The sequence below is a fragment of the Desulfoluna sp. HI9BLuna genome (assembly GCF_056829775.1).
Map to the genome: position 1 here is coordinate 6,338,256 of NZ_CP186555.1, position 43,341 is coordinate 6,381,596.

At 56.7% G+C, this 43,341-nt stretch carries 30 protein-coding genes, 1 pseudogene and 1 riboswitch (1 of these 32 cut by a window edge); of the genes and pseudogenes, 11 read left to right on the forward strand and 20 right to left on the reverse strand.

Going from position 1 to position 43,341, the window contains the following annotated elements; translation table 11 throughout:
- On the forward strand, positions 1-562 hold the end of the coding sequence (locus ACOYW0_RS25760) for a dicarboxylate/amino acid:cation symporter (protein WP_482416544.1). It extends 638 nt beyond the left edge of the window; only the last 562 of its 1,200 coding nucleotides appear in the window; the start codon falls outside the window, past its left edge; the stop codon is at positions 560-562.
- A gap of 483 nt (positions 563-1,045) precedes the next feature.
- On the opposite strand, the gene ACOYW0_RS25765 is transcribed toward ACOYW0_RS25760, so the two are convergent.
- The 14 genes from ACOYW0_RS25765 to ACOYW0_RS25830 form a co-directional block, all read right to left on the reverse strand.
- Positions 1,046-1,387 carry a hypothetical protein gene (locus ACOYW0_RS25765; RefSeq protein ID WP_482416545.1) on the reverse strand — a complete coding sequence of 114 codons (342 nt, stop codon included), beginning with the start codon at positions 1,385-1,387 and terminating at the stop codon, positions 1,046-1,048.
- A gap of 74 nt (positions 1,388-1,461) precedes the next feature.
- Positions 1,462-5,526, reverse strand: coding sequence for a PilC/PilY family type IV pilus protein (locus tag ACOYW0_RS25770; protein WP_482416546.1), 4,065 nt, complete (start codon positions 5,524-5,526; stop codon positions 1,462-1,464).
- Positions 5,527-5,646: 120 nt separating this feature from the next.
- Positions 5,647-6,138, reverse strand: a complete 492-nt coding sequence (locus ACOYW0_RS25775) for a PilX N-terminal domain-containing pilus assembly protein (protein WP_482416547.1) — start codon at positions 6,136-6,138, stop codon at positions 5,647-5,649.
- A 91-nt stretch (positions 6,139-6,229) separates the two neighbouring features.
- On the reverse strand, positions 6,230-6,643 hold the full coding sequence (locus ACOYW0_RS25780) for a type IV pilus modification PilV family protein (RefSeq protein WP_482416548.1): 414 nt from the start codon (positions 6,641-6,643) through the stop codon (positions 6,230-6,232).
- Positions 6,644-6,669: 26 nt separating this feature from the next.
- Positions 6,670-7,305, reverse strand: a complete 636-nt coding sequence (locus ACOYW0_RS25785) for a prepilin-type N-terminal cleavage/methylation domain-containing protein (RefSeq protein WP_482416549.1) — start codon at positions 7,303-7,305, stop codon at positions 6,670-6,672.
- A gap of 40 nt (positions 7,306-7,345) precedes the next feature.
- The gene (locus ACOYW0_RS25790; protein ID WP_482416550.1) at positions 7,346-7,855 is read right to left on the reverse strand and encodes a GspH/FimT family pseudopilin; all 510 of its coding nucleotides are present in this window, start codon (positions 7,853-7,855) and stop codon (positions 7,346-7,348) included.
- A gap of 745 nt (positions 7,856-8,600) precedes the next feature.
- On the reverse strand, positions 8,601-9,653 hold the full coding sequence (gene hisC, locus ACOYW0_RS25795; RefSeq protein ID WP_482416551.1) for a histidinol-phosphate transaminase: 1,053 nt from the start codon (positions 9,651-9,653) through the stop codon (positions 8,601-8,603).
- A gap of 211 nt (positions 9,654-9,864) precedes the next feature.
- Positions 9,865-10,266: a hypothetical protein gene (locus ACOYW0_RS25800; RefSeq protein WP_482416552.1), complete on the reverse strand. Its 402-nt coding sequence runs from the start codon at positions 10,264-10,266 to the stop codon at positions 9,865-9,867.
- A gap of 8 nt (positions 10,267-10,274) precedes the next feature.
- The gene (locus tag ACOYW0_RS25805; protein WP_482416553.1) at positions 10,275-13,223 is read right to left on the reverse strand and encodes a hypothetical protein; all 2,949 of its coding nucleotides are present in this window, start codon (positions 13,221-13,223) and stop codon (positions 10,275-10,277) included.
- Positions 13,224-13,239: 16 nt separating this feature from the next.
- Positions 13,240-13,884, reverse strand: a complete 645-nt coding sequence (locus ACOYW0_RS25810) for a PilX N-terminal domain-containing pilus assembly protein (protein WP_482416554.1) — start codon at positions 13,882-13,884, stop codon at positions 13,240-13,242.
- 44 nt (positions 13,885-13,928) lie between these two features.
- Positions 13,929-14,354 (reverse strand): type IV pilus modification PilV family protein, encoded by a 426-nt coding sequence (locus ACOYW0_RS25815; protein WP_482416555.1) that lies wholly within the window; start codon positions 14,352-14,354, stop codon positions 13,929-13,931.
- Entirely contained in the window at positions 14,351-15,043 is a 693-nt protein-coding gene (locus tag ACOYW0_RS25820; RefSeq protein WP_482416556.1) for a PilW family protein, read from the reverse strand. Before ACOYW0_RS25820 ends, ACOYW0_RS25815 begins: the two co-directional genes overlap by 4 nt.
- A complete protein-coding gene (locus ACOYW0_RS25825) occupies positions 15,040-15,567 on the reverse strand; it encodes a GspH/FimT family pseudopilin (RefSeq protein WP_482416557.1) in 528 nt (175 codons plus the stop codon). Before ACOYW0_RS25825 ends, ACOYW0_RS25820 begins: the two co-directional genes overlap by 4 nt.
- A gap of 383 nt (positions 15,568-15,950) precedes the next feature.
- Positions 15,951-18,932 (reverse strand): hypothetical protein, encoded by a 2,982-nt coding sequence (locus ACOYW0_RS25830; protein ID WP_482416558.1) that lies wholly within the window; start codon positions 18,930-18,932, stop codon positions 15,951-15,953.
- A gap of 451 nt (positions 18,933-19,383) precedes the next feature.
- On the opposite strand from ACOYW0_RS25830, the gene ACOYW0_RS25835 reads away from it, so the two are divergent.
- The 9 genes from ACOYW0_RS25835 (at position 19,384) to ACOYW0_RS25875 (ending at position 33,739) form a co-directional block, all read left to right on the forward strand.
- On the forward strand, positions 19,384-20,682 hold the full coding sequence (locus ACOYW0_RS25835) for a hypothetical protein (RefSeq protein ID WP_482416559.1): 1,299 nt from the start codon (positions 19,384-19,386) through the stop codon (positions 20,680-20,682).
- 16 nt (positions 20,683-20,698) lie between these two features.
- Positions 20,699-21,361, forward strand: coding sequence for a TmcC family electron transfer complex membrane anchor subunit (locus ACOYW0_RS25840; protein ID WP_482416560.1), 663 nt, complete (start codon positions 20,699-20,701; stop codon positions 21,359-21,361).
- 1 nt (position 21,362) lies between these two features.
- On the forward strand, positions 21,363-22,685 hold the full coding sequence (gene tmcB / locus ACOYW0_RS25845; protein WP_482416561.1) for an electron transfer complex ferredoxin TmcB: 1,323 nt from the start codon (positions 21,363-21,365) through the stop codon (positions 22,683-22,685).
- Between the two features lie 2 nt (positions 22,686-22,687).
- Complete coding sequence (locus ACOYW0_RS25850; protein ID WP_482416562.1) at positions 22,688-23,068, forward strand: cytochrome c3 family protein; 381 nt, start codon at positions 22,688-22,690, stop codon at positions 23,066-23,068.
- A gap of 576 nt (positions 23,069-23,644) precedes the next feature.
- Positions 23,645-24,145: a cupin domain-containing protein gene (locus ACOYW0_RS25855; RefSeq protein ID WP_482416563.1), complete on the forward strand. Its 501-nt coding sequence runs from the start codon at positions 23,645-23,647 to the stop codon at positions 24,143-24,145.
- 5 nt (positions 24,146-24,150) lie between these two features.
- Positions 24,151-24,930 (forward strand): Mut7-C RNAse domain-containing protein, encoded by a 780-nt coding sequence (locus ACOYW0_RS25860; RefSeq protein ID WP_482416564.1) that lies wholly within the window; start codon positions 24,151-24,153, stop codon positions 24,928-24,930.
- Between the two features lie 257 nt (positions 24,931-25,187).
- Positions 25,188-26,798, forward strand: a complete 1,611-nt coding sequence (locus tag ACOYW0_RS25865; protein ID WP_482416565.1) for a SulP family inorganic anion transporter — start codon at positions 25,188-25,190, stop codon at positions 26,796-26,798.
- 705 nt (positions 26,799-27,503) lie between these two features.
- Positions 27,504-32,120 carry a hypothetical protein gene (locus ACOYW0_RS25870; protein ID WP_482416566.1) on the forward strand — a complete coding sequence of 1,539 codons (4,617 nt, stop codon included), beginning with the start codon at positions 27,504-27,506 and terminating at the stop codon, positions 32,118-32,120.
- A gap of 245 nt (positions 32,121-32,365) precedes the next feature.
- A complete protein-coding gene (locus ACOYW0_RS25875; RefSeq protein ID WP_482416567.1) occupies positions 32,366-33,739 on the forward strand; it encodes an OmpP1/FadL family transporter in 1,374 nt (457 codons plus the stop codon).
- Between the two features lie 8 nt (positions 33,740-33,747).
- Here ACOYW0_RS25875 and ACOYW0_RS25880 read toward each other — a convergent pair whose 3' ends face one another.
- On the reverse strand, positions 33,748-35,199 hold the full coding sequence (locus ACOYW0_RS25880) for an MFS transporter (protein ID WP_482416568.1): 1,452 nt from the start codon (positions 35,197-35,199) through the stop codon (positions 33,748-33,750).
- A gap of 679 nt (positions 35,200-35,878) precedes the next feature.
- On the opposite strand from ACOYW0_RS25880, the gene ACOYW0_RS25885 reads away from it, so the two are divergent.
- Positions 35,879-37,441 carry a sigma-54 interaction domain-containing protein gene (locus tag ACOYW0_RS25885; RefSeq protein ID WP_482416569.1) on the forward strand — a complete coding sequence of 521 codons (1,563 nt, stop codon included), beginning with the start codon at positions 35,879-35,881 and terminating at the stop codon, positions 37,439-37,441.
- A gap of 176 nt (positions 37,442-37,617) precedes the next feature.
- On the opposite strand, the pseudogene tnpC reads toward ACOYW0_RS25885, so the two are convergent.
- The 5 genes and pseudogenes from tnpC to ACOYW0_RS25910 all read right to left on the reverse strand — a co-directional run bounded on the left by tnpC (position 37,618) and on the right by ACOYW0_RS25910 (position 42,788).
- A pseudogene (gene tnpC / locus ACOYW0_RS25890) lies at positions 37,618-39,041 on the reverse strand (IS66 family transposase).
- 349 nt (positions 39,042-39,390) lie between these two features.
- Positions 39,391-40,032 carry a SagB/ThcOx family dehydrogenase gene (locus ACOYW0_RS25895; RefSeq protein WP_482416570.1) on the reverse strand — a complete coding sequence of 214 codons (642 nt, stop codon included), beginning with the start codon at positions 40,030-40,032 and terminating at the stop codon, positions 39,391-39,393.
- A 250-nt stretch (positions 40,033-40,282) separates the two neighbouring features.
- Positions 40,283-40,483: a DUF1059 domain-containing protein gene (locus ACOYW0_RS25900; RefSeq protein WP_482416571.1), complete on the reverse strand. Its 201-nt coding sequence runs from the start codon at positions 40,481-40,483 to the stop codon at positions 40,283-40,285.
- 205 nt (positions 40,484-40,688) lie between these two features.
- Complete coding sequence (locus ACOYW0_RS25905) at positions 40,689-41,768, reverse strand: BamA/TamA family outer membrane protein (RefSeq protein WP_482416572.1); 1,080 nt, start codon at positions 41,766-41,768, stop codon at positions 40,689-40,691.
- 495 nt (positions 41,769-42,263) lie between these two features.
- Complete coding sequence (locus ACOYW0_RS25910) at positions 42,264-42,788, reverse strand: PEP-CTERM sorting domain-containing protein (RefSeq protein WP_482416573.1); 525 nt, start codon at positions 42,786-42,788, stop codon at positions 42,264-42,266.
- A gap of 26 nt (positions 42,789-42,814) precedes the next feature.
- A riboswitch (cyclic di-GMP riboswitch) is annotated at positions 42,815-42,892 on the reverse strand.
- Positions 42,893-43,341: the final 449 nt, after the last annotated feature.

The window sequence follows — 43,341 nt, forward strand, 5'->3', positions numbered from 1 at the left end:
TGTCCATGTTATTTTCGTCTACGGTTCCGGCGTCGGCCTTGTTGCACGCCTGAGCCCCGCCAAGTTCTTCAAGGGCATCGTTGACGCCCAGGCCGTGGCCTTTACCACCACCAGCAGCTCCGGCACCCTTCCCGTGACCATCCGCTGCACCCAGGAGAACCTGGGCGTTTCCAAGAGCGTCTCAAGCTTCGTTCTTCCCATGGGCGCCACGGTGAACATGGACGGTACCGCCATCTACCAGGGCGTGGCCGCTCTCTTCGTGGCCCAGGCCAGCGGCATCGACCTGACCATGTCCAACTACATCACCCTGATCCTCGCCTCCACCCTGGCTTCCATCGGAACGGCCGGCGTACCCGGCGCGGGTCTCATCATGCTCTCGGTGACCCTCTCCTCCATCGGCCTGCCCATGGAAGGGATCGCCCTCATCGCGGGTATCGACCGAATCCTCGACATGGCACGTACCAGTGTCAACGTCACCGGCGACGCCATGACCTCCCTGATCGTTGCCAAGAGCGAAGGCGAGTTCGACAAGGAGATCTTCGACGCCACCGAGGCGGTATAAGCCTCAACCCAAAAAGGAAAACCCAGGAGCGTCCGGCCCGCGGAGTCCCCATTCCGCGGACCGGGCTTCGAGACCTTGCGGGGTCCCCATCCCGCAACGAATCGAACTATCCCCTCCTGATTTTCATACACATCTCAGAACACTGACACACTTTCTTCTATCCCCATAGAGAAGTGAAAGAGAAAAGGGGCCTTCCCGGGAAACCGGTGGAGGCCCCTTTTCTTTTTTGCACCCTTGCGGCCTTTCTCTATCCCGGACATTTCATGATAACCACCTCATTAATAATAAGGTGCCATTGCTTCGATCCGATGGTTTTCTCGTGAGCTAGTCGGGCTAAATGAATGAAAAGAGAGGGGTAAAGAATAAGGTGGGGAGGTCAAATGGCAGGCGCGGTTGGAAACGGGAGCACCTTACCATTTGACCAAGGAGGTAAACCGACTCAGAGGGCACCCTTGCCGGAGGCAAGGTCTGACCAAAGAGGACTTATAGTTTAAGCAAAATAGAGCATTCAAAATGTGAGTCCAGAAGCATTTTCACTGTATCCCCTTTATGAAAATTTCGCCTGGAAACCTTAAATCCGTCCTTTGACACAAAAAGGACATCCTTGGCAAAGGAGTGGTTCACATCACCCATGGTGACAATCCAGGCATCGATGTAATCAATTTTTCCTGTGTACCATCCTCCGCTTACACTTTTCACGTAGGCCATGACGTTCTCACCCTGTGACTTCCGAGCCCAGGCCAGCCCCGGGGAAAAAACCCCGTTCGAATAAAACCCCACAATAAAAAACGCCAGGGCCATGACGTAAGCGACCGATTTCTTCATGATCGTATCCTCTTTTTAAAATCCTCTGCATTGGTGATGGCATGGGGCTCTGTTTCCCCGTAAAATCGGCATCATCACTCCACAAACCGCCAGTAATAAAGTCCCAGAACCTCGTTCGGGATAGCCATAGACTGGGCAGTGCCGTCGCCGTCATCCTCACCATAAATAAGAACATCCGTGCTCTCCCCTCTTCGGTTCAGAATCGCAGGGGAGTAATAGATATCATCTTTAAACCGCCTGCCCGAAAGCGTGCCGTCGGCATCGTCCACATCCCCGTCGCCATCGGAATCAAAAAAGGGTTCGTCCGGCTGAGACCCATCGCAGGCATTGAGCGTGTAAAACACGGACCCGCCCCCTGCCGTGCAGGGAGACAGCTTGGGAACGATGGAGGCCACGATGGCTTTGCCGTCCAGCAACTGGGTCTTGGTCACCACGCGCTCACCGGTCAACGGCAGGTCCAGGAACCACCCCACATGGGTCCCGCCCTCGTAAGCTCCCGCCTTCACCCACTCTTCGGGCACCAGCCAGTCAATGTCATGGGAGGTAGAGTGGAGCAAGGCAGACGAAGCAGATGATGTCACGGACTGCTTTAATAAGGTGGCGTCTGTAAAATGCGAAAGGGTCCGCTCGGCGGCGTTGCTTGTTGGCTGCTGCAACGTTCCCAGGTATCGGGAATCCGGAGATTCCCACTCATCCGACCAGTCCCAGATGCCGTAGATGCTTTGAGTGTCCGTATTGGAGGGATCTTCATTGGCAAGGTAACGACCGGTCCCGAAAATAACCATGACCCCTTTGCGGTTTCTGTCACAATGGGACATGACGGCCGGTTTTCCTAAAATGGGCTGTATCTCACCATCCTTGTTTTTTGCGGTAAACAGGGGGTGACCGTCGTAGGCAACATGCCAGGCCACGGCACTTGAGGACGAAAGATCGAACTTCCACAGGTTTCCCAGCATATCCCCTGCATAGACGATATCCACGGTACCGTTAAAATCCGTATCAATGGGCACCGGAGAACTCAGGCCATTGCATTTTTCATCGGCGGGCACAGCGCTGCCCTCGTTGGTGCCAATGGTGGTAAACAGAGAACCGTTCATGTTTAACGCATACAAAACGGCCTTTCCGTTCAGGCTGTCGTATCCGTTGCCGACCAGAATGATGTACTGACCGGTATTGGCCTTGACGATGGCAGGCGCGCTGTAGCTGAAGCCCATGTCAGAATCCGTATTCCCATAGGCCGGATACTCCCAGATTGCGGGGATCTGATGTTCTGAAATTTTCGTGGGGTTGGTGATATCCATGCCATAATACCCCCTGCCCCCTTTGCCCAGCCCACCCACCAGCCAGGTCTTTGCGGAGATGCCGTTTTTGATGGTTCGGATTTGAACGGTGTTGTCCACAAAATAGGTGTGGGTGTACTCGGAATCGGCGAGGTAGGCCAGGTTCTCGGTGACAAAGGAAGGAATATAGGCAAAGAGCTCGTTTCCGTCGGCAGAATCAAAGGCGTGGAGCATGCCGTCATTTGCGCCCACGTAGACCACGCCGTTTTCATACGTCGGCGACGAATTCACGATATCACCCAGCACAAGCCCGTCCCGGTCGCGATACGTTCCACCTTTGGCCTTTTCCCTGCTGGAGTCGCCCCGGACAAAATCCAAAATGCCCTGGGAAAGGCTCTCTTTCTGGGCATCGGACAGGTTGTCGTACCGAAATGCCGTGCTGCCGCTCTCCCCATTGGTGAGGATGCATCGCGATGAGTCCCACCAGGTCAGGGACTTGGCCGCCATCACCTCCTGGGCGTCCCAGGCCTTGGTGGTGGTCAGCTTCCCGGCTGAATCCGTTCCCAGGTCAAAGGCTTTCAGGTTCCCGGTCCAGTTCGACGAATCAAAATACCCCTGGTACAACTTGGTATCCTGTTTCAATTCCTGGGAGTTCATGCTCACGCTCGCCCCGCTCATGACCTGGTTCTGGATATCACCGATCACACTCACCAGGGCGTTGGCAAGGGCCTCACTGTTCCCGGCTGTCATGAATTTTCCCCGGCCGTTGACCGCTGCATGGAACAAATCATCAATTTTTGTCTTGTCCGATGTGGGGGCGGGCCATGCCAGTTTTCCCTCCATGCCCGGGCAGTTCGTCGGACAGTCGTAGTTACTGTCTTTCAAGGTGCCCGAAACCCCGAAGGCAACCGTGTAGGTCACCATGTGCTGGTGCCGTGCGGTATCCTTAACGGTTGTCGGCACGTTGTCAGCCAGGTCGGTGCGCAGGTCCCTTTCGTAAAAATGCATGGCGATGTCGGCAAGGGTGTTTGACGATTCGTCGGCATACGGCACCCCGTCCCAGGTGGACGTGTCGGATGTGGAATCTTTGTCCGCGTTGCCCACGGAATAGTTAAAAGCCCCATTGTAGTACCCATCGGTCATCACGATGGTGAATGCTTTCTGGCACGTCCCGCCGACCTCCTCGGTGTCAAAGGGGGACGCCCCGAGCCCTCCGCCCCATGAATCCTTATCGTAATACGATCCAACGGTGTAGAGGGCATTTTTCAGCTCGGTCCCTCCTCCGGATCGTATGGCATAAAGCTTTTGCAACAGGGTATCGGTCAGGTCAGTTCCATCGACATGAATCGATTTTACCCCGGACACCGACCCGTTGTTGATGGCATAAAGCCCCACCTTGACCCCGCTGACCTCGCTGATCACTTGGGCCACGGCCGACTTGGCGGCAAGTTCCCGGTTTCGGCTGTACTGATACCAGTTGGCCATGTTCTGAAGGGCAGCCTGGTAATCGGTAACGGCGATGGCCGAAGGCACGGAGTCGAGAAGCTTCAACGACGCTACCTCGTAATAGTGCTCGTCCCCAGAGTCCGTCACCTCATAGTACTTTGCCGCGCCCCCGCTCAGATTAACGAGATACACCTTGTCACCGGATGTCTGATAATAGTGGGCATAACTCAAATCCACACCATAAATCACGGCGAAATCGCCGGCAGTATCCATGTCACAGGTTCCATCATCAAAGTAGGGATGCTCTCTCGTGCTCTGGGGGTTGGCATTGGTGTAGAGGGGCCAGGGCTTGTAGGTCACCTCCGGGTTGTAATAAACCTTGTTGTACCCGGACCACTGGGTTTTCCAGTACGATTTCGCCTCGGACACGTACTGGACCCAATTACTTACCTTAGATTTTTTTCGGTAGAAGACACCCGTCTCGCACATAATATCAAATTTCATGCTCCCCGAGTCGTCGAGGAGAAACATCACCAGCGGGGGTGCCGCCGCAACCTGGGTCGTCAACGGGGCATCGGCGATGTCCACGCACACCGTGCTCGTGCCACAGACCCTGTCCGCGCCAGAGCAGTCCTGATCGACACCATCCCCGCAGATATCGATGGCATCGGGGTTTACGGATGAATCCGAATCATCGCAATCACCGTCGTTGGTCACCCACACAGCGCCATCAGGTATGGTGCATGCGAGGTGAGAGTTCTTAGGGTTACCATACCCATCCCCATCCATGTCGTCATAGTAGAGGACCTTGGCCGAATCCGGGGCGTCTTCGTCCTTAAGGCCGTCGCAGTCATTGTCAATGCTGTCGCACTGATTGTCCTCGGCACCCGGGTGAATCGCGGGGTTCGTGTCATCGCAATCCCCGGACTGGGTCACCCACCCGCCACCGGAGGGGGAAGCCGTGGTGATGTTCGGGTCACCCCATCCGTCTCCATCGCCGTCCCAATAATGCGTCGGCTCATCCGGTTCAAACTCCAGAACCAGCCGGTACGCACCGATATTCTTTTTCTTTTTTACCCCGCGAAGCATGGTATAATACGATCCGGCAGTATCCAAATACCATTCAATCCGAAAGTTACTCTTCTTCCCATCGGTATTGTCACTCTCCAGCACCAAATCATCGTCGTCCGTACTATAGAGATACCCCACGGTCTTCAGATTCGGATTGGAATCCGGGGCCTCAGCATATATGGTGACCGTTCCGGGGATGTTCACGGAAAATGAATAATAATCCATGTCGAACATCTTGCCATGACGCTCAAGAACCCCAGCCCTCACGATACCTGCATCGGTCAACGTGCCCAGATCGTGGGCATGGGCGATGACATCGGCAAAACCCGTTTCAGCGTCCACCGAAGCGCTCCCCCCCATCACACAAAGGAACAGGCCACCCAAAACAACCGGCAAACACCATCGTTGAGCCATCTTCCTGCAAGCCTTCCAAATATCAGCGAGCCCCATGCATCCCCTCCGTCAATTCGTCTTTTTACAATAGCCCGCCGCCATCTCGACCTTACCGGAGGAGAGCACGGAACGTCCGTAAATCACGTATTCCCATTTGAGCGGGGAGGTCATATCCAGGCTGGAGCCAGAAGCCACCCCCATGCGCAAACCGCAGAATTCGGCTTTTCCGTCCGTATAGAATGTGGACACCGCAGCGTTGGTATCCGATCCTGAGGTTTGCCATGCGTCCTGTTCCGGCTTAAAACACGTCTCCTCATTGATTCCGTCGGAGAGCCACGACAACCCGGCCGTGGCCGGATCGACGTCATCTGCATGTTCGAGGGCCAGTGCGGCCTCTTTGATGGCCGACTCCGCCCGGTAGAAATTCCGGGTGTAGCTTTGATCGTTGCCGGAAATCTTGAGCTCGGTCTGGGTTGTTGTCAGCGCATTGACCCCCAAAAGAGCAACCAGAAAAAGAACGACCAACGCAATGAGGAGGACCGATCCCTCCTCACCGTCCATATGGGCATACCTGCAACACATCAAATTCTCCCGATTCAAATAAATGGTCCATGTGCTTGATGGCACAGACACACAATGGCTTTTGGAGGGGTCAAATGCCCCGGGCCTTTAAAAACCGATAATCGAAGGAGTGGTCCCTGTCCCCCTCTTTCCATGCAACGGTCACCGTGATATCCCGCCTGTCGGGATCGGTTGTCGGCGAAACAACAACCCATTCCACCCCAAACCCATTAACCTTTTCTGAGCCGTCCGCAAGGTCGGCTGAGCCGAAGTCAAGGGCCAGAAGCTGTTCGGCACGCTCGGAAGCGACCATGGAGGCCTCGGTGATTTTGTAGGCCGTCCCGTTGCCTTTAATGGCAGTAATCTGCATGGATGCCGCCCCCAGGATACCCACCGCGAGAATAAGCAGTGCGACCACTACTTCGATGAGGGTAAACCCGTCAGCAGCCCATGAGGAGCCATGGGAACTCGCGTTTGTGGGCCGACACGGTATCGTCTCCATCATTGATCGCATCACCTTTCTATTTGTCTTTACATATTCCGGCAATTGAAGACCCCCGTGACCATTTGCCGATAGACCCCGTCAGAAGAGAAATTCAGGGTGTTTTCCGTATGATCGTCCGGAAAAGGAAGGGCAAAGGCAGTGGGCGTCGGGTAGTCAGCCACGGAACTTTCCGTTCTCGCCACGATGGTTACCCTGATGCTTCGAATGTCATTCAGGTGTTTGGCTTCGGGTGCCCAGGTGGTGCTCCCGCTTTTCAGTACATAGATAAACTGCAGGGTTTCAATATCGTCGGCAATGGGTGCCGCCACCCCGGAAACGGTGCGGACAATGCGCTTTACCCCGTCGTCTGCAACGAGATCAAATGCCACGGGGATCAGGTTATCCGTTCCTTCTTCAACATAGGTAAAGGTCAACGCACTCTTGGTCGCCCGAGTAAAACCGGGCTGAAATTCACTGACAATATTGCTGCAGTACCCTGCTTTCATCAGCTCCCTGCCCAGGACATAGTGACCGGCTCGCCAATTCTGGCGCATGGCGACAATTTTGTCCTGGGTATTTACCGAGTGCAATTGGCTGATATAAACGGCATAGACCGCCGAGACCACCACAGAGCCGATGGCCAGCGCAATGAGAAGTTCCAGCAACGTAAGCCCGGTGTTCATTGAAAGGGTTGCGGTTGATTGAGGACATCGCGCGTTCTCTTTAGGACCCCGCTTCAATTTTCACCCCCCCGGCAGCTGCAAGGATCACATTATGGATCTTGACGCCCTCCGTGTTGGTGACGGAGATGATTCCCGAACTGGCAGGAAACCCTCGGGCGTTAAAACAGGCCTTTTCATCGGGCAATTCCGTCTCCGCGACGGTAATGCCGGACGGCATTTTCCCCTGCTTCACAACGTCCTCCCCGGAGTCTTGAACCAGGTTTCCGTTATCGACAAACACCGTGTACCCACTGTTGCTCCCGGTTGTAAACGCCACGACAACAGATGCATTTTTCGCGATGGCCGTGGAGCGGGCCAGCACCAGCGCCGATCGAACATCGGCGCTGCCGTTTTTCAACCGGCTGGTTTCAACCCATGCAGCGAACTGCGGTGCAGCCAAAGCAGCAAGAATAGAGACAATCGCCACAGTGACCATCAGCTCTAATAAAGTAAAACCCGTGGTGCCGCCAGTGGCCCTTTCCTCATTGTTGAACAACCCAAACCCATTCATTATAAACGCCTCTCCACCCCGAAAGTATTCCAAGGGCATGCCTTATATTTAATTCGATTACAAAAACAGATATTCACGAGAAACGCACGAAAACTAAGCGTTAAAGAATGTTACTTTGAAGGAAACTTTGTTATTTGCCATAGCTCAAATCGTCATAAACCCATTCGATAGTTCTAAAACTATTATTATAGTCAAATAATTTGTTTGACAATATTTTTCTTACTTAAAAGAGATCCAGACGGCTTATTTGAAAAGCCAATGATTGAGTAAATGAATCAAGAGCCGCATATTTCATGCGTCTTCGCAGTTAGAAAAAAAAGAAGAAAAAACGGATAGAGACAAGCTCAAGGGTATCGGACAGGCGCACCGGAGCAATGCCTTATTTCTTGCCCGCGTATGGACCATAAAGGAAAGGGACCGGCCAAGGCCGAAGGAACTTCAGGCGTGAAACCACAAAGGTCATGTTTTGGAGAGAAACCAGGCAGACACAGATAACGCCATAAAAACGGCAGGGCCCCAAGATAATGTTCATGGGGTCAGCCGCATTCACCACGGCCCCGGAGGGCAACGGCTGAGCCTTTGGTGATGGAACATGAAAAACCCGTCTCCCTTGCGGGGACGGGCCACTATATCAACTCAACTGTCACGCGAAACCCATGGCATGAATCGTTTCGCCATACCTGCCTTCGCCGTCAGGTTTCAAGCTGCCCCCCACATTGCTGTTGGGGGCAACCCCCATGCTCATCTACAAGGAATCCACGGCGTGGAGAAGGGCCGTGTTCTCCTCGGCCGTACCGATGGTGATGCGCACAAAGGGGGTCAGCCCCTCTTTGTTAAAGAAACGCACCAGCACGCCCTGGGCTTTGAGGCCTTCGTAGACGGCTTTGCCGTCGCGATCCGGGGCCCCTGCAAAGACAAAGTTGGCTTCAGAAGGCAGCACCTTCCACCCCTTGGCGGAGAGGGCCTCGGAGACACGTTCCCGCTCGGCCATGACCATGCTGCGTGTTTTGTCAAACCATTCCCGGTCCGCCATGGCGGCCATGCCCGCTTTCTGGGTCAGGGTGTCCACGGGGTAGGAGTTGAAGGAGTCCTTCACCGCATAAAGGGCCCGGATCAGGGCCTCGCTGCCCATGGCCCAGCCAAGCCTGCTTCCAGCCAGGGAGTAGCTCTTGGAGTAGGTCCGCACCACCAGGAGGTTGGGGAACCGGTCGATGAGGGCAACGGCGCTTTCGCCCCCGAAGTCGATGTAGGCCTCATCCACCACCACCACGCGATCTTCTGGCCAGCGTTCCATAAGGCGCGTCACCTCATCCAGAGAAAGGAGCATTCCTGTGGGGGCATTGGGGTTGGGAAAAATAAGCCCGCACCCCTGCTCAGCCAGGAAACGATCGATGTTGACGAGGTAATCCTCGTCCAGGGACACCTTTTTGTAGTCGATGCCGTAGTAGTCGCAGTACACGGGGTAAAAGCTGTAGGTATGCTCAGGGAAAAGAAGGGGCCCCTTCGACGAATCAAAGAAGGCGAAAAAGACAAAGGAGAGAATCTCATCGGACCCGTTGCCAACCATCACCTGCTCCCGCTTTATACCGTGGGTCTCTGCGATGAGGCGGCACAGGGCGTCTGCATTGGGGTCGGGATATCGACGGAGGTTCTCCACATCATAGGATCGGAGCGCCTCGGCCACACCCGGTGCCGGGGCATAGGGGTTTTCGTTGGTGTTGAGCTTGATGTAACTGCGATCCTGGGGCTGTTCGCCGGGAACATAAGGGGTCAGCTTCGTGAAACGTTCGGAGTACATTCTGGTGGGGCTCCCATCTGTCGTCATGGTCGAAAACCTGCCCCGTCAGCCGTCTGGCCAACGGAGCAGGTGGTGTCTCGTGCGTTTTAGAGCATCCTTTATAGCACCGACCATACGTCCCGGCAAGGCAACCCCACGGGCGCACGGCCAAAAAGCCCCGGCCCGCCCATTGTTCGGGCCCCCGCGCCCCCATAATTGAAAGAGCAAAGTCTTATCGCTTTTGGATCACATAGGCAAAAAGAGTACCGTCCTTGCGGGCCACTCCTTTAACATAGACACGGTCCCGACGCTTGAAGCGAGAAAGCTTCGCCGCATTCCCCGACGCATCGAGGAGCTTCGTTTTGGTACGGGTGCCGTCATGGAACCAGGAACCGATCACAAAGGTGGACTCACCGATAAGCATCCACGTGCCGTCGGCCGCGACCTCCATCACTTCCGACTTTTTTTCCACCACCCGCTTGTCGTCATAGACCCTGGAGCTGCCCCCCGGATCCATTGAAGCAGGCACCTCAAGAACAAGGGTACGGGAATCCCCAGCCCAGGCAAAGGCGGCCGCACCGGCAGTTGCAAGAACCGCCGCCAGGAGAACAACTCCGATTTGTTTCAGCATCATGATGTCTCCTAAAGAGTTTGTTTCCAGTAAAAATAATCAACCCGATCATCTTTGGCAGCGTCCCAGCTCATGGGCCCCACCTGGATCTTCGTTCCGTTGAATATGGGTTTGGCGATGGGAAGGTTCCCTGGAAGCTCAGTGGACCGAGTCTTCGTGGATCCGCCCCAGGTGGTCACAGCCTTGCCGTCAAAGGCGCTCACCGCGTAAAGGCGCCCGACCCCGCGGGCCCCCGCCCCTGCACACGGATCCGCATCTGAATCGGAGCTGCTTTCCGAGGTAGGTGTATAGGTCGTAAAATACACAACACCGGAATTAACAAGGGCCCTGGAAACCACTTTTTCGTTGGTATTGGGAAGGTTGAAATACCACCCTTTTTTGGTTTTCAAGACATCTGCGTACGAAGCAGACTCATCGGTGACATTGACCAGATCGCTGTCCGTCAAGTCGCTGTCCCAGAGGGTGTTCCGAACCCCATAGAACCGGTTTGATTCGGAGCCCAGGGGGTTGGCCCGGTTCCCGGTTCCGAAATAGAGGGTCTCCACCCCGGACACCTCCGCCGGTACCGGCGCATAGAAAAGCTTTCCGGAACTACACGAAAACAAGCGGTTCCGATACGTCCAGGTACCGTCCGGGGCCTTGGCCTCCACCACGCGGCTCCCATCCCTTACAGTATCCAGCACATCGTCGGCCACCACGAACACCTGCCCTGCCATGTCCCCGGCGTAGACGCGGGTGGTGATTCCGTCGGCATCGGTATCCACGGTATACAGATCCACGATACTGTGGGTCATCTTGTTGAAGTTACCGTGGTTGACCTTGAGCCCGGTAAAGCTTCCGTCCGAGGCTTTCACAGCAAACAGAGCCCGGCCCATTTCCGGAGCGGTGCCGACGCCAGAGCTCGCCTCCTGCTTGACCTGATTGTAGCCCCCGGGCATGACAAACACCTTGGCATCGGTGGTGGAGCTCAACTTGATACGGCAGTAGGCCGGCCGTCCCCAGGTCTGTCCCAGGGCTTCGCCCCCTGCCGTTGTCACCTCATATTTCCACTTTGGCTCACTGTACGATGAGATATCCAGGGCGTAATACCTGTACCCGCCCCTGCGTTCTCCCACCAGAAGGGTATCCGGTGAAAACAGAGTGGTACCGCTCATGAGGTTGCCGTAGGAGACAGAAGGTGACCCGTCCACATAGTAATCGTAATTGTTGTCCGACAGCCGATCCAGCCGATCCAGCTGTCCCGGCGGAACAAAGGCCCAGAGTTCTTCCCCGTTGGCGTCGTTGATGGCCCGGAACAACCCGTCGTTGGAGCCAAAATAGATCACCGACGAGCTGGTGGAGTAATGCACCACCACCGGTTCGGAATGAATAATGGAACCGATGGGCCACCCACCAACGCCCTCCTTCACCGCGGTAATGGCATCGGTGGTTACCCCGAGGCCCAGCAAATCAGAATTGGAGGCATCAAACCGGTTGACGGTGTTTGTCAGGCTCTTCTCACTGCCCCCCGTATAGGTATAAAAGTTGCGGGAAGTCTGCTCCTGAATCCTCTCACCCGCCCCCCCTTTCAACACATCGGCGCCGTCATTTCCTCCCTGGGTCCAGAGGGACTTACTGTTCTCTTTCATGGTGCCGTCGGTGTTGACCGCGTTGTTGCCCAGGGCATCCAGGACATCGCCCGACTCGGAGAGGGTGTACTTCTTGAGGTTGCCCTTCCAGTCGCCAGCCTGAACGGGTTTGAAAAAGGCAAGGTAAATGGAATCGGCTTCTGCTGTCCGGTACTCCCGGTTTACCGGCACCACCGGGGCCACGAAGGTGGAGGACTCTTCGGCAATGGTGCTCATGATCTGCTCGAAGGCCTCCTTCAGGTCTGAAGCCCTGGAGGCTGTATGGTAGGTTCCCCCGCCGTCGATGGCCGCCCGGTTGAGCAGGTCGTGATCCAGGGTAAACCCGATGGTGTGGGTGATGACATTCTGCTTGGCAAAAGAGGTTCCCGTCCCCATGGAACTCACCAGGTCCTCGTTGTAAAGGAACATGGCCACATCATCCAGAAAATCGGTGGTGCCGTTTGACGAATCGTCCGAGGGATAGCGGTGGACACTTCCGTCGTCGTTGAGATCCCTGTCGTCGTTGTCGTAGTCCCCGATGGTCTTGCCCATGTATCGGTTGTTACCGTAGAGGAGGCTGGATTCGTCGCAGGTGGCCTCCCCATCGGTGAAGAGGATCACGTAGTTCTTCTGGCAGGAGTACTCGATGGGGCTGACGTAATTTGAACTGGTGTGACTGAAGTAGCCTGTCTTTCCAGCAAAATAGAGCCCGGCCTCGGCAAGGGCTTCGGCAAGGGGGGTGCCACCATTTGCGGTGAGATCGTCAACATTGGAAGAGATGATGGAGTTTGCCGTGCCGCAGGGAGAGATAAGACGACCGCCGTTGCAACTGTTCAGCTTCATCAGACCGAATCGGACCCCGGTGGTCTCGGCGAGAAGCTCCCTGACCACATCCTGTGCAATTTCCAGTCGGGTCCTGTCAGAGGCCACGGGGCGCTCAAGAAAGTTCCTGTAGTTACCGATACGCATCCATGTTTTCCAACGCCTGCGGCCCGAACGCATGGTCACTTCTGCATACCCGACGCTCAACAGGGTTGCCTCGATGGCGTCGTTACCGATGTCGTCCACATCATTGCTGTACCACTTCCAGCGAGAACCGGACTTGTAATAGACAGCCCTGCTCGGATGCGAACCCGAGTAGGCCGTGTCCGGATCATATGTATCGCTGACGCCGCCGGAGGGGGCACTGCCTTCGACGGTTTCAGACATACTGCCCGAGGTGTCGAAAATGATCAGCACGTTGGGCTCAATGGTCACGGACTGGGTGCCGTAGATGGCAACATCGTCGGCCAGGGCGGTCAGGGGGCAGGTGAGAACCAGCCAACACAAGATGAGAGCATGCCTGAATTTCATTATTTCCTCCGTGGGATCAAATTCCCTGCAAATGTTCCACTTTAACCAGCTCTTCCTGCATATCCACACCGCACTGAAGAACCACGCCCGTCAGCGACGCCTTGGGATTGGCGGCACTGTAAACCGTGGGATCGATGGCTGTGGCGGTGACAGCATACCGCCTCGTACGGTACACGCCCTTTTCAGAGCCCTTGGGCGCCGGCCCGATATGGGCCACGGAGGGAATGTCGTCGGCAGACGCCGACAACGTGCTTGCCTGCTTGTTGGCCAGCAGCACAATGGCACGCACCTCGATCCAGGCCACGGGAATCCCCGCATCGTTTGTCACCGGAGAGGCAAACTCAACCCCGGCGTTTCTCGGATCGCGATCCCTTAATGGTAGATGGGTGGAATCCTTCAGGTAAAGCCGGTTCCCGTCCGAGTCCGCCTCGTTGGCATAGATCCGGTCAAATATGGCCACGGCGTCGAAGAGGCCCGCTTCCGCATTGTAGAAATTGCGTTTGCTCACCCTGTCGTTGCCGGCAATCTTCAACTCCGTGACGGAGCTGTTCATGGCCGATATGCAAATAACGGTCACCAGCACAAGAAGCACCAGAACCACGAGCAGGGCACTGCCCTCCTCTCCCGAGGGGTGTGCGCCCCGTTTTATGCCCTTCGTCATGCACCCTCCTTTCCGCGCCAGAGGTTTGTGAATGATATGGATGTTCAATGCATTGTCCTCACCACCACCTGGGAGACCCGATGCGTTTTCCCCTCTTCCGTCCAGAGCACCGTGAGGTTCACGGTCTTGCTCATTTTGTCCGAGGCATCGGTCACGACCCAGTTGACGGTATACCCGTCGGCGGTGGCCGTATGCATGTCTTCCGGCGTGTCCGGGTCGTTTGCGGCCAGGTCGCTGTCAACGGTCTCTTCCGTCCACACAGCGCTCATGATCTGCTCCACGCGGTCGCTCGCATAATTGGCGGCTTCCGTCATGGAGCGGGCCTGGGCATTTGCCTTCATGGCATGGACCTGCATCAGGGCAAGTCCCAGAAGCCCCACCAGCAGAATCACCGAAGCCACCATCACCTCAATGAGGGTCATGCCCGCCTCGTCCTGTCCAATGGAAGTGCAGCGCACCGGTTTCGTCATTGGTCTATCCCCCGATTTCTGCAGCGCACCGTTCGCCTCAGGAGGCGACGCCGATACCCGTCATTGTATGGCCCCCACGTACTGGTGTAGCCCCTGTACGTTACACTGTTGGAAAAACCCGAGTCTTCGGTCCGGCTGCGCGCCAGAAGCGCCATGCGCACGGCAATGACACGTTCTCGATCCGTTGGGACGGAGACAGTGCTTCCATCGTCAAGCACGTAGTTGAACTCCAGGGCCTCCATGTTTTCCCCCACAACAACCCGGCTCGTTCCGACGACACGCACCAAGTCCTGATCGCCGTCTCCGTCTTCGTCGTTCAGGGTGTAGCTGATGGTTTCAAGGGTCATGGGCAGGGCGGCTTCGCCCGCTTCGTCGGTGTCCCCGTCCCCGTCGTCGTCCAGGCCGTTGGCTTCCGCCTCAACCGAGGTGGTGAAAGTCAACGTGGAGGCCGTTGCAGCCGTGATCCCCGCATCGGTCGTTCCCTCGGGGTCGTAGCCCGCCATGCGGATATCAGAGCCCATCATGACCATGGCAGCCCTCAGGTTCTGCTGAATGTCGAGGACCCGTTCCTGGGTGACTCTGGATTGAATTTGGACGCTGTAAAAATAGTACCCGACAGCAACGATTACCAAGGAAATCGCCACGGCAACGACAAACTCAAGAAGGGTAAACCCCTTACTACATTTCATCCCGCCCATCCCCCTATGCAACCATTATATAATTCCACGCGGCTACCGCCGGAGCTACTTAGAACGATGCGCACCTGCTTCCCATAGGTGCTGGTCATATAGACTTCCCCGTTCCTTCCCGTGGCAAGCCCTCTGCTATCAAAAAACGTCTTCTTCTCGTTGCGAGTCCCCGCCCCACCCACGTCGAAACGAGCGCTGGAAATAGTAACCTTATCAGGCAACTCTCCTGAGGCCACGCGCCTCTCCCCGGTGGTCTGATCCCCATCCCTGTTATTATCCACAAACGCAACATACGTTCCGCCGCTCCCCGTGCCTTCGGAGAAAGCCACAACAACAGGCGTCACTTCCTTAATGGCCTCCAAACGTGCCAGCTGAAAAACCGAATGGATGTCCCGAACTGTTGCCGAGAGACGCTGGTTCACGGCCCACCGCTTGAACTCCGGCGCGGCCAGACCTACAAGGATCGTTATGAGTCCCACGACCACCATCAATTCCAGCAGGGTAAACCCCTTATTATTATCCATATGTGTTTCCTCGGCCGAAACGACCCTGAGATTCCGAATAACCGACGCCCAATAAGATGAAACGTTTCCAAAGTTTACTTATTAGCCGGTCGGCCCAACGGCTTGAAGCAGAGAGGATCATTGAAATTTTTGACTTAATTCACAAACTCACGCGCAAGGCGTGATCACAGTGCCCAGGCTGATTCGTTGCCGGCGACAAAAGCCCTGTAAAGGCTAATCTTACGTTGAGTCACCATTTATAATTCTACATTTCTAAAATTATCACTATCTCGTAATAAGTCGTTTGACAACACTTTTTTTAAGTCGCAGGGAACAAAAAAAGGCCCACGGTAAGGAAAACCTTTCCGAGGGCCTTTTACTTGTCTGTTTTATTGCATAATCTATCAGGGAGATGTCACCCAAAACCCCTGAAAAACATTGTCTGAACCCACATCCTGATTCACGGCCGTAAGGAAAAGATAGTCGTTCAGCACAAACGGTTGTTTCGCATTAAGTAAAGGACGTCCGTAATAGTCCAGCACCGGTCCCAGGGTTGCCCCGCGGGTTTTGTAGAGGCACCGTTTCCCTTCCACGGGGTGATCCGCCAGAAAGTAGAGAGCATCGCCAACGGTTCGCAGGGAACTGGCGAGTCCTGTGACCTCCCCGGGTGCCAGGGACGAAAGAGGTGTTGCCTGAAGGCTCCCGGCCGGGAGCTGCCATATGCCCCGGCTCTCCGATACATCGGCAATCACCCACAAGAGCCCCCCGACACCGCAGAGTTCGTCGGGGTTGATCAGGCCACGGCCCTTGCTATCTGCGGGAACGGTCACGGTGTTGTCCGAAACGGAGAATCGAATGAGGCGATGCTCGGCCTGCCCTTCAGGAAGGGCGGAAAAATAGATCAGATCCCCGGTGCGATGATAGTTCTCCGGTGCCTGAAGGACGCCTTGGGGGCTTTCCAGGGGATCACCGGCCTCGCTTTGGCCAGCAGCCAGCAGCCAAAGGCGCGAAGGCCCCGATCCTCCGGCGACTTGGGCGGCAAAAAGCAAAGATCCCTCCACAGGGTACAACGCCTCAGGGTTTTCGACCCCGAGGACCCGAGCCACCTCACCGCTGCTCTCCCGCACCCTCAAGTCCCCGCCAACCCTGAAGAAAACCCGGTCTCCCGCTGTGGCAAGGGCAAGACCGGCATCGGAGCCTTCCACATACGGCCCCACCACCACGACGTCATCGTTTTCGTCTGTGACGGTCTCGGTGCTGTCCTTGGTTCCGGAGGTTTTCCAGAGTTGCCACTCGTCGCTTTTAACGGCAAGGAAAAAGACCGCATCCGGGCCCGCCGCGAAAAAACAGGGCGAGGAAACCGTCTCTCCGTTGCGATCCGTCAACCGCTCGGTGGACTCCAGGGTCCCGCGGGTGACCCACAGGGATCGGCCGTTCTCTTCGTCCCGGGCCGAAAAATAGAGGCGATCGTCATGGACAAACAGCCCTTCAGGGGCGCTGCCCCCGTAGCCGGGAAAAATATCCGCAAGGACCTCCACCCCTCCTTCGGCGTTGAAGGTAAAAAGTTCGCGTCCGTACTCTCCGGAGGTGGCCACCATAACGGCCCGTCCCCCCACGCGCACCATCTGGTCCACATCGGGGTCCACATAAGGGTTCAGGTTATCCGTCAGTCGGGTGCCCGCCTCTGTGCCGTCGCTCTGCCAGAGTTCGCTCCCACGGACGCCGTCATCGGCCCGAAACCACAGGGTACCGTCCAGGTTTTTCAACATCTCGGGGTAACTCCCTTTTTCACCGGCACGGATATCCCGGAGCCTGAAGGTGGTGTTAAACTCGCCTTCGCTGAACCAGAGTTCCTTGTCGAACGCACCCTCCTCGGCGGGAAACATCACCCCGCCACCAAAGGGAACCATGGGGCCGATGCCGCTGCCTGCCTCTCCGGACCGGATATCCCGGACAAGGACGGTGCCCTCTTCGGTGCCGTCGCTCTTCCAGAGTTCAAATCCTTCTCCTTGGGTTTGTGCCTTGAAATAGAGCACGCCGTTTGACCCGGCAAGTTGGGCGGGCTGGCTCCCCAGGGACGGCTCCGTCAAGATGTTCTTCACGCAGACCGTGCCTTCACCGGTGCCGTCACTCCGCCAGAGTTCCCGGCCATGTTCCATGGTGTCAGCGGCGAAAAAGAGGGTGTCACCGGCCACGGCAAACCCGCCGGGCGCACCGGAAGCTCCCCCCGGAGCGATCTCTTTGAGCAGGGCGGGCCCGGCGTCCCCGTCCACCACCCACAACTCCGACCCATGTCCGGCCAGGGAGGCTCGAAAATACAGGCAGCTCCCATACACCACCATTTCCTTGGGGCTCCCGGAGGCGTCTCCGGGGTTGATGTCCAGCAAAACGGCGTTGGTGCCCTCCACCCGCCAGAGCTCTCGCCCGGCATCGGAGGTGAACGCGGAAACATAGAGGCGACCGTTGTACGCCGTACCGAACTCGGGGTTCTGCAGCGCCCCCTCCCCTTCGGCCCGAGTCACTTCCTCGGCAGCACTTGCATCATCTCCCTGCCGCCACAGGGTGACCTCTTCTTCCACGGTGCCGTTGGCAGCAAAATAGAGGGCCTCCCCCACGGCCGTAAGGTAAGTGGGGACACGGCCAGGAACCGGCTCGTCATCGTCGTCCTCACTGCCGGGGGCGGGCGCTTCCGGCCCTGCCAACCGGGGCGCCTGACCGGCCCTCATCACCCACAGCGCCCTGCCGTGTGTGCCGTCATCGGCGGAAAAATAGAGGCACGGGCCACACACCGTGAGTTCCATGGGCAAACTGCCCTTGTCCCCGGCATGGATGTCCGCCACCTGCTCAGCCGGAGCATTGCCCTGTTTACGCCACAGCTCCCGGCCATACGCCGGTGAGTAGGCAGAAAAGTAGACGGCACCTTCAAAGGCCGTGAACCCGTCGGGGGAGCTGTGGCGGTCCAGGGCACCGTCAAAGGGAAGCATCCGGGTAGGAAAGGTATGAAACGACCACTCCTTGGAAGCGGCAAGGCTCTCCCCATCGTCGTTGAGTGCTTCCACTTTCCACGTGTAGGTCGTGTTGTCGGACAGCTGGAGCGGGCGATAGGACTGAGCCGTTGTGGACAGGGTCATCACGGTCTGTTTGATTCCGTCCACCTCCGTAGATACCGTAACCCCCCACCGGGACTCCCCTTTGGTTTTGCTGGGACTCCAGGCAAGGGAAAACTCTTTATTGAGAAGCGTGGCACCATGGATCGGTGACTCCAGGGACACCTCGTCAGAACTCCCGACGGGATCCGATGTCCCCGAAGACCCGCCGCTGCTTCCACAGGCAGCCACTGCCAGGGACATCAAAAACAACACTCCGAATCGTAGGATGAAAGCCATGGTTATCTCCGGAAATGGGGAATAGGTAACGAGCTAACTCAGAACAGAGGCACCACACAACAAACACTAAATCTATTACACAAACAATGTTCGCGAACAAGACAAAAAGAAACAGTACTCTTCCACAAGGAAAACCCGCACCATTGGCCATTCATAAAGTTCCCCGCCCGTTGGACATGACAAAGAAACGTCAAAACCCACTATCCTGTTGTGTCTTGCCCGTTTTCACAGAGGAAGCGAGTCTTCTTTTTCTACTTTTTTAAAGCAACAAGTGTTGAATTTTTAATCTAAAAATGTATGATATTTAAAAACAACGAGCCCACCGGTACCACAACACCATGACTGCGACCCGTGTTTGTCGGGGCCGAGGAAAAACCATGCAACCTTCACTGTTTTCCCGAGCCCTGCTCTCCTGCGATTCCTGACCACCCCTTTGGAAAGGAGCACGTTGATGTCAACACCCCGTGGAGTCACACCAGACGCCTTCGACAGTCCCGCCGATTCCCTCAGTTGCCTTATTCCCCGCCCCGCCGACACACCGCCGGATCGGTTTCCCTTCTGGAGAGCCGTTGCTTCCAGAGACGGCACCCGACTTGCCATTCCCATGCGCACCGAACCTGAGGAATGCTGCCTCTACACCTTAAGCATCGACAAAAGCGAACCCGACATCTCAGAACCCTTTGTCTCCATCACCGACCTGAGGCCCATGGGAAACCGCGACTTTGCCTACCTCTGCCAGGGCGACGAGGGCTGGACCGCCGTTGCCGCTTCAACCCCCTGGCAGCTCACCGCGGAAATCGCCTGGAACCTTTCGGTCACCGACCAGGACACAACGGCCTGTGAAACCCAGGCCCAACGACGCTACACCCCGGTCGTGGACGACACCCCCTGGCCGGAATCCTACGAGAACACCTTTTCCCTCACCCTTGCCGAAACAGGCTCACGGTCCGCCGCCGTGGTGCAGACCGCCCCCATTGCCGAAGGCGACCTGGAAACTTTTCTCTCCGGGTGCTTCACCCTGGCAACGGACCAGGGCGCCTGGGCCGGTCGCTACGTTGGGGCCTTCAACCCGGTCCTCTCTGCAGACGGAGCCCTGAGCGCCGTGGATGTACGCCTCAACCAGTACGACTACACCATCTGCGTCAACGACCAGTGCTGGGGAGAAACCTGGCCTTCGGTCTGGGCCCCAGTGGTCCACCCGGAAGGAACCATGGTGTGGGCACCGGTGAAAAGCCCTGAAGGATGGATCCTGGCCTGTGACGGGGAGCAAGCATGGCCGGAGACCTATTTTCAGTTATGGGAGGTGGCCCTCTCCCCGGCAGGGGACCGCATTGCCGCCATCATTGCCCCGGACTTCGGCAAATGGGCCGTGGTCCTGGACGGCACCCCTTGGAAAACCAAGGTGGACGGATACCTCGCCAAACCCGTGTTCAGCCCCTGTGGAACCCGCTTGGGATGCTGCGGCCACCACCGCGGTAAAGCCGTCATCCTGGTGGACGACCACCCCATGGGCAATGGGTTCGACACGGCATGGGACCCCATCTTCAGCCACCACGGAAACCATGTGGCCGCCAAGGTCAAACGGGGCGAGGTCTATTCCGTTATCTTAGACGGCATGGAGGTCAAGCGTCCCTACATCTGGATGGCCCCCCCCGCCTTTACCCCGGACAGCAAGCACCTGATGATCTGCGGCATTGAAAAACAAGGCCCCGAGTATCGCTACACACGGGAGTTCATCGTCCTTACATAAAATCGGAGTGATCGCCATGCACTACACCCTCTACGCTTTCATGACCGGCATCGGATTCCAGGCGGCGCTCACGGTCTGCCTTATCGGAACCGCACTGAAGCTCATCCTTTTTTTCAAGCGCGCCGCGCAAAAGGACAGGGCGTTCTTCGCCTTTTACTCATGGAAATACGCCGGGCGTTCCATCCTCTTTCACCTTATCCCCTACGTCAGCCGGACCACACGCACGCACCCGGTGATGACCGTGGCCACCACCGCCTTTCACATGGCCATCCTCACCCTGCCCTTTTTTTACTCGGCCCACGGGGTGCTCCTGTCGGACAGCAGCTTTTTCCGGCTGCCCCGCTACCCGGAGGCCGTGGCAGACGTGTTGGCCGTCATCGCCCTGTGCGCCCTGCTCTTCTTCCTGGGCCGACGCCTGTTCCTGCGTGCGGTGCGTTACATCACCACCCCTGCGGACCACATGCTCCTGGCCTCACTGATCGCCCTGGTGCTCTCCGGCCTCTGGGCCCGATTTCAATGGCCGGGATTCCTCTGGGCCTCCCTCATCCACATGACGGCAGGCAACCTCATCATCGCCGCCATCCCCTTCACCCGACTGAGCCACATCTTCTACATGCTCATCACCCGCGGCTACGCCGGATCCGAGTTCGGCGGGGTGCGCATGGCAAAGGACTGGTAACATGACCGAGACGACCCAACGCCTGTTGGCTATCATGGACGACGGCATTGAAGCCGGGTTGGCCCGATTTGATGAAAAGAGGGTCAAAGAAATCATCCGCACCGTCATCCACAAGGAGGCGAGCCCTCGCCTGGACGCCTACCTCTCCACCTGCGTCCACTGCGGGCTCTGCAGCGAAAGCTGCCACTACTACCTTTCCCGAGACAAAGACCCAGCCTACTCACCGGCGGGCAAAGTCAAAAAAAGCCTGCTAGCCCTGACCCGAAGCAGGCGCATCACGCCCGAAATCCTGAAAGAAGCGGCCATCGTGGCCTTCACCCACTGCAACCTCTGTCGCAGGTGCACCCTCTACTGCCCCTTAGGGGTGGACATCGCCTACCTCATCGCCATGGTCCGGCGCATCTGCTTTCTCTGCGGGGTGGTGCCCCACTACATTCAGGACACGGCCAACAGCCACTCCGCCACCTTCAACCAGATGTGGATCAAAAACGACGAGTGGCTGGACAGCCTCTACTGGCAGGAAGAGGAAGCAAGGGAAGAGCTGCCCGACCTCACCATCCCCGTGGAGCGCGAAGGGGCGGAGATCATGTACTCGGTCATCGGCCCGGAGCCCAAATTCCGCGCCCAGCTCATCTACCAGGCCGCGGTGATCATGGACAGAGCGGGCATCAGCTGGACCTATCCGGGCACCCGGGGCTGGGACAACAGCGACATGTGCATGTACACAGGGGATTACGAGATGATGGGCAGGCTTAAAAAAGCCCACTTCGACACGGCCATGCGCCTCAAGGTCAACCGCATCGTCATGGGCGAATGCGGCCACGCCTTCCGCAGCGTCTACGACACCGGAAACCGGTACCTCGGCTGGAAAACCCCGCCGGTCCCGGTGGTGCACGCCGTGGAGTTCTACCACGAGATCCTCACCGAAAAACGAATCACCATCAAAAAGAAACTCGACACTCCCGTGACCTTCCACGACCCCTGCAACATCGTGCGGGGCAGAGGGCTCCATGAGCTGGCCCGGGAGGTCACCCGCATGTGCTGCACCACCCTCATCGAGATGGAACCCAACCGGGAGCACAACTTCTGTTGCGGCGCAGGCGGCGGGGTGATCAACTGCGGCCCCAACTTCAAAAACGAACGGGTCCTGGGCAACCGGGCCAAGGCCGAGCAGCTTATGGAGGCCAAAGCCAAAGGGGCCGACACCGTCATCACCCCCTGCCACAACTGCCACGGAGGCCTTGAGGACATCATCCACCACTTCGGCATCGACATGAAGATCAAGTTCCTCAGCGACATCATCTACGAAACCATGGAGATCTGACGATGACCCGACTTCTCACCCCCTGCCTTCTGGCACTCGCCCTGGCCCTTGCCCTTACCGGCGCAGCCTTTTCCTCCGTCCTGGAAGAGAGCGTGGACGCCCCCCGCACCCGTCCCCTCTCCCGGTTCGATCACGACACCCACAATGAAGCCGCCGACCAGGAAGAGTCCTGCGCCCTCTGCCACCACCTCTTTGATGACGAGGGAATGCTCCTCCCGGACGAAAGCTCGGAAGAGACGGCCTGCCGGGAATGCCATGATGACGCGGCCAAAGGCGTCCCCAAAACAGAAGCCGCCTTTCACAACCGGTGCAAGGGCTGCCACCTCTCCGTAAAATCCGGCCCCATCACCTGCGGGCAATGCCATGCAAAAGATCAACCTTGAAAAAGGGGCCTCCGGCGGCCCTGCCGGGGGCTAAACTTTTAAAAAGTTTAACAAACAGGTTTTAAAAACAGATTCAGGCCAATCATAATAAAAGGCGCATTCGCAACCTGATTTCGAGGTGTTTTCGCTATCGTGGTTTCACAACCCTTTCCGCCGGAGTTATTCCGGTTAAAGTCAAGCGAATCCCAAAAATTCTTCAGCGTGTTTTTAGAAGAATGAAATGGGCTTCTCCTGCAAAGACGATTGCCAGATGTTACACATCACGCGAATGCCCCGATAACGCAGGTAGAATGGCTACCTCCATGCATTCGCCTCAGGGTTTCAAGGTGCCCGCACCTTGCCGCCGGAGGCTTGCTTTTGAGCCCGACGTTGACCATCGAATCCATTCCACGTGATGGGCTGTCCCTGCATATACCCCCATGGCCCCTTTCCCCTGCCTGTAGTTTGCGGTTGAACCCCGGGCTGCCCAAAGAGTATAACCATACGGGCGTAGCAAACCATGAGGCCCCGCATCGCCCTTGCCAATTGCCGTCTTCCCGGGCGCCTCGCCATACCTTGCCGTATAAGGAGCCCTGCATGGAATCACGCGTTCACGAACTCATTGACGCCCTGGATCTCGTCCCTCACCCCGAAGGCGGGTACTACCGGGAGACCTACAAATCGGACCTCTTCTTCGACGCCATGGACGAAGACGCCTCCTTTCCGGGGCGGCGCAGCACAGGGGCCGCCATCTACTTTCTCCTGGAAGGCAGGGACATCTCCCGCATGCACCGCATCAAGGCCGACGAGCTCTGGCACTTCTACGAAGGCACGACCCTCACCGTCCATGTCATCCACCCCGAAGGAACCCTGGAAGACATTCGCTTAGGTGCCGACATTGCACGGGGCGAAACATTCCAGGCCCTTGTCAAGGCAGGCTGCTGGTTCGGCGCATCCCTTGAGGGGGAAGGCCACGCCCTGGTGGGCTGCACCACCCACCCCGGTTTCGAGTTCGAGGACTTTGAAATGGCCGAACGAGACGACCTTCTTTCCCAGTGGCCCGAACACGAGGCGGTAATCCGTAAACTCACGCCATAGCATCCATGATGACTCCTTTTGAAATCCATCTGATTGTCCATGGAGAGATCGGCTGGTTCCTCACGCGCAGGAACAACACGGCGGACCTTCGCCTGATGCGGGACAGACGGGCCTCCCTCAAGGACACCCTGGAAGCCCTTGGCCTGCCTCACACCGAGGTGGGCCGTCTTCTTGTGGACGGGCTGGAGGTGGGGTTCCACCATGTGCCGGTACATGACTGCCGCGTGGACGTTCACCCTGTTGAACCGCCCTTAGACGTCACCCGACCAAGCCAATTACGGCACGAGGTCTGGGACAACGTCCGCTTTCTCGTGGACGACAACGTGGGACGGCTCGCAGGCCTCCTGCGTGCCGTGGGCGCGGATGCCCTGCATGTCCGCGGAACAACGGATTCCGACCTTGCCGCCCGCTGCGAGGCCGAACGCCTCATCCTCCTCACCCGGGACCTGGGGCTGCTGAAACGCAAAAACATCCTTTTTGGACGCTTCATCCGGGCAACTGATCCTTACTTGCAGCTCAAGGAAGTTCTCACCGTCTTTGGCCTGACCCCACCCTACGATTTTTTCTCACGCTGCTTTCTCTGCAATTGCCCCCTTAAGCCCGTGGAGAAAGAGATCGTCTCCCACCGTCTCAAGGCGGAAACCCGCAGGTACGTCTCCGCCTTTTCCACCTGTCCCTCCTGCAAACGGCTTTACTGGCACGGCCCCCACGTCCGGCGTATGCTTGGTAAAATGGCCGATGCAGGCATCGATGTCTCCGGGGCAGGCACCGGCCCCGGAAGGTGAACGCTCCGCGAAGGCTGAAGAGAACCATCAGCAAAATTTATCGTTTGAATGCCAAGAATTTCGACATGTTAAAAACCCGCCGATATTTCATCATTCCCAATCCTCTTTTCCCTTGATTTTTCTCCCCACACCCCCTATTTAACCAAGCTCTTTTCCCAAAAATGAACGATCGCCACGGGCATGGTCCTCATTGCGAAGGCCATGCCCGTTTTGTTGTACCCCTGTGGCACTGATGCGCAGAAGCGAAAGAGAGATTGATGGTTGACCTGATCAAACGAAGCACGAGCAGCGTAAAAAACGATGTCACCTCCGGACTCACCGTGGCCCTGGCCCTGGTGCCCGAGGCGGTGGCTTTTTCCTTTGTGGCCGGAGTCGATCCCCTGGTGGGGCTCTATGCCGCCTTTATGGTGGGCCTTGTCACCTCCATTTTTGGCGGTCGGCCGGGCATGATCTCAGGGGCCACCGGCGCCCTGGCCGTGGTCATGGTCTCCCTTGTCCGGGAGGGCAACGCCCTGGGTCTTGCCATGGCACACCCCGTGGCCAACATGGGGCTGAACTACCTCTTTGCCACGGTCATCCTCATGGGCCTGATTCAGGTGGCGGCCGGGACCTTTAAACTGGGAAAATTCATCCGCCTCATTCCCCATCCGGTCATGCTGGGCTTTGTCAACGGCCTGGCCATCGTGATTTTCCTCTCCCAGCTCAACATGTTCAAGACCGTTGACGCAGGTGTCTCCCAGTGGATGCAGGGCCAGGACCTCATCACCATGGTCTCCCTGGTGCTTGCCACCATGGGCATCATGATCCTCCTGCCCAAGCTCACCCGAAAAATCCCGGCGGCCCTCACCGCCATCCTGGTGATCACCGCGGTCACCGTCTCCCTGGGCCTGGACGTGCCAACCGTGGGCTCGTTTATCCGCGACGGCGGAGGCGAAGGCCTCAAAGGAGGGCTTCCCGTTTTCCAGGCCCAGCTCTTTACCCTCATCCCCCGGAACATGGAGACCCTTAAGTTTATTCTCCCCTATGCCGTCATCCTGGCAGGCATCGGTCTCATCGAATCCCTTCTCACCCTCAACCTCCTGGACGAAATCACCGAAAGCCGTGGCAACAGCAACCGCGAATGCGTGGCCCAGGGCGCGGCAAACATCGTCACCGCCCTGTTCGGGGGCATGGGGGGATGCGCCATGATCGGCCAGTCCATCATCAACGTCAATGCAGGCGGCAGGGGTCGCCTCTCCGGCATCACCGCCGCCCTTGCCCTGCTCTGTTTCATCCTCTTCGGGTCGGCCTACATCGAGCAGGTCCCCATTGCGGCCCTTACCGGCATCATGTTCATGGTGGTCATCGGCACCTTTGCCTGGTCAAGCCTTCGCATCATGCACAAAATCCCCAAATCAGATGCCCTGGTGCTCATCTCGGTGTCCGTACTCACCGTGGTGTTCGACCTGGCCGTGGCCGTCTTTGTGGGCATCATCATGTCCGCCCTGGTCTTCTCCTGGGAAAGCGCCCTGAGGATCCGTGCCCGCAAGCGAATAAAAGAAGACGGCACCAAGGTGTATGAAATCTGGGGCCCCCTCTTCTTCGGTTCCACCAAAATGTTCGTCTCCAAGTTCGACGTTAAAAACGACCCCGACCAGGTGGAGATCGATTTCGTCGAATCCCGGGTATCGGACTACTCCGGCATCGAGGCCATCTCCGGCATCGTTGAAAAATACCACAAGGCGGGTAAACAGGTCCGGCTCAAACACCTGAGCACGGACTGCAAAAAGCTCCTCAACAAAGCCGACGATAAATACCGGTCCATTATCCTGGAAAAAATCGATGACCCCAGGTACCACGTGGTGGCCGACCCCAACGCCTTTCACTAATAAAGGACGAGGTGAGCCACCTCGAAAGCATGTTGCCATTGCGCTTTGCCCTTCGTTCCTCAGGCCAAAGCGCAATGGCTCCGGCGGGTCGCTTTTTGAAAAAAGCTCCGCAAAAACTTTCCGGGATAAACGTAAAAATAAGATGGGCTATGCAAGGTCGCTGTGCACACCAAAAAAACGAAGCCTCTTTGTCAAACGTTCCAAAAGTTTTGCCCCCGGCAGGGCCACCGGAGGCAAAATCTAAATGCGTTGGCCCTGGCGGCAAGGCTAACCACCTTGACAGCAGATTGTGGATGCGTTTGGGCTATCTGCGTATTTGCATCCCCCCGCTCCCCTTTATCTTCTGGAGCGCCGCACTCCTGTGCGGCACAGGTAACGACGGACTAAAAAGCCGCACCGGAGTGCGGCGCTCCGTTTAGGTCGATCTTTCTCGTTTTTTTTGAAGATCGCGGCCCAAACGGTAACCAAAGTCCAAACGCCATTCAAGAAGGGCTATCAAGACCTGTTTATGATTTTTTAAAAGCTTAGCCTCCGGCAGTGCTGCCGGAGGCATGGGCTGAGTCGTACCCTTTCCCCCGCCTCTCCCATCCCGAAAATGTTCCACCCCGCCTGAATGTTTGTAACTTCCCGCCTTCCGCGAACGAATTATTCATACAGAGAACATCGTTCTTACAAACAAACACAAAGCCATAAGGAACCATCCCCATGCGAACGAACCGATGGTTTGCCGTGGCAGGGGCCCTGATTGTCCTGTGGGCCACGGGCTGCGGCTCCGAAGACGAAATGGAAGGGGTAAACATCCAGAAGAACGAGGCCTCCGGCTTTACCCTCATGGACATTTTCGAAGGCGAAGGCGCCCTTGAAGAGGCATGGGATGCCATCGACGGAGAGATGGTCAACGAACTCTTTGCCGACACGGTGAACGACAACCCCGAGGCCTTCGTCATCTTTGCCTCAGGGGTCGACGACCTCATGACCGTGAACCCGACCCTCATGCCCGACATGTGCGGCAAAGACACCCGGGGCCTCTTGGGCGTCCTCATAGCCCCCTCCCCCGACCACAGGACCGTCCAAGGGCTGGAGACCTTTTATTCGGGAGCGGAAGCCACCGATTACACGCGGGCCTTTTACGGTTATCTGGACGATCTTGCCACGGACGTTCCCCTCCGGGACGAAGGGTATACCAACCAGATATTCGCCAGCATCCTGGGCTACTGGCGGGATACCGACACCCCGGAAGAGTTCCTCGACGACCTCCGGGACATGGTCGACACCATCACCGACCCGGACTTCGACGAGGACTTCCATGATTTTTCGCAGATCATGGGAAAGCTCCTCATCCGGTCCGACTACCCCATGTGGAAGAATGCCGACGGCACCCTTCTCAACTGCCGGGAAATCGACCCCATGGTCCACGAAAACATGGGGATGGGCAATGTCGTGGCCGGGGTCCATGCCCTGCTAAAAGGCCTTGACGAGGTTATGGGTGATGAGCAGGCACGCCTTTCGATCCATCAAATGATCAACGGGTTGGGGGAGATCTTTGATTTGGGCATCGACACCCCCCGAATGATCCGGAACCTCCTCTGCGGCATGGAGGATCGCCTCACCCTTGGAGGTGAGGTGTACGAGGCCGACGCCACATACCACAGGCATGACGGGGAGATCTACTCCGATGCGGAACTCGGCATTGGCCTGCGGGAGGTGTTTCCCTACCTCATGCAGTATTTCCTGCGAGCCGACAGGGAGATGGGCATGATTTCCGATCTCTTCGGCAACACCCCCTACCCCCTTGGGATCCTCTCCCAAAACCTCCACGCCATGCAGTGGGACATCCCGAACGCCCGCATTGAGGAGTCTCTCTACGACATGCTGCGATACGACCTCTGGGGCAGGGACCGCATCACCGACCCCGAGGCCTTCCACACCTCGTTCCTTGAAAACCTGATGTTCTTCGCGGCGTTAGGGGCCCACACCGGATACAACGACGGGGGCAAGACTGGGGAAATAACGGACAGCGGCAACCCCAACTTCGACCACGGTCACGGGAAAGGGTGCGGCACCCTCACCGTCAACGACACCCTCTTTGCCATGACCACCCACAAAACCCTGGGCATGGGCATGTACGACATCGCCCTGCAATCCAAGGATTACAACTACATGTTTCGAGGCCGTGCACCCTTTTGCGCGGACGGCCCGGAGATGGATGACTACCGTTTTCGCTACGACCAGAACTACCCCATCGGCCTCATGGTGGCGGGCACCCCGGGGGACATGGGCTCTCCACAAGGGGGCAGGCCCAGGCTGGAGGAAGACGGCACCCCGGTACTCAACGGCTATCGCCCCTATGGTGCCACCGGGGTGGAAGACGACAACATCGCCCTCAACACCATGAGCGCCTCGGTTCGCGCGGCGTGGCACGCGGAAGGCCCCTACTACTATGCCCCCGAGACCCCGCAAACCGTCACCTTCCACAACCGAACCTGGCAGGTCACTCACACCCCCGGGGGCCTCGTGTATGCCTGGATCCACAAGCCCTCTGCAGACCCGGCCACCTGGGAGTACCTCTACCCCGCCCAGTTTGAAGGCCAGGCCATGGAAGAGCAGGCAAGCCTTGCCGTACAGTACGGTGTCCCCACCCACGCCCTCTTCAGCTCGGACATCGACCTGAAAGATGGAATCGACAACAGCATCTGGACAGGAAGAAAGCTGGAGATCCTGCTGGGCCCCGACCGCAGGGCCACCATAGACTTTGATAAAAACCAGAAATACTTCCGGGACGACATCGTCTCCATGATCAACGAGGCCTTTGGCGAAGCCGTCTGCTTTCCCCTCGACGAGGGGGGCGGGGAATACCTTCATATTGTCAGCGACTGCGGGCCCATCCATATAGACAACGCAGCTTACAACCCCCTGGGGGCGTTCTTTAAACATGGCGCGGGGCTTTTAGACGACGTCGACGTGGCCGTGGAAGCATTTCGGGTCTCCGGGGACGCCACCGTCTCCATAGCCGTGGACAGCGGCCCGCCCGTGCCCGTTTCCTTTGAAAACCCCTCCCGGACCTGGACCGCCAACATGATCCTGGACCGGCTGCGTGGCCAAGGGCTCACGGTCCGCCCCTTTGGAACCGGCATCGAAATCCTCGGGGCCAGCCCTGACCCCGGCATCGGCCGCATTGACATCACCGATGTATCGGGACAAGGCGTCATCGATTTTTTCGGGGGCGCCTCATCCACTATCACCGGCTACATCCACCGCATGGAGCACTACAAGAATGCGTGGCGTTCCGACTACTACCTGGGGAAACTGGGCGGCACCTACTACACCGTGGGCTACGACGCATCGGGGAACCTTGCCATGCCCGAGGTGCAATCAGGAGAGGAGGCGGGGTCCCTCATCGTTAACGAGCTCATCGGCGACAACGACCCCGTGCGGGAGTGTGCCAGCCATGAAGAGGCCCTCTTCCGGAACTACCAGTTCTTTTTTGCCGAGCGAAAATTCGTGCTGGTCATGCCCATTCACGTCACCGTCCTGGGGTCTGAAGCAGCCTTTATCTTCCAGGTGATGGAGGCCAACGGGTACACAGGGTTCATGAACGGTCGCAAATACCTGGGCAACCAGGTGTGGGCAAAAAAACGAGCCCACGGCCCATCCGAGCTGCCCGGTGACTACCGCATGTGCATCCGGGTGATCAGCGAGGGGCTCATCGGGAGCATCGCCGTCACCGAAGAGTCGGTCTACAACGACACCATCGACTGCGGCGTGGCTTTCAACGCCATCTTTCCCCACAACTCACCGGTTATCTACCGCATGGGCTTTCCCCGGGCGCCCCTGATCTGCCACGGCACCGACGCGGAGGGCAACCCGGTCACCGACGCCCTGGTGGGCTCCCGTGAATTCGAGGTGGGCGACGAGATCTGGCAAAACCGCAACGCGGTGCTGGTGATCCTCCAAGCCCTGTGGGGCAGCCTGCACCGCCACACCGAGGTGGGCTACGAGTCCACGCGGGGCGGGATGCTCTCCTTCTTCGACATGATGGCCTACCTTCTGAAACCCCTGTTCTACTACCAGAAAGACGCCGGCCAGTGGCCGCGTGAATGCTGGAAACCGCGACTTATTGAAGGCCGTGATTTTCTTTATCCCAGTGCGGGCTTTTACGACGATCAGACCATGGCCACATGGTACGGAAGCGAAGAAGAGCGCGGGTACTACCGCCCGGCAAAGGTTCAAACCCTTATCACCCTGCTCACGGACAGTGATCCTTACGGAGAGATAACCCCGGACGGCACGCCTCTGCGGTGCGACGGGCTCCTTGCCAGGATGACGGAGTACGACCTGGAAAACGGACCTGCCCGCTCTCGCCTCCTCACCGGACTTTTTGCCTTTTTCCAACGCCTGGGCGATCCCGCCTTTGACGACGCCTCCTCTCCCGCCTGCGCCGACGAAACAAACGCCGCCTGCGAGCGATGGGGTCCGAGGCGGGATATCCTGTTCGGCCTGGAGCAGATCGTCAGCGCCGTCCGCATGACCAAGGCACCGGCCACGGCATTAAACGAAACCAAAAACGTCCCCATCGTCTTTCCGTCCTGGCTCTTTGCCCAGGGGGACTTAGACGCCCCGACCCACCTGCGGGAAGAGGACTTTCTTCTGGACTGGGGCATCGACCTCATTGTGGGGGAAGACGAAACAGAGGAAGAGGAGGGCCGGGGCCTGGCCGACTACCCGGACGACAAACTCACCGACGCGGACTGGGATGAACTCTACGACACCGTCCACCTGCTGGAAGGGATCCTCCACCCCGGCAGCCCCCACAGCATCACCGGCAACCTTCTGGGGCTCCTTGACTCCGTCATGGCAAAGCCCACCCCCTGCGACAGCTTCGAGCTTGCCGGGACCCTCTACGCCCTGGGTCGCCTGTTTTCACGCTACGATGCCGAAAGGGGCCAATGGATCCACCAGGGCGACGAAGGATTCGACGATCTCTACAACCTCCTCAAACACAGGCTCCCCGAGATCCACGCCATTTTGGACGACGACACCGGAACAACCTACCACGCCTTTCTGGTGATCCTTGCCGACCTGCTCAAGGAAAAGGGGCTGGTGGAGTGCCTTGTGGACGATGTCACCATCCCCTCGGGCTGGGAACAGATCCTCACCGACCTGTACGCCTTCCTGGGCAAACCCGTCATCACGGAACACACCCCCCTCTGGTCCACCCTGGCCTCCCTTTTAGGCGACCTGGCCCATGCCGTGGACCTGGCCCGGGACGTCACGCTCCTGTGGGATGTCTATGAAAAGTACGGCCTTCAGGTAAACGAATAAGAGCAAGTATTGGGGAAAAAGCGGATGGTTTGCGCGGGCTGATCCACACACCTCGAAGCAGCAGGATACTTTGCCGTAACATCTTTATTATCTTCTGCTTTCAAACAAGCCAAAACCGTTATCAAAACCTGTTTGTCAAACCCAAGGCATCTAAATTGGCAAAAGTTTGGCCCCCGGCACGGCCACCGGAGGCATGCTCTTGCTTTTTAATTCCACCCCACCCTTACAACGACTCTGGAGCGACAATGAAAAAACTGCTTGCATGCATGGGAACGATTTTGTTGATGATCACCTTCAGCCGGTCCGCCTTTGGGAGCAGCTTCGGCACCACGTACGGTTTTTCCCCACGGGGCATGGCCATGGGCAACGCCATGACCGCCCATGTGGACGACTGGTCCGCGGTCTATTACAACATGTCCGGTTTGGGGCGAACCCTCGCCCGCATCGAACAAGCCGCCGAGACCGGTGAAAAAAGCGGCATCAACCAGATCTCGGTGAACTACCTCCACGCGGTGCCCTCCTTTGACCTCGATATCAACCGCTTCGACCCGGACACCGGAAGCCCCCTGCCCACCCACGGTGCCGACGACCTTGACTTCGGGACCTATGTCTTGGGCATGGCCATGGACCTCAACATCATCTATGAAATGCCGGAATGCATCTCGTCGGCCCGCATGGGACTCTCCATGGGCATCAACAATGATCTCACCGTGGTCAAGATCAACGACATCGACCCGCGCACCCACAACTTCATGCGGTACGGACGGGAAGCCCAGCGGGCGTTGATTATGACCGGGGCGGGGTTCGGGTTCATGGAGGACCTCTTTGGCCTGGGCCTGGGGCTCAACATCTCCTTCGGCGGTTCCGGCACCATCGACCTGTCCGACCTCCAGATCACTGAGGATGAGCAGATCCCCGTGGACAACGCCATCATGGACATCTCCCTAAAACCCACGGTGGTGGCCGGTTTCTACATCAGCCCCGGAAAAAAATTCGACGCCCTTGAGGGGCTGGAGTTCGGTTTTTCTTACAGGCAGAAGTCAAAGCTCGACATCTCCCCGCTGCAGACCGTGGCCGTCCTTGAAACGGGCAATGTCCTTCTCAACCTGAGGCTGGCCCTGCTGGATTACTTCCAACCGGACATCTACACCTTCGGCACCTCCTACGCCTTCAACGACAGGCTCATGGTCTCCCTTGAGGCGGAGTTCCAGAAGTGGTCCGGGTTCGAAGTCTCCCTCAACCACGAAGAGAACTTCGGGGACGTGCTCCCCGAGCTGGACGACATTGTCGTTCCCAAACTGGGCATCGAATACCGCCTCACCCGGCGGCTGGCGATTCAAGGAGGCTACTGTTTCGAGCCCAGCTTTATCCCGGACGAAGGCCTCACCGACACCATCAACTTCCTCGACAACGACAAGCACATCCTCTCCGTGGGAACAAGCTACCGCCTTCCAAGCTTCGGCCGCATGAAACGGGACATCAATTTTTACGCCGCCTACCAGCACCAGATCCTCGACGACCGGGAGGTCACGAAAACCGAGCCCACGGGCGTCAACCCCGACTACAGCTTCGGCGGGACGTGCAACACCTTTTATGCGGGCATCACCATCGATATGTAACCGCGCCATCACGCCGAAGGGGTTTCGACAGCACAGTGTGCAGGGCTGTTCATTCGTGCCATGGAAAGGAGGATCCCCAGGATGCTCAAGGCTGCGAACACCAGAAACGCATCGTGCATGGCAACCAGGAACGACTCCCGGGTGGCCTGCTCGACGGCTTTATCTCCCAGATGCCCTGAGACAACCAGGGTGGCAATCGTCATGCTCACGAGCATGCCCAGGGTGCGCATGGTGGAGACCAGGCTCGATGCCAGGCCGTAATGTACGGGCTCCACGCTCCCCATGACCGTCAGCATGTTGGGTGTGGAAAACAGGGCAAACCCCACCCCCATGACAGCAAGGACCGTTACGATCCGTCCGAACCCGGTGCCGCCGTCCACGGTGGAGGCAAGGGCCAGGCCCGCCACACAGATGGCCATGCCCGTTGTGGCAAGGGTCGCTGTCTGAACCCGTGTGGCCAGGGCTCCGGCCACCGGCGACAGGGCCGCCTGGAGAAGGGGCTGGCTCACCAGGATCAGCCCTGCGGTGTGGGGAGCCACGCCCTTAACGACCTGAAGGTAGAGGCTGAAGAAAAAGGTAAGCCCAAAAGACGCGGCATAGTTGATGAGGGTCGCCAGGTTGCTGAAGGCAAACACGCGACGGGAGAGCAGCATGCGGACATCGAGGAGCGGCGTCTCCTTTTTGTATTCATAGAAAAAAAACAGGGCCAACCCGGCAATACCCAGGGCTGCCATGGCCTGGAACCGAGGACCGGCGGCCTGGTTCACCACCCCCACGATCAGCAGGAACAAAGCCCCCATATACAAAAAACTGCCCAGGGTATCGAACCGCGTCCCCGCAGCCTCCGCCCATTCTCCCTTAAGCTTTAAAACGGTGAGGAGCCATGCCACACTCCCGGCCCCCGCCCCCGCATAAAAGATCCACCGCCACCCCAGGTGCGTGATGAGAAAGCCCCCCACCACCGGCCCTGCAGACACCCCGAGGTAAACACAGCCCACCACTACGCCCATGGCCTTGGCCCTTTTCTCCGGCGGAAACACCGATGAGAGAATGGCCAGGCTCGTGCCCGTAATCATGGCGGCGCCGCTGCCCTGGATAAAACGAAACAGGATAAACAGCGCCACGTCATCTGCCAGGGCCGCCGCCAGGGTGGCAGAGGTAAACAGGAGGATGCCCAGAGCAAACACCCGCCTGCGGCCGTAGATGTCCCCCAGGCGCCCGCAAGGAAGCAAAAACAGAGAGACAGCCAGGATGAACACTGTCTCTATCAGCCCCAACTGCACACCGCTCGCACCGAATTCCCCTCCGAGAACCGGAAGGGCCACCCCCACCGCGGACATCATAAAAGGCGTCAAAAACTGAACCGTACAGACAATGCTCAAAGTGACCCACCCCGAGGCCTGGCCCCGGGCCGTCGGCACCGCTGTTGCACTTTTTCTGTTTTGATATGCTGAATCCATTGGCATCGCTCCTTTTCGTGTTCATAACCAGGCCCGGATACACTCGACTCACGACATATCCGGGTTAGGAGGCGCTGTTTCCGCCTGCCTCACAAGGATGTATGTTCCACAGAGTGTGCCAAAACCTATTTCACGCGAATATTCAACGCATTGACGCCATCACCTTCTTTTTCATGCCCAATACGGCACATTGAGGGTGCCAAGTATGGCACCTCGCATACGAAAAGGCCTGATACGATACCTTGAACGGATGGTGAAGGAAACGTCACGGTTCAGGTCAAGTGTAACCTCTATGATTAAAATGGGTGGAAAAAACAGGCCTCCGGCGACCAGGTGGGGGCACCTGGAAACCCTAAGGCGAATGCATGGAGGCAGGCATCATGCATTCGCTTTCAGGGCATGCGCGTGGTGTGTGACATGTGGCAACCGTTTTGCTGGAGAGACCCATTTCATTCTTCTGGAAACACGATAAAAGGCATTTGGGATTTGCTTGATTTCAACCGGAAGAAATCCGGCGGACCTGCCGAAGGCAAGCTGAACAGTGACAAGAAATCAAGGATGGAACAGATGATGTGGTTCCTTTCATACTGACGAATCCCAACATTGCATTTGAAGGACAAAACGGAATCGTATAAGACATGTATTGCCACAGAAAAAGAAGCAATAAGGGGAGAGACACATGGATTTATATGACATGACCTTTTTTGGGGAGGCCACCAACAGGATCTGCGGAAGCCTCGACATCCACACGGCCTTGGAGCGATGCTTTCACTACCTCAAGGACTACCTGCCCATCAACGGCCTCGCCATGAACACCTACGACCCCGAAAAAAAAGAGGTCCGGAACATTGCCGTTGTCTCCGACCTCGACAATGGTCGAATCCTCTCCTTTGACCCGGTGAAGCTCACCCCCGAGGCCATATCGTTCATCGAAAATTACCCACCGACCCCCGGCCCGGCCCTTATCCTTAACGTGCCCAACCAGCAGGTGGTCGCCAACCTCGTCTGGAAAGCCATGGGCAAGCCGGAGATCTCCCTGCTGCTGCTTCACCCCATTGTGGATGAGGTCAGGCTGGGGGTGGTCTTTATCTTTGCAGAAGGGTTTGACCGCTACGAGCCCGAACACTCCCGGCTCCTGACCCTCCTGCACGACCCCTTTGCCATGGCCTTTTCAAACACCCTCAAGCACCGGGAAGTGGTCAGGCTCACGGAAATGCTGGCCGACGACAACCGGTACCTGGCCCGGGAGCTCCACCACCTGGCCGGGGACCAGATCATCGGAAGCCGACACGGCCTCAAAGAGGTCACGGAGATGGTCCGCCAGGTGGCTCCCCTCTCCTCGCAGGTGCTCCTGCTGGGTGAAACAGGGGTGGGAAAAGAGGTCATCGCAAACGCCATTCACCGCGCCTCGCCCCGTGCGAACAAGCCCTTTATCAAGGTCAACTGCGGGGCCATTCCTGACGAACTCATGGACAGCGAGCTCTTCGGCCATGAGCGCGGGGCTTTCACCGGAGCACTTCAGAAAAAAAGGGGACGGTTTGAGCGGGCTGACACGGGAACCATCTTCCTGGATGAAATCGGCGAGCTGCCGCCCCGGGCCCAGGTACGCCTCCTCCGTGTCCTGCAAACCCGCGAGATCGAACGGGTGGGAGGCACGGCACCCATTGCCCTGGACATCCGGATCATCGCAGCCACCAACAGGGATCTGGAAGAGATGGTTGCCCGCGGGGAGTTCCGGCAGGACCTCTGGTTCAGGCTCAATGTCTTTCCCATCCATATCCCAGCCCTGCGCGACAGGCCCGTGGACCTTCCCGAGCTCATGGACTACTTCATCGAGCGGAAGGCAAAGGAGATGAACATCCATCCGGTCCCGGTACCGGCCCCCGGGGCCCTGGCGGACCTTTCCCGCCACGACTGGCCCGGCAACGTCCGGGAACTCGAAAACCTAATCGAACGGGCCCTGATCCTTCATATCACCTCCCCTGCCGGAACCCCGTTGCGATTTCCCGACCTCGATTCACCGGAGACGACGTCTCCTGCAACGCCCCCGCCCCTTCCCGAGGAGACCTCCCTCAACCTGGATGATGCCATCCGCCACCAGATTCGCAGAGCCCTTGAGGCAACCCATGGAAGGGTCAAAGGAGACAACGGTGCCGCAGCCCTTCTTGGGGTCAACCCGAGCACCTTGAGAAACAAAATGAAAAAGCTGGGCATTCCCTTCGGAAAGAGCCTTAAAAAATAGCCTTCCATGGCCAGGGTAAAAACAATCCTTCGGCGAGTCGCTTTTTTGAAAAAAAGCTCCGCAAAAGACTTTCTTACTACCGAAACAGGCAAAATTACTTCGGCTGAACCTGGAAGGCCTGCTTAAAATTTGTTTGTCTAACTGTAACTATTCAGCTGTAGGTTCGCCGACAGGGGTTAATCAGCTTCAAAAAAGGAGGGTAATTCACCCTGAAGCAACAGGCGCAATGCGTCGCTTGCATGCACGTTGTTTTTCTTGCATGTAGAAAGGTAGCTGCGTATTCGGCAGAAGATCTTGGCCCCTTCCATAGCTCGGAAGCACCCAGAAATTTTCTGATGGACTTTCGTCATCCGGATGTCGTTTTCACCCTGATTATTAGTGAAAGGAACCAGCGGGTCGTCCATGAAACGAAGGGTTTCGTTCTCGAAGTCTTCCATCCGTTCGAGAAGGTTTCTCGCTTTTGATCGTTTCATCCGCCCGCGTTGTCCCTTCTTCCTTTTCGTTTCATCCGGGGGCGGGCATTCGAGATTTCCTTTTTCCAGGATGCTCAGGTAGCGCTTTCGAAAGCCCCCGGCAATATCCGATGGAAGCTTGCCGCTGTGTTCGTTCACAACCTTGTTGATCTCAAGGAGCAAGAACTTCATGTCTTTGGCCCACTGCTGACTGTCCTGCTCCCAAGCCCGCTCCAGCTCTCTTAAGTGATGAGCGTTGCACAATGCGTGCAGGCAGTCGTAATTGAAGTAGGGTTTCCAGTGATCGTGGCACAACACGCCTTTGAAGCTTGGGATAATTCCCATTTCATCGATAGCCTCTCTGCCACGCTTTTCGTGCGGGTAAAAGTAAGTGAAAAGATCGTTCGACAGACAGTGCAGCCAAAATCGACTACCGTTCATGTTGATGCCGGTTTCATCTGCGTGGCAGACGGACGAGCCGGACAATCTGGCTTTGACGATTTCTTCAAACGCCTCAAGCGCGTTAAACGCTTCTTTGTTGAAGTTGAAAATCGACCCTGCGCTGATTGGGATACCGGCCTGATCCCGAAAGTGCTCGCAGATTCTTTCGTAGGGGACCAGCTGATGCTGGGAAAGATAGATCGCGTGAGCCTTGAGACCCGTGCCATATTGGACGCGTCGATCTACTCCTTTCGGGAAAGGAGCAACATATCGATTGCCGAAGGCATCCTCAAGAATCTCGGATCGATACTCAGTAACGTATTGAGCAACCTTCAAATCAATGACCTGCCGGGTCTCGTAACCTACGTGGCGATAGTCACCCGGTGGCAGTTCGGTCATATTGAGTTTCAACGGCAATACGAGATCTGCCTTGTCTACGGGCTCAAGAGTTTTTCCCTCGTGGCCATTTTGGCCCCGGGCTTTTTTCCTTCGGTGTTTTGCTTTTTCTCCTTCTTCCTGTTGGGATCGGTAGAAGGCGGTTTGCTGCTGTTTTTGCTATTGAGATTTAGACGGTTCGCCAAAAGGGTGATGATTGTAAGCAGCAATTCGATCACAGCTGCAACTGCGGGCGAGAGGTCCTCGTCCTGCTGAATCAGTTTCCTTGCGTTGTCTGTCGCCGCTTGAATATCAATGCTTTCGATCTTCACCCTGTCTCCTCATCTTTTTTTGACGAGGATAGTATACCACAGGTTTTGAAAACGGAATTTTGGCTCCTGAGCTTTCGAATTTCAGGCTTTAAAAATTTGAGGGTGCCGGGTCGTATAGCCCTTCATATAAGATGAATTATGGTCCTCATAGCCAGGCCTGAGCACCGGAATAACGGAGTAAGAGATCCGCAGGTCAAAATGAAAAATTTGATCAAAAATCCTGTCAAGAAAAAAATGCAGTTCAATACATTTTATGTGTGAGCTGAATAGTTACGTCTAACTTTTCAAAAACTTGGCCCCAGGCAGGGCCGCCGGAGGCTTTTCACCCCCACAAGCCACGGTGTTTCGTTTATCGCTTTGGGTACCCGACGGGCACGAGATAAAGAGGGCTTGCTTCCTTCGGAAGCTTGAGAATCTCTGCGATGCGGTCGTCATGAAAAGCCCCCACAGGAACGGCCCCCAGGTTAAACGCCGCAGCCTGGAGCAAAAGGTTCTGGCAGGCATGCCCGGCCTCCATGTCCACGTAGCGGGTGGCCCTTCCTTTGTATTTGACTGCCACCCGTTCATACACGGCGGCAAACACAAACACGGCCGGGGCATCGCCCACGGCCCCCTGGTTCAGGGCGGCCTTTTGAAGGGCGTGTCGCAGGTCCCCCGGTATCTTCAGAGACAGCTCATGGCGCTGCGGGTTGTACCAATACACCCCTTCGGGCAACACCACAAAGGTCTCCAAAGGATACAACGCGCCGGACGACGGGGCCGTTCGCAGCCCCCGAACCGCATCCGTCACGCCCTGGGCAGCCCAGAGCAACTGGCCGATCTGAGCCACAGTAAGCGGTTCTTCGCCAAAGGAGCGAACCGAACGACGGGCAGCAAGACTCATGGAAAGGGTGGCCCCGCCGGTGGTATCAGGCTGAGGAAGCCGGATCACCTCCCCTGTCCCTGCCGCTTGCGCCATCACAACCATGGTCATCCAACCCAGAAGATTCATCTGCGTGCCTCCTTCATGCATGTCTTGGGATATTGTTGTTGAGCAGGCCGCGCCGGTGAAGCACAACGCCCTGAAACCAAACGGGGGCCGCGGCCTGTTCGGCCACGCCCCCCTGGTCTTTGTCCTCAAAGAGGATCCTCCCTTTGTACTGACTGCCCTCACCTCAGCCCCCTGTGCCTGCCTGAAAAACCGGATCCATGAAAATGCATGGGCGATAGAAGCATCAGGAAAAACCGAAGCATCGGGTGGTTCATGCCTTGATGGGAGGGGTCCCCTCTTGGAACTCCTTCAAGATCATTTCCCTGAACTCGAGTGTATCTTTATAGCCGTGGCACTGTGTTCCGTGCTGCACAACGGCTTCGAGCAACTCTTCCTTTGTGTCCGCCGCAAGGGCGACGGTACACTTCGTGTCGCTCGGATGGTTGCGGCAATCGATGAAATATCGTGACATGGTCCTGGTACTCCTGTGATTTGTGTGACCATGATGCGGGAAACGGTCCCGGATCGGACCGCCCGCCCTTCCGTACACCAAATGAGAGGCTCAAGAATCTGCGGTAGGTCTTGTCACCACCTGTAGAGGCCTCGCATTCCAAGGCACCGATTATACCATATTTCACAGAAAAAGAATCGCTATCAAGAGGCCACCCATGAGGGGGTCAAAAGGCTTCCGATATTCCGACGTAAAGTCCGTCTGAGTAGTCTTCGCCAACCGCATAATCGATGCGAAAGTTTAGCCTGCGCTCTTCGCTCAACAGGTAACGCAGCCCCGTGCCTGCACTGGAATAAAAACTGTCCCGACTCAGGTCCCCCGGGTCAAAAAGCACCGCTTCCCCCACAAATCCCACCACGGCCCACTTGGGTCTGAACTGCCAGCGATACTCCACCTGGGCGCTGATCAGGTGCCGCGCGATGTTCTCACCGGCTATATATCCCCGCAGGTCTGCTTTCCGCCCGAGGGTAGACAGATCCGAATAGGGCGTGTCGCTCGGTGTAAAGCGCCCGTAAAGGCGCCATGCAATGACATGTCCGGGTCGATATTGATCGTACCCGTTGACAAACCCGTCCAAGACGCCGTAGGACTCGTCACTGCCTAACAGGGTAGGATTAAGCATCAACGTGGCTTCGGCATAGATTCCTTCGTAGGGAAAAAACCGATTATCTCGGGTGTCGAAGGAGAGTACCGGCCCCAGGGATGCACTTAGATCATCGGTGGCATTGACCGCTTCGAGGTACTGCCTCCCCGCTTCGTTATCCGGAGAATAGCCAATGTCTTTGACCACCGCCCGCATCCCGGCAAAAAAATACTCCCCAAAGCCATACAGGACGTTCAAATGGATCACACGGACGGCGGTGGTAAAATCCGCCCGTTGGGGCAGCTCATCCACATTCAGTTCACTTTTCACACCGATATCGGCCACGGCGGTCTTGATGCGCCACGCCTCACTCGGCAACACATTTCCCCCCAAGGCCAACAAATGGCTCCCCCGATCCGTATAGATACCTGTCAATCCAAGGGAAGACGACTGCACATTCTCATTACCGGGAGCCAAATCAAAGAGTCCCATGAGGGTGGCCCCTCCCCCATTGCCAAAATTGGGGTTGGATACGACCATGGGAGCGGTCACAAATTCAAGGTTGTACCTGTCTTCGGGCTCCTCGCCACGTAGTTCGCCGGGAGCAATGATGAATGTTGCCAGCACAAGGAGCAACCCACGGATAAAGGGAGCATGATGCATGTCAACGTTTTCCTTTGAATATGCCATGTAAAGACAACAAAAACAGAGCACCTGGTCTACGAGTCTCAAACGGAAATGCATCACAAAAAGAAAATTCAGAACGGTATGATCACGCTGAATACAATACGCAAAAGCGATGCCCACATTTGAGCTGCTTTCCTCGAAAAAACGCTACGCTGACATCATGGGGTCTTATGAAATTCAATCTCACATGCCGATATCGACCAGAGGTGATACTCACTGGAATATATTTCTTAGGGTATATGCGTGAAGGGGGGTGATGTGAAATCATCGAATGGTCTTAATACCATGAAGACCGGTTCCCATTCCTTTTAACATACCCGCTATGAACAGGCCATCAAATGTTAAACCTGACAAAACACCGGTCTGCAAAGACTAACACAAAAAGGGCATGATTCGCATGGTGCGTATCATGCCCTTGATCGCCTTACACAAAAACGCAAGCAAAGAGCCAACGCTTGCCCTGAGTGCGTTTTACCTTGTCATCTTCTTTCGTTTCAGACCTGCGATCCCGAGAAGCCCTGCTCCCAGAAGAAACAGTGTGGCAGGCTCCGGAACGGGTGCTGAAGCGGCTTCCAAGCCAGAAAAATGAGCCATCCCCACGCCACTATAACTTCCCGATGGTATCGCCGTAACGAAGAGGGTAAAAAAGTGGTCACCAGCGGACAAAAAGAGGTCTTCATATTCACCGGTAAAATTCCCTTGTGAATTGGTATATGTCGTTTCCCAAGCCACAGCAGAACCATCAACATACAAGGCAAATTCTTCGCCAGGGCCAAAAAGATCCCATACCCGAACAGATGACATGACCGAGTCAACACCAACAGAAATTGCCCATGTTGACTCCATGTAGTCGCCCCCGATACTGTCGATCATCCCCAGCCCATCGCTCCAAGCGAACTTCCCATACCACCCAGCCCCAGTGCTAATAGGGGTTGCTTCCGAAGACCCCGCAACTCCGAATACTAAAAAGCATAAAAAACATAAAATCTTTTTCATCGTCAGCATTCCTTTGCTCGTTCTTCAAGAGCAGCCCGGCCGTCTCCCCATGAGACCCGTTGGCTTTCCGTCCTTGACTCGCGCCAAGTTTGGCTTTTTTCTTAAGTTAGAGCAAAAGGACAGCAAAAAGTATACCGCCCATATATTGTACAGACAACTCAACAAACAACATCATATTGTTCTCAAAGCACTAACATGGAAATCAGCGTTATACTGATATGTAATCCATGTAATATCGCTATACATAAAGCTATTCAAAAAACAACGCACGTCGCCTCCCTGGTAAAACATGTCATAGTCACGGACTGGCTAAAGGTTAACCACTCATGGTTCTCAGTTTCTTACTCAAAGGAAACACAGCTTCCGGATCTGTCAATCGTAATCTGTTCTTTTCATGTATCACAAATTATGAATGGGCAGCTATCACGATTTTTGTTACACTCCTCCTTATTAAGGATATGTCTGGCAAAATAAAGACCACCAGGCACCAACAAATAGAATTAATAAATAATATTAGGCAGAAACAAACGATTTAAAATCATAAAGCACATGG

What these genes read in the sequence shown, in the direction of transcription:
- ACOYW0_RS25905 (WP_482416572.1), bottom strand. Translation starts at nt 41,768, where the DNA reads ATGCATCATGCTCCCTTTATCCGTGGGTTGCTCCTTGTGCTGGCAACA.
- ACOYW0_RS25775 (WP_482416547.1), bottom strand. Translation starts at nt 6,138, where the DNA reads ATGGACGGTGAGGAGGGATCGGTCCTCCTCATTGCGTTGGTCGTTCTT.
- ACOYW0_RS25835 (WP_482416559.1), top strand. Translation starts at nt 19,384, where the DNA reads ATGTCAACACCCCGTGGAGTCACACCAGACGCCTTCGACAGTCCCGCC.
- ACOYW0_RS25865 (WP_482416565.1), top strand. Translation starts at nt 25,188, where the DNA reads ATGGTTGACCTGATCAAACGAAGCACGAGCAGCGTAAAAAACGATGTC.
- ACOYW0_RS25800 (WP_482416552.1), bottom strand. Translation starts at nt 10,266, where the DNA reads ATGATGCTGAAACAAATCGGAGTTGTTCTCCTGGCGGCGGTTCTTGCA.
- ACOYW0_RS25840 (WP_482416560.1), top strand. Translation starts at nt 20,699, where the DNA reads ATGCACTACACCCTCTACGCTTTCATGACCGGCATCGGATTCCAGGCG.
- ACOYW0_RS25895 (WP_482416570.1), bottom strand. Translation starts at nt 40,032, where the DNA reads ATGAATCTTCTGGGTTGGATGACCATGGTTGTGATGGCGCAAGCGGCA.
- ACOYW0_RS25785 (WP_482416549.1), bottom strand. Translation starts at nt 7,305, where the DNA reads ATGAACACCGGGCTTACGTTGCTGGAACTTCTCATTGCGCTGGCCATC.
- ACOYW0_RS25885 (WP_482416569.1), top strand. Translation starts at nt 35,879, where the DNA reads ATGGATTTATATGACATGACCTTTTTTGGGGAGGCCACCAACAGGATC.
- ACOYW0_RS25910 (WP_482416573.1), bottom strand. Translation starts at nt 42,788, where the DNA reads ATGAAAAAGATTTTATGTTTTTTATGCTTTTTAGTATTCGGAGTTGCG.
- ACOYW0_RS25825 (WP_482416557.1), bottom strand. Translation starts at nt 15,567, where the DNA reads ATGGATAATAATAAGGGGTTTACCCTGCTGGAATTGATGGTGGTCGTG.
- ACOYW0_RS25820 (WP_482416556.1), bottom strand. Translation starts at nt 15,043, where the DNA reads ATGAAATGTAGTAAGGGGTTTACCCTTCTTGAGTTTGTCGTTGCCGTG.
- ACOYW0_RS25855 (WP_482416563.1), top strand. Translation starts at nt 23,645, where the DNA reads ATGGAATCACGCGTTCACGAACTCATTGACGCCCTGGATCTCGTCCCT.
- ACOYW0_RS25875 (WP_482416567.1), top strand. Translation starts at nt 32,366, where the DNA reads ATGAAAAAACTGCTTGCATGCATGGGAACGATTTTGTTGATGATCACC.
- ACOYW0_RS25870 (WP_482416566.1), top strand. Translation starts at nt 27,504, where the DNA reads ATGCGAACGAACCGATGGTTTGCCGTGGCAGGGGCCCTGATTGTCCTG.
- ACOYW0_RS25810 (WP_482416554.1), bottom strand. Translation starts at nt 13,884, where the DNA reads ATGACGAAGGGCATAAAACGGGGCGCACACCCCTCGGGAGAGGAGGGC.
- ACOYW0_RS25765 (WP_482416545.1), bottom strand. Translation starts at nt 1,387, where the DNA reads ATGAAGAAATCGGTCGCTTACGTCATGGCCCTGGCGTTTTTTATTGTG.
- ACOYW0_RS25880 (WP_482416568.1), bottom strand. Translation starts at nt 35,199, where the DNA reads ATGGATTCAGCATATCAAAACAGAAAAAGTGCAACAGCGGTGCCGACG.
- ACOYW0_RS25780 (WP_482416548.1), bottom strand. Translation starts at nt 6,643, where the DNA reads ATGATGGAGACGATACCGTGTCGGCCCACAAACGCGAGTTCCCATGGC.
- hisC (WP_482416551.1), bottom strand. Translation starts at nt 9,653, where the DNA reads ATGTACTCCGAACGTTTCACGAAGCTGACCCCTTATGTTCCCGGCGAA.
- ACOYW0_RS25850 (WP_482416562.1), top strand. Translation starts at nt 22,688, where the DNA reads ATGACCCGACTTCTCACCCCCTGCCTTCTGGCACTCGCCCTGGCCCTT.
- ACOYW0_RS25815 (WP_482416555.1), bottom strand. Translation starts at nt 14,354, where the DNA reads ATGACGAAACCGGTGCGCTGCACTTCCATTGGACAGGACGAGGCGGGC.
- ACOYW0_RS25830 (WP_482416558.1), bottom strand. Translation starts at nt 18,932, where the DNA reads ATGGCTTTCATCCTACGATTCGGAGTGTTGTTTTTGATGTCCCTGGCA.
- tmcB (WP_482416561.1), top strand. Translation starts at nt 21,363, where the DNA reads ATGACCGAGACGACCCAACGCCTGTTGGCTATCATGGACGACGGCATT.
- ACOYW0_RS25805 (WP_482416553.1), bottom strand. Translation starts at nt 13,223, where the DNA reads ATGAAATTCAGGCATGCTCTCATCTTGTGTTGGCTGGTTCTCACCTGC.
- ACOYW0_RS25900 (WP_482416571.1), bottom strand. Translation starts at nt 40,483, where the DNA reads ATGTCACGATATTTCATCGATTGCCGCAACCATCCGAGCGACACGAAG.
- ACOYW0_RS25790 (WP_482416550.1), bottom strand. Translation starts at nt 7,855, where the DNA reads ATGAATGGGTTTGGGTTGTTCAACAATGAGGAAAGGGCCACTGGCGGC.
- ACOYW0_RS25860 (WP_482416564.1), top strand. Translation starts at nt 24,151, where the DNA reads ATGATGACTCCTTTTGAAATCCATCTGATTGTCCATGGAGAGATCGGC.